The following is a 56,592-nucleotide window of genomic DNA, read 5'->3' on the forward strand; positions in this document are numbered from 1 at the left end:
CCATTCGATTTGCCATTCAGCGGGCGTGCCGAGCAGGGTGTCGAAGGCTTCCACGTCAGCCTGCAGCGGGTGCGCGAGAAAGAACGGATACGGGTGTCCGGTATCGAGCGCGTGGCCATCGACGCTGGCATCGGCCAGCAGCGCGCGATAGCGCTCGGCGGTGGGCGCCTGTCCGATGTCGGTATAGCCCATCAGCCGTTGCGCCACGTGCTTGGGGTCGGTGCCGCCCATCTCCGCCAGCGCGCGCGTGACCAGCAGTTTTGACACCCCCACGCGAAACGCCCCCGTGATCAGCTTCATCAACACCAGCCGCGCATGCAGCGGGAGCCCACGGCACAGCTCCGCCAGGCGCGGCAGCACCGCTTCGGGCGGCTGCCCGCGCAACGGCAGCAAGCGGGCTTCCATCCATTCGGCCAGGCTGGCGTCGTCTGCGTGATCTGCATCGGGCAGGACGAGCGCGATGGTCTCGGCCAGGTCGCCCACGGCCTGGTAGCACTCGTCAAACAGCCATTCGGGCAAGCCGGAGGTGGTCTGCGCAAAGCTGGCGAGCACGCGCACTGGCACCAGCTGGCGCGGCTTGCCCCCTGCCAGGAAGTAGACCGCCCACGCGGCGTCGGCATCGGGCGCCGTACGCAGATAGGCCACCAGCGCGGCCAGCTTGCCGTTGCTCGATGTGGTGGCGTCGAGCTGCGCGTACAGATCGGCGAAGGCTTTCATGGCGCAGGTGTGTCCTCTGGCGCGCTTGCTGTGGGCGTATCAGCTGTTTCAGCGGCATTGCCTTCTTCGGCCTCGTCGCCATACTCGGTGGCGAAGGCGCGCGCATCCAGGCCGCGTTCGCACAGCCAGCGCACCATTGGCGCGACCTGCCCGTGCGTGACATAGACACGCGTGGCGCCCGTGGCGTCGATGGCCTGCAGCAGGCCGGGCCAGTCGGCATGATCGGACAGCACGATGCCGCGATCGACGCCGCGCCGCCGACGTGCACCGCGAAGCTGCATCCAGCCGCTGGCAAACGCATCGGCGTAGTCGCCAAAACGCCGCATCCAGGCCGTGCGTTGTGCGGAGGGCGGTGCCAGCACGAGCGCGCGTCGCAAGTCCGCGCGCGGCACGTCGGTGGCGAGCTGCGTGGGCGGCAGCGCCACGCCCGCGTGCCGATACGCGGCATCCAATTGCAGCATGGCGCCGTGCGAAACGATGGGTCCAATGCTGGTATCGAGCCCGGAGAGAATGCGCTGCGCCTTGCCGAAGGCGTAGCAGAAGACGACGCTTGCGCGGCCCGCGTCGGCGTTGTCGCGCCACCATGCGTTGAGCTGCGCAAAGATCTCGGTCTGCGGCCGCCAGTGGTAAATCGGCAGCCCGAAAGTGGATTCGGTGATGAAGGTATTGCATTGCACCGGCTCGAACGGCGTGCAGGTGCTGTCAGCCTCCACCTTGTAATCGCCGGACACGACCCACACGTCGCCGCCGTATTCCAGCCGCACCTGCGCAGAGCCCAGCACGTGCCCCGCCGGGTGGAAGCTCAGCCGGACGCCGTGGTGGACGATGGATTCGCCGTACGGCAGCGTCTGCAGGGGGAGGTCGTCACCCAGCCGCGCGCGCAGCACGCCCGCCCCCGGAGCGGCAGCCAGGTAATGCCGGTGCCCGACACGGGCATGGTCACTGTGGGCGTGCGTGATGACGGCGCGGTCAACCGGCCGCCATGGGTCAACGTAGAAATCGCCTGCCGGGCAATACAGGCCGCTGGGCGTGGTTACGATCAGGTCCGCTGCGCTGGTCATCGATTGCTCTCATTGGATGCCCCTCATCCGACGCCCGGGACAGCCGCCCGCGACAGCATTAACGCAATGGCTGCTTGCGCACAGGCTCCGCACGCATGTCGGCCGGGCTCCCGGGGCCTGCGGCAGCGGCACTGGGGCCGGCCGAATCGCCACCACCGGGCTGGCGCGTTCCCGCGGAAGCGTCCGCGGACTGCGCGGCGGCCGCCTTTGGCGGCGAGGCGGGCATGGTGTCCGGATACCGTGACAAGGAGTGCTTTGCCGTCTTGGGTTGAGCCGTCGGAGCGCCGTCTGCAGACGTCGGCTGCGGCTCAGTGGGTTGCGCGAGCGAAAGCCCGCTGCCGGTTGTCGATACCAGAAAGAATAGCCAACCTGCGGCTGCTTGTTTTGTCACTCGTAATGCCTGATGCATGCGTGGCCTCCGTTGCGCTCTCGTGGCGGGAAGCAGTCGGCATGCCAGGGGTGTGGGGGCGTGGTTGCCGTGTGGCCGGTGTGGAGGCTGCGTGGCGGCCGGGCGTTTTTTCAATGATGAGGAAAAAGCGGCGCTCGGCTGCCGGCAATGTCGACTGCCCGAGGCAATCTGCCGCACTCGACATCAGCATGGAACCGGCAAGCACGGGCCTAAAAACATCGACGACGGAGGTTCGTGGCCCGGACGTGAGTCTCCAACAGTCGTGGTCGACCCTTCGCATTCTGGTCGCTGTTCAGACCAAAATCGCACTCAGTTCCGATTCAGTGCAGACGGGCAGTCGCCGAGGACGCGTATTTACTTTGCGTTCTTCTGTGGGTTGTCGAACATGGGAGTACGCAGGCAGTTAACTACCCCCGCATTTGCGTCTCCTCTGCGCCTGCGTCTTCCGACGTCCATTTCGAAGGCAGGCGTCAGCGCCCGGTGTGCAGGGCGCATTTTTTTTGATGGAGGGTGCAAGTAGCCGTTCCTCAATCAATCATCAGATGGTGGGGCGTACAGGATTTGAACCTGCCTGCCTGCGCCGGTAAACCGCCGCCGCTCGACCTATGAGCTACCGCCCCGCATTCACTATATCGACGCTTCCTGAGGAAATCCGAGTCGGGACATCCCCCTAGCCGGATCGGTCGGTGCGCCTTGCGGGCGGAGGCATCCGGATGCTCTACGCCGGAATGATCCTGCGCCGGCGCAAGTCGTCGAAGATGCGCATGAACATCGCTTCCGTCTCCACGTATTCGTGAAAGCCGAAGCGGCGTGCCTTGGAGCCGTCGCCGAACATGTCGTAATCCCACGAGAAGACGAAGTCGGCAAAGCGCCACGAAGACACATCGCGGTAGGGCGTGTTTGCCAGACCATGCTTGGCGATCATGCTCTGCCAGAGCGGCGCCTTGTCGGCCATGACGGTGTCGAGCGACAAGGGCAGCGGCGGGGCGACTTCCAGGTCAAAGTACCGCGCGATCCGGGGCCACATTTCGCTCCAGCGGAACAGGTCGCCGTTGTTGATGTTGAAGGCCTGGTTGGCGCAGCGCGGGTCGGTGGCGGCCCACACGGTGGCGCGGGCAAGCAAGCAGGCGTCGGTCATTTCCAGCAGGTGGTCGTACGCACCGGGTTTGCCGGGAAAGCGCAGCGGCAGGCCCAGCTCTTTCGAGATCGACGCATACACGGCAATGGCCACGGCAAGGTTCATCGGGTTGCCCAGCGCGAAGCCGCCTACCACCGACGGGCGGATGGCCGACCACGTCCACGCCCTGCCCTGCTGGCGCGCTTCCAGAAAGGTCTGCTGATCGAACATGAATTCGGGCGGCATGAAGTGCGCATCGGTTTCGCGCGCCGGCGTTTTGAATGGCCCAAGGTGACCGCCGTAGACCTTGTAGCCCTGCATCAGGCTGATGTGCGCAAGGTGGGGCGACGCGGCCTCGATGGCGTCGACCACGTTGGTCAGCATGGCGAGGTTGGGCGGCACCAGCTCGGCCCAGGTCGGACGGTCTTGATACGCGGCGTAGAAGACGTGGGTGACGTTGCCCAGTGCGCCGAGCTTGATGCGCGTGTCAGTCGCGTTGAGCAGATCGACGGCGATGTGCCGGATGCGCTCTGTCGATTCACCGCCGCGACGCGACAGGCCCACGATGCGCCAGTCGTCCAATGTGGCGAGGTGCTCGATCAGGTTGCGGCCGATCACGCCCTGCGCGCCCACGACGAGCGCGACTTTGTCCTGTGCAGTCATGTTGGTGTTGGGTGGAACCGAATCAGCAATGACCACCAGTATGAGAACGCCAGCATCTGTGCGATAGACTGCCTGTCAGAACAATATCTATGAATTGAAATCACAATGGCGCGGCTCGATGTCAATCGCTTTGGCGAGATGGAAGTCTTCGTCCGGGTGGTGGAAGAAGGCGGTTTCTCCGCGGCGGCGCGCGCGTGCCGGATGACGCCGTCGGCGGTGAGCAAGCTCGTGGCCCGGCTGGAGGTCCGCCTTGGCGCGCGGCTGGTGAACCGCTCCACGCGGCGCTTCCAACTGACGCCTGAGGGGGCGGCGTTCTACGCGCGCAGCGTGTCGGTGCTGGCCGATCTGGACGAGGCGGAGCGCGAGGCTTCCGCCGGAGCGCAGCCTTCCGGGCGCTTGCGCATCAATGCGAATGTGCCGGTCGGCACGCATGTGCTGCTGCCGATCGTGCCGGCGTTTCTGGCGTGTCATCCGGAGGTGTCGCTCGACATCGCGCTCACGGATCGTGTGGTCGATCTGCTGGAGGACCGCACCGATGTTGCGCTGCGCAGCGGGCCGCTGAAGAGTTCGCGGCTCGTGGCGCGCAAGCTCGGGCAGACACGCTTGATGGTGGTGGCCTCACCCGCCTATCTGGCACGCGCCGGCACGCCCCGCACGCCGGCTGAGTTGGCAAGCCACAACTGCCTGACGTTCAGCTACGCCCGCGCCGCAAACGCGTGGCCCTTTATCAAGCGCGGACGCCGCACCGAATTCACACCCCAGGGCAACACGCAGATCAGCGATGGCGAGGCGCTGCGGGCGGTGACGGTGGCCGGCCTGGGGTTGGCGCGTCTGGCCGAGTTCCAGGTACGTGCCGATCTGGAAGCAGGCCGCCTCGTCCCCGTCCTGGAGGATTACAACCCCGGCGAGACCGAAGACATCCATGCCGTCTATGTCGGCCAGGGGGCGCATCTGCCCGCGCGGGTGCGGGCGTTTCTCGATTTTCTGGTCGCGCACGCGAAGATTGCCTAGGCGTGTTTTCCCCCACCCAGGAAGGGCGTGAGCTTCACATTTGCAAAACGTCTTCAAGTTGCCAAATGCCGTGCCGTTTACCGCCACATAACGTGTGCATGAACGGGGGAAGACGCGATGTCACAGCATTCGCAGCACGAAGTCGATGAACGGACCAATCTGACGAACAACAACCGCTTTGAGCTGTTGTTGTTCCGCCTGGGCGAATCTGCGCGCTCCAATCAGCGCGAGATGTTCGGCATTAATGTGTTCAAGGTGCGCGAGATCATGGTCATGCCGCCTGTGACGCATGTGGCGGACGCCGGTGCCCATATCCTGGGGGCGGTCAATGTGCGCGGCCAGATCATTCCCGTGATCGACCTTGCCAGCGTGATCGGCACCCGGAACGGCAATGCGAACATCCTGTTGATTACCGAATACGCGCGCTCCACCCAAGGGTTTGCGGTGGAAGAAGTGGACGAGATCGTGCGCCTGGAATGGAGCCAGATCTTCCCGGCCGAGGCGAGCGTGGGCAGCAGCAATATCACCAGCCTGGCACGCCTGGATGGCAACGCCGACAACTCGCGCCTGGCGCAGGTGATCGACGTTGAGCAGATCCTGGTGGACGTCTTCCCGACGCGCCACACCGATCTGGCGCCCGACAATGACGAGCGTCCGATCAAGCTGCCGCCGGGCGCCAAGCTGCTGGTGGCGGATGACTCCGGTCTCGCACGTTCGCTGATCGCCAACGGCCTCGAAGCCATGGGCGCGCCGTACGTCATGACCAAGAGCGGCCAGGAAGCGTGGGATACGCTGCAGAACATCGCACGTGACGCCGCCCGCGAAGGCAAGACCGTGCGCGACAAGATCGCGCTGGTGCTGACCGATCTGGAAATGCCCGAGATGGACGGCTTCACGCTCACGCGCAAGATCAAGACCGAGCCGGCGTTCCAGTCGATTCCGGTGGTGATCCACTCGTCGCTGTCGGGCTCGGCCAATGAAGACCACGTGCGCCGCGTCGGCGCCAACGGCTACGTCGCCAAGTTCGAAGCCAACGAACTCGCGCAGGCCATCGCTTCTGCACTGGGCTAAGGCTAAGGTCAGGCGCTGAGCCAGCATCAGGGCCCGGGCGGCGTGCATTGCGCCACCGGGCCCTGTGTTATTTCCGGCTGTGGTGCCCGCCGCCCAGTGGGTCGACGACGATCATGGTGCGATCGAGCAGGCCGTTGTCGTCAAACAGGGCGTTGAAGTGCGCCTGCTGAGTCCCGGCGACATACATCCGATAGGACCACGCCTCCCGCTTCATGAGCGGGTAGTACTGCGTCGGCTCTTTCGGTGTGCCGAAGCGTTCGAGCACATCGCGTTTGGTCCACACACCAGGGCGCGCCTCGTAAATTTCCTTTTCCGTCAGCATCTGCCGATAGTTGGTCAGCTTGCCGTTGGCGTCAAAATCGGCGGCATACACCTCGTGGCCGAGTGGCTGCTTGGAATAAATCCAGCGGTGCGTGCCATCCGCAAGCTGATAGGTCTCGGTGGGTGCGCCAAAGGTATCTCGCACGGCACTTTCCGGCTGGCCGATCATCTTCTGCGCGGTCTGCACAGGGTTGAGCGAGGCACACGCGCAAAGGGCGAGTGCCGTCAGGCTGATCCATCTGCTGAGGTGTCTTGACATGGCGTTCTCCGGGGATGCTGGGATTGACCTTCCGGATGGTAAACGCGGCAGCTGCACGAAATATTCCCCCCGATCCAAACTGGCGCCTGCGCCGCACAACATTGGTGCGGTCAACCGGGTTTCTGGGCCGAGGCAGCGATGACGCGGTGCACGAACCGCAGCTTGTCGATCACGGGGGAAGCCAGCGTAAACGGGTAGCCGTCGGGCTGGCCCAGGCTCCGATTCAGGCCGTTGAGCACGTAGGTGAGTGGAAACCAGCGGCTCATCAGGTTGTTGAAGCTGGCCTCTTCCACCGGGGTCTGGTCGGTCAGTTCGGGCTCTTGCGGATGGTCGGGCAACAGTGCCAGGCCATATGACACGGCGGTGTCCAGCGCGTCGACCATGTGCAGGTAGTGCGCCCAGGTTTCAGCCCAGTCTTCCCAGGGGTGCATGGTGGCGTAGGCGCTGATGTAGTGCTGTGCCCAGTCAGCCGGCGGCCCATTGTCGTAGTACGTCTTGAGGGCGTCGGCATAACCGGCGCGTTCATCGCCAAAGCGCTCGCGGAAGGCGGCTTCCCACATCGGCTTGCCGGCAATCAGACGATCAAAGAAGTAATGCCCGGATTCGTGACGGAAGTGGCCAAGCAGCGTGCGATAGGGCTCGCGCAGCTCGGTGCGCGCCTTTTCGCGCGCGGCATCGTTGGCTTCTGCAATGTTGAGCGTGATGCGGCCGTGGTTGTGCCCGGTCATCACGGGCTCGCTGTTTTCCTTGCTTTCCAGAAACGCGAACTCCAGCCCTGTCTCGGGGTTCTCCAGCCGCGACTCCAGTGGCAGGCCCAGCGTCATGAGCGTATAGAGCAGCCGACGCTTGGCCACCTCCATCTTGTACCAATAGAACCGGTTTTCCGACACGGTCAGGTCGGGGATCGTTTCGGTGAACTGGCAGGCGCGACACAGCGTGTCGGGTGAATCGGCCGGGATCATCCAGTTGCAGACGTTTTCGACCGCGTAGTTGTGGCATTGGCGGTAGAGCTGGCCTTGTGCCTGGGGGTGCAGGCTGTGCCAGCGCTTGTGCGCGGCCGTTGCTGTCTCGGGCGTCTGCCCGGTCTGCGCTGTCTCTGTGGGCTCGTCGGCAGGTTCGAACGCGCTGATCTCGCCCACGTCAGGCAGGTAGCCGAGCAGGGCGTTGCAGCGCTCGCACAAGACGTTTTCAAAGAAGACGAGTTGCTGGCAACGATTGCAGTGGAACGTTTTCATGGCGGTCCAGGGGCAGGGCAAGGGCTGGCTTTCGGGGGGCTTCCCCACCAAGATGGTGGTGTGGCAGCGGCCAGCTGTCCAGCAAGCGTTGTACCGCATCGGCGTGTCATACGCACGGCCGTGCACGCGTGGCACGATGGGCCGACGCCCCGAGCCGAGTATGCCGCACAAAACGGCATGAACCTTGCTTGAACCGCCCGCCGGCACCGCGCCGGCCCGCCATTACGAGCCACCGAGGAGTCCGTGTGTCGATCCGAGTCGCGCTGAACCACGTTACCCATTATCGCTATGACCGGCTCGTCGAGCTGTCGCCGCAGGTGGTGCGCCTGCGGCCGGCGCCGCACTGCCGCACGCCCATCCATTCGTATTCGATGCGGGTGGAGCCTGCAGAGCATTTCATCAACTGGCAGCAGGACGCGTTTGCCAATTACCAGGCACGCCTGGTGTTTCCGCACAAGACGCGCGAGTTCAAGGTGACCATCGACCTGGTCGCCGAGATGGCGGTCTACAACCCGTTCGATTTCTTCCTGGCGCCCGAGGCGGAGTCGTTCCCTTTCAGCTACGCCGACGACCTGGCCGCGGAGCTGGCGCCGTACCTCGTCAAGCGCGAGATGACGCCGAACTTTGCCGCGTTTGTCGCCAGCATCGACCGCACGCCGCGCCGCACGATCGATTTTCTGGTGGAGCTGAACCAGCGGCTGCAGCAGGACATCCGCTACCTGATCCGCATGGAGCCCGGGGTGCAGACGCCGGAAGAGACGCTGTCGCTCGGCTCCGGTTCGTGCCGCGACACCGGCTGGCTGATGGTGCAGACGCTGCGGCAATTGGGGCTGGCGGCGCGCTTTGTGTCCGGCTACCTGCTGCAGCTCACGCCCGACGTGAAAGCCGTCGATGGCCCCAGCGGCACCGAGGTCGACTTTACCGACCTGCACGCCTGGTGCGAGGTCTACCTGCCGGGCGCCGGCTGGATCGGCTTTGACCCCACCTCCGGCCTCCTGGCGGGCGAGGGGCACATTCCCGTGGCCTGCACGCCGGAGCCCGGCAGCGCGGCACCCATCTCGGGCGCGGTGGACGAATGCGAGGTCGAATTCGAACACACGATGTCGATCACGCGCGTGCTGGAAGCCCCGCGCGTGACCAAGCCCTACACCGAGGCGCACTGGGCCGATGTCGTTCGCATGGGTGCGCAGGTGGACGCCGAACTCGACGCCATGGACGTGCGCCTGACCATGGGCGGCGAGCCCACCTTCGTGGCCGTGCGCGACCGCGATGCCGCCGAGTGGAATACGGATGCCCTCGGCCCCACCAAACGCAGCTATGCCGTGGCACTCATGGACAAGCTGCGCCAGCGCTACGGCGCCAACGGCTTCCTGCATATCGGCCAGGGCAAGTGGTACCCGGGCGAGCAACTGCCGCGCTGGGCGCTGTCGCTCTATTGGCGCACCGACGGCCAGCCCTGCTGGAACGATCCAACCCTGTTTGCCGACGAGCGCGAGCCGGGCCGCTATACCTCTGCCGATGCGCAGCGCTTTCTGCATCATCTGGCGCGCAAGCTGTCGGTGGACGAACAATGCATCCAGGCCGGCTACGAAGACACGTGGTACTACCTCTGGCGCGAGCGGCGCCTGCCCGTGAATGTCGACCCGTTTGATTCGCAGCTCGACGATGAAATGGAGCGCGTGCGCCTGCGTCGCGTGTTCGATGCGGGCCTGTCAGCCGTCACCGGCTACGTTCTGCCGCTGGCGCGCGAATCCGATGCCGCGCTGGGTGGCGCGCGCTGGGCGACCGGCCCGTGGTTCTTCCGCGATGAACGCATGTATCTGATTCCCGGCGATTCGCCGATGGGCTACCGCCTGCCGCTCGACTCGCTGCCGTGGGTGAGCAAGAGCGACTATCCGTATCAGCATGCGCACGACCCATTCGGCCCGAGCGCACCGCTGCGTACAGCGGCTGAGCTGCGCATGCAATACCAGGGTGAGACTGCCGGCGCGACGCTCGTGGCCGCAACGAAAGCCACATCGGCCGCACGCGGTACCGGCTCGGCAACGGATGCCCGTATCCCGGCGCGCAGCGAATCCGCCTCATGGGTCCATCGCACCGCGGTGTGCGTGGAAGCGCGCGACCCCGCCCGCGCCGCCGGTCCCAAGGTCGAGAACGACACCTTCGGCTCCGGGCACAGCCAGCTGCACGTATTCATGCCGCCGCTGACGGTGTTGGACGACTATCTCGACCTGCTGGCCGCCGTGGAGGCGACCGCCGACGAGCTGCAGGTGCAGGTCGTCGTCGAAGGGTATCCGCCGCCGCGCGACCCACGCCTGAAGCTGCTGCAGGTAACCCCCGACCCCGGCGTGATCGAGGTCAACATCCACCCCGCCAGCAACTGGGAGCAGTTGGTCGACCATACGGAATACCTGTACGAATCGGCCCACCAGTCGTATCTGAGTACGGAGAAGTTCATGCTTGACGGCCGCCACACGGGCACCGGCGGCGGCAACCACTTCGTGCTGGGCGGGGCCACCCCGGCCGACAGCCCGTTCCTGCGCCGGCCCGATCTGCTGGCCAGCCTGATTGCGTACTGGCATAACCATCCGTCGCTGTCCTATCTGTTCTCGGGCCTGTTCATCGGCCCGACCAGCCAGGCGCCGCGCGTGGACGAGGCGCGCAACGATCAGGTGTACGAACTGGAGATCGCCTTTGCGGAGCTGCAGCACCAGCTGGACCGCCTGGGCGCCGCGAACATTCCGCCCTGGCTGATCGACCGCATCCTGCGCAACATCCTCATCGACGTGACCGGCAACACGCACCGCGCCGAGTTCTGCATCGACAAGCTCTATTCGCCTGACGGCCCGACGGGGCGCCTGGGCCTGCTGGAGTTGCGCGGCTTCGAAATGCCGCCGCACGCGCGCATGAGCCTGGTGCAGCAACTGCTGCTGCGCGCGCTGGTTGCCCGCTTCTGGAAGACGCCGTACACCACGCGGCTGACGCGTTGGGGCACCGAGCTGCACGATCGCTTCCTGCTCGGCACCTTCGTGCAGATGGACTTCGACGACGTGCTGGCTGATCTGCGTGAAGCGGGTTACGCCTTTGAACGCGAGTGGTTTGCACCGCATTTCTCGTTCCGCTTCCCGCTGGTGGGCGAGCTGCATACGGGCGGGATCTCGCTCACGCTCAGCGGGGCGCTGGAACCCTGGCACGTCATGGGCGAGGAGGGTGCCCAGGGCGGCACGGTGCGCTATGTCGATTCGTCGGTCGAGCGGCTGGAGGTGCGCGTGCTCGGCCTGAACGAAAACCGGCACGTCGTGACGGTCAACGGGATTCCCTTGCCATTGCAACCAACCGGCCGCGTGAGCGAGCAGGTGGCGGGGGTGCGGTTCCGGGCGTGGTCGCAGCCGTCAGCATTGCATCCGACCATTGGCGTGCATGCGCCGCTGACGTTCGACTTGGCCGACACCTGGACCGGCCGTTCGCTGGGTGGTTGCCAGTATCATGTGGCGCATCCGGGTGGACGCAATTACCAGACGTTTCCAGTCAACGCTTACGAGGCGGAAAGCCGCCGCCGCGCGCGCTTCTTCACCATCGGGCACACGCCCGGGCCCATGGAAGTGCGGGCACCCGAGCGCAGTCTGGAGTTTCCGTTTACGCTGGATTTGCGCCGCTACTAATTTCATCCAGCCAAGCCGATCTTGTCTTATCAGTCGACCCTGCCGCTCGAACCCACTGCCGCCCACGCGGATGTGCTGGCCCTCCTTCGCATGTTGCCCGGGCGGGAGGGCCACTGGGACGAGCTGCGTGACGCCACCGGCGCGTTGCGCGAACCGTGGCGGCAGTTTTTCGAGCATGTGCGCGACGGGGGGATCGGCGGCCTGGTCGGGCTGGAGCAGGCCCGCGCCTCTGTCGCACAGCAGGTGCGCGACAACGACATCAGTTACAACGTCTACGCCGACAAGGGCGAGCCGCGCCCGTGGGCGCTCGATCTGCTGCCTTTCCTGATCGACCACGACAGCTGGGCCGTGATCGAGCAGGGGGTGATGCAGCGCGCGCGGCTGCTCAATGCCATCGTGGCGGATACCTACGGGCCGCAATCGTTGCTCGCGCAGGGGCTGGTGCCGCCCGCGCTGGTGTTCGGCCATCCTGGGTACCTGCGTGCGGTGCGCGGCTTTACGCCGCCGGGCGGCCAGTACCTCCACATCGTGGCAGTGGACTTGGGGCGGACGCCCAGCGGCGACTGGATGGTGGTCGGCCACCGCACCGAAGCCCCTTCGGGCCTTGGCTATGCGCTCGAAAATCGGCTGATCGTCTCCAGCCTGTTTGCCGATGCCTTTCGTGAGTTGCGTGCTACGCGCCTGGCGCCGACGTACTCACAGCTGATCAGCACGCTGGCCGCCGCCGCGCGCACCACCATGTCCGACGACGAGCCCGGCGATTCGCCGCACATTGCGCTGCTCACGCCCGGCCCTTTCAGCGAAACCTATTTCGAGCACGCCTTCCTGGCGCGATACCTGGGCGTGACCCTGGTGGAGGGCAAGGACCTGACGGTGCGTGGCGACAAGCTTTACCTGAAGACCTTCAACGGGCTGGAACGCGTGCACGCCGTGCTGCGCCGCCTGGACGACGTGTTCTGCGATCCGGTGGAGCTGCGCGCCGATTCCACCATCGGCGTACCGGGCTTGCTGCAGGTGATGCGCGCAGGCAACGTGATGGTGTCGAATGTGCCCGGCGCGGGGTTTGTCGAATCGCCGGCCATGCTGGGTTTCTTGCCGGGGATTGCGCAGGCGCTGCTCGGCGAGCCGCTCGCCTTGCCCAGCGTGCCGACGTGGTGGTGCGGCGAGGCATTGGCGCGCGATGAGGCGCAGGCCCGCCTGTCTGCCGGGCTGCTGTTGCCGACCTGGCCCGGACACTACCCCGACGGCCCACCTGGTATGGCAAGCGGCCCGCAATCGCTGGCCGACTGGCGTGCACGCATTGACAGCGCGCCGGACACCTTCACCGTGCAGGTCCCGTTGCCGTATTCCTGCACGCCCCGCTACGAGGCGGGCATGCTCGCGGGCCGGCCTTCCGTGTTGCGCGTGTTTGCCATTGCGGATATGGCCGGCGGCTGGCACGTCATGCCCGGCGGTTTTACGCGTCTGGCGGCCGAGCGGCAGGCTTCGGCGTCGATGCAGATGGGCGGCAGCAGCGTCGATACCTGGGTGTTGTCGAATCAGCCGCAGCCGGCTGCGCCGTTTTCCTTGCTGCCATCGCCGATGCGGCCGGCCGATCTTGCTCGCAAGCACCGTACGGTGTCGAGCCGCGCGGCAGAAAACCTGTTCTGGTCCGGCCGCTATGGCGAGCGCGCTGAAAACGGCGTGCGCCTATGCCGCCTGATTCTCGGCTCGCTGGAGGCCAACGACGCCGACACGATGTTCGGCACGCTGACGGAGCTGGCGGCGGAATGCGGCCTGATCTTCACCGCCGATGTGTTCGCGCGCAGCAGCCCGAGCGCGTTTGAGCGCGCACTGGTGGCGGGCCTGAGCGAGCAGTCGGGCACGGCCGGGATCGGGCAATGCCTGGCCGCGCAGGCGCGCTCGTCGGGTGAGGTGCGCGGGCGTCTGTCGAACGACCATTGGAGAACCATCCTCGCGGCGCGCAACGATTTTCGTGATGGGCTGGCCAACCTCACGGCCGAAGGCCCGCACGACCGTGTGGCGCTGGTCGATCTGCTCGAATATCTGGCGACGCAACTCTCCGCCATCAGCGGTGCGCAGGGTGACCGGATGACGCGTGACGAGGCGTGGCGCCTGCTGTTTGCCGGCCGCCATATCGAGCGCGTGTGGGCCATGGCGACGTTCCTGCGCGTGATTGCCGAGCAGGGCAAGCTCGCCACCGCCGAGGGTTTTGACCTGCTGCTGCAACTGTTCGACAGCACGCTCACCTACCGGTCGCTGTATCCGGGGCGGCTGGAGGTGCCGGCGCTGCTCGACCTGCTGGTGGTGGAGTCGACCAACCCGCGCGGGCTGTATGGCGTGTACGACCGGCTGCGGACCAAGCTGGCGCAGATCGAACGCGCCGCTGCCCCGATGTCCGCCCAGCGCCGCCCACCGTTTGCCGACCTGATGCCCGCGGTCGATGTGCTCCCCTCGCTGGAGGCGCTGTGCGAAGCCGATGCCGACGGCCGCTACGCCAACCTCATCGCCCTGTGCGACAAGCTGTGCGACTACGTGGCCGCCGCCTCCAACGAGATCAGCGCGCGCTACTTCAGCCACGCCAGCACGCCAACCGCGCAGGTGGCCTGATGGATGCACGCGCGGCGCTGCTGACGGTATCGCACAGCACGGTCTATCACTACGCAACGGCTGTCGAGACGGCGCAGCATCTGGCAACCATTCGCCCGCGTGCGTGCCAGTGGCAGGAGGTGGTCGAGCACGCCGAGCAGATCGAGCCTGCGCCTTCGTATCTGACCAGCCGCGTCGATGGCTTTGGCAACGACGTGCTGTATTTCTCGCTCGATACGCCGCACGACAGCCTGCGCATGACCAGCAAGACGACAGTGCGCCTGCAGCCGCGCTGGACCAATCTGGACCCGGCCGCCACGCCGGCCTGGGAGTCTGTCGCGCAGCGCCTGCGGTATCAGGCAGGTTCGGTGTTCTATCCCGAGGCCGAGTTCTGCTTTGCCTCGCCCAACATTGCGCTGAGCCCCGAGCTGGAGCGCTACGCACGTGCAAGCTTTGCGGCTGGCACGCCGGTCGTGGCCGGCGCCATCGACCTGATGCATCGGCTGCATGCCGACTTTGAATACGCGCCCACCGCGACCGCTTTCGATACACCGGCCACGCAGGCGTTTGACCTGCGCCGGGGCGTCTGCCAGGACTTTGCGCAAGTGATGATCGGCTGCCTTCGCGCGCTGGGGCTGCCCGCACGCTATGTGAGCGGCTATCTGCGGACCGAGCCACCGGCCGGGCAGCCGCGCCTGATTGGCGCCGATGCCTCGCACGCGTGGGTGTCGGTGTTCTGCCCGCAAAGCGGCTGGGTCGATCTTGACCCGACCAACGACGTGCTCGCCGACCTGGACCACGTCACCCTCGCCATCGGACGCGATTACAGCGACGTGTCACTGCTGCGCGGCATGATCCTTGGCGGCGGCGAGCACCAGGTTGACGTGGCGGTCAGCGTGCGGGAAGTGACGACTGATGAGTGATGAGTAACGAGTGATGGCCGCCTGAAAGTGGGATCGGAAGGCGGATTGGCAGCGCAGTGGGGGCATCATGAAAAAGGACATCTCTTGGCAAGATCTGCCCGACCCGGCAGACGTGTCGGGCGTCTTCGCCTTTGCCATGTCGTTCAACGGCTATGAAGAGCTGGGCTCGTTTGAAGCCTGCACCAGTGCCGCGCGCGAACGACGGCGCGCATCGCTGGTGGATTTGCGCAACGAACTGTTCTGCGCCGCACGCGCGTCGCGCCATACCGGTTCCATCGGCTATCTGGCGACATACGAAGCGTTGCTTCCGCTCTTTCAGCAGATGTTGGGCGCGCCCACGACCAATGCTTAGTCAGGGGTGGGCCGCCAACTCCTGTGCGGGGTGCCGGCGCCGTTGCGCGCCGGGGTGGGCTTCGGGCAAGCGATCGGTACCAAACAGCTTGCGGCGCAAGGTGCCCGGCGCATACGCGGTCTTGTAGACACCGCGATTCTGCAGCTCCGGCACGACCAGGTCGATGAAGTCCGCATAGCTTTCCGGCGTGACCGTACGCGCCAGGTTGAAGCCGTCGATGTCGGTCACCTCCATCCACTGCTGCAAAGCGTCCGCGACCTGCTGTGGGTCGCCGACGATGGTGGCGTAGCGGCCCCCCAGGGCGAGTTGATCGAGCAGGCGCCGCACGGTGAACTGCGTGTCGCCGCCGGTGGCGCGGCGGATGGATGACTCGATCGCATTCGTCTTCACCGCACGCAGCGGGTCGTCCAACGCATAGGTCGAATAGTCGACGCCGGAGCCCGCGGAGAAATGCGCAAGACCGGCTTCCGCGCTGGCATAGCGTTGGTATTCGGCGAGTTTTTCGCGTGCAAGCTTTTCAGTCTTGTCGACGACGACGGTGATGCCCATGAACACTTTGACGTCATCCGCCCGGCGCCCGGCCTGCACGGCAGCCTGACGCAACTGCGCCACCTGATCGCGCGTGGCCGATTGGCTCTGGCCCGACAGGAACACGCACTCCGCATGCTGCCCGGCAAAGGTCTGCCCACGCGCGGACGAGCCCGCCTGGAACAGCACCGGCGTGCGTTGCGGCGACGGCTCGCTCAAGTGGTAGCCCTCCACGTCGTAATAGCGGCCGTGATGCCGGATGCGGTGCACTTTGTCGGGCTGCGCAAACACGCGTGCGGCGCGATCACGCAGCACCGCATCGTCTTCCCAACTGCCTTCCCACAGTTGGTAGACCACATCGAGAAACTCATCGGCGCGGTCGTAACGCTCGTCGTGTGCGATCTGCTCGCGCAGGCCCATGGCGCGTGCGGCGCTGTCCAGATAACCCGTGACGATGTTCCAGCCGACGCGGCCTTCGGTCAGGTGGTCGAGCGTGGAGAAACGCCGCGCAAACAGGTACGGCGCCTCATAGGTCAGGTTGACGGTCAGGCCAAAGCCGAGATGCTCCGTCACGCCCGCCATGGCCGACACCAGCATCAGCGGATCATTCACCGGCAGTTGGATCGACTCGCGCAGCGTCAGGTCGGCAGACTGCTGATACACGTCGTACACGCCAACGATATCGGCGATGAACAGACCGTCGAACAAGCCGCGTTCAAGCAGCCTGGCGAGGTCCGTCCAATAGCTGAGCTTGCGGTAGTCGGCCGATGTATCGCGCGGATGGGTCCACAGCCCGTGGTTGATGTGGCCCACGCAGTTCATGTTGAACGCGTTGAGCAGGATCGGTTTCTTGGACATCGCGGTCAGATGGCGAGGCTGGTGAGGGCGGGCAGGGTGTCGGCAGGGCGTTGCAGCAATACGCCCAGAATCTCGCGCCGCCATGCGTCGTACAGCGGTACGTAGTTGCGCGTGTCGATGCCGGCGGCGCGTTCGTTCAGCGCCCACGATTCGCGCAGGTAATCGCCGAGCAGCACTTGCAGCCTGTCGTCGGCTTCCAGCACTTCGCTTACAAGCTGTTCGCGCTCGCCATCCGACGCGGCGTCGAGCCGGTCGTGCCACCACTCGGTGATGAGGATGCGGTGCACCTCCTCGTCCGGCATGATGCGGTTCTCGGCAAAGTCGCGGTTGGCAACATCGAGCACGCGCGACGTGCGCCGGTTGACCTGCAGCCGCGCGAGGATGTGATGCTCGTAGTGGAATTCCCACGCGAGAAACGCGGCCTGGCTTGTCAGCGGGTAGTCGCCAAGGACATCCCAGTGGTGCCGCACATCCCGCGTGATGCGTTCGATCTGGTCATGTCCGGACAGCACGCGAATACGCTCGCGCGAGGCCACTGCGTGAAAGCCGTCATCGCCGATCTGGCGCGACAGCGCGAGCTGAAAGTCGGGCGTGTCGCGAAACAGCCGGTCCAATCCCGCGCTCGCCAGTTGCACGATGAACAGGTCGTGCGCGGCGTTCCACACCGCGTAGTCGATCACGCCTTCGAGTTCTTCCGCCGTCTGTGCGTCGCGCGGCGGTTCCGTGCGCGCGGGCGGCAGGTGCGGCGCATGCACGGCGGCAACGCGGTCGAACAGGTCTTTTTCCAGCGCGGCGCCGTAGCGCGTGTGGGCGGTGGCTATTGTTTCGAGATGGGCTTGGGTCATGCTGACATCCTCGTCGCGGAGGGTCACTCCGGTTGATGGGCATGCACCCGCTGGGTGAGCGGGTGCAGCGAGGCTGTCATCGTTGCATTGAAGCTTGCGCTGGCAAACGAAGCGTTGCGCATGTCGTCAGACGCTGCACGCACATGGCGCGCTTTAGAGGCCGTTCTCCACCATTTCAACCACGCGCAAGGCGATGGCGCCGGTTTGCTCCGGCGGGCGGCTGCGCAGGGGCCCGTCGATGATGAGCAACGCGAGCCCATGCACGGCAGACCAGGCAAGATATTCGGCGCCGGGCCGGCGCTCGGCAGGCAACACACCTGCAGCCGTCATGCGATCCAGCGCGAGGCTCAGCAGCTGGAACGGGTTGAGCCCGCTGTCGCCTGCCTTGGCGGGGTCGGCGTCGTTCTCCACCTCGTCGGGTACGGCGAAGGCGGTGCGGAACAAGCCGGTCTCCATTTGCGCAAAACGCAGATAACCCACGCCGATGGCCCGCAGTGAAGCGCGCGCCTGTGCGTCGGCCGGCCACGTGGGGTCGATGGCATCCAGTTCGGCCTCCATGGCGCGTGCGAGCGCCGCGAGTGACGCTGCGCGTACCCCCTGCAGTAAATCGAGCCGCCCGGCGAAGTGGCGGTAAGCGGCATTTGGCGCGACACCGGCACGGCGCGTGGCCTCGCGCAACACGATGGCGTCCGGCCCGCCGGCACGTGCCAGCTCAATGCCTGCGTCAAGCAGCGCGCGCCGCAAGTCGCCATGGCGATACGTTGCGCGCACGGGCGGGCGGGGTGGTTCCTGGGTCATGCGATGAAACTCCGCAAAAGCGATGTGGACACTGTCCATTATGTCTGCTATCGTTTGTGGACAGTGTTCACAAATCAACAGTAGGTGCTGTCACGCAGGATGCCAAGCACTTTCAGGAGGTCGATATGACAAACGCGAGCGAGGCCGCGGGCGATGCATCGCAGCTGCGTAGCCTGATTGAAGCGTGGGCAGAAGCTGTGCGCGCCAAGGACATCGATGCCGTGATGCGTCACTACGCGCCGGACGTCGTGGTCTTTGATGTCATGCCGCCGTTGTTTGTGAAAGGCGCAGAGGCGTATCGCCGTCACTGGCAGGGTTGGTTCGATGCGCTGGAGGGTCAGGCGGATTTCCAGTTTGTCGAACTGCACCTCGAGGTGAGCGGCGACCTGGCCTATTGCTTCAGCGTGAATCGCCTGCGTGCGCGGTATCGAGACGGTGCAAAGCACGATGCGCAAACGCGCGCCACCGTGTGTTTTCGCAAGATCGATGGGCGCTGGCTGGTGGTTCACGAACATGCCTCGGTTCCCATGCCCGTACCCGAGACCGCTTGCAGTTGAGTTCAACGAAAGCGTCGAACGTAAGAGTCCAACGAAAGGCGAGCAAACGCTTTCCCAACCGCGCGTTCAAGTTGCCCGGTGCGCGGCTTTGCAGTCCCCCCAAGTCCACCCCAAGGAGTTGTGATGCAAGTTCAACCGTATCTGTTCTTCGAAGGTCGTTGTGAAGAGGCGCTGGAGTTTTACAAGAAGACGCTCAGCGCCAAGGTCGACGTGGTGATGCACTACAAGGACGCGCCCAAGGACGCGCAGCCTACGGCGGAGCAATGTGGCGGCATGGCACCCCCGCTCGACAAGGTCATGCATGCCGCCTTCCGCGTGGGTGAAACCCAGATCCTCGCCTCTGATGGCATGGCCGGCGGCAAGACGGATTTCAAGGGTTTCGGGTTGTCCGTGAGTGTGGCCGACAACGCCGCGGCCGAGCGCACATTCAAGGCGCTCGGCGATGGCGGCCATGTCACGATGCCGATGTCCGAGACGTTTTTCGCCCACGCGTTCGGCATGGTGACCGATCGTTTTGGCATCACGTGGATGGTGATCGCACCCAAGCCGATGTAATGGCCGTGCGTATGAAAACGGCCGCCGCACGGTGGCCGTTCTACGCAAACTCGTAGTCAGCTTGCCTTGGCGCTGGGCCGTGGCCCGGTGCTAGACTGCGCGGTCACCGGGGCCTGATCAATATCAACGAAACCCCCCCGGGGTTGACGATCGGCTGTTCCCGCCGCGACCCTTTGCATGGCCTGCGCAAAGGCGTCTATTCACCTGCTGCCCCATCTGTTGGAGCGTTCTTCATGCTGAAGATCATTGCGATCGTCATCGTCGTTGCGATCGTCGCTGTGCTGGGTTTTGCGGCCACGCGTCCGGACACCTTCCGCGTGCAACGCGAGATCGACATCAAGGCGCCGCCTGAAAAGGTGTTTGCCTTGATCGACGATTTCCACCGCTGGACAGCGTGGTCTCCGTGGGAGAAGCGTGATCCGGCGATGAAGCGCACCTATGGCGGGCCCGTCAGTGGCAAAGGCGCGAACTATGCGTGGGATGGCTCGCGGGAAGTTGGCGCAGGGCGCATGGAGATCGTCGATGCAGCATCGCCCAGCCGCATCCAGATTCAGCTGGATTTCCTGAAGCCGTTCGAAGCGCACAACACGGCGGAATTCACGCTGAAGCCTGCCGGCGACGGCACCCGCGTGACCTGGGCCATGTACGGCCCGAGCCCGTTCATCTCCAAGGTGATGGGCCTGTTTTTCAGTATGGACGCGATGATCGGCAAGGACTTTGAAGCCGGTCTCGCCAACCTCAAATCGGCGGCGCAGTCCTGAGCGACATTCAGGCGCAGCAGCCAAGCATAGGAGTGATTCCATGACGCATGGCATCGACGAACGCAAGCGTTGGCTTGCCCTCATCGTGCTCTGCCTGGGCGTGCTGATGATCGTGCTGGACACGACCATCGTGAACGTTGCGCTGCCGTCCATCCAGGCAGACCTGGGCTTTACCGAAACCTCGCTCGTATGGGTGGTCAACGCCTACATGCTCACGTTTGGCGGCTGTCTGTTGCTCGGCGGGCGATTGGGTGATCTGTTCGGGCATCGCAAGCTGTTCCTGCTGGGGCTGACGCTGTTCACGCTGGCATCGGCCGCATGCGGGCTGGCGAATTCGCAAGGGCTGCTGATTACGGCGCGCGCCGTGCAGGGGCTGGGCGGCGCGGTGGTGTCGGCGGTGTCGCTGTCGCTGATCATGAATCTGTTCACTTCGCCAGCGGACCGGGCCAAGGCAATGGGCATCTACGGCTTTGTCTGTGCGGGCGGCGGCAGCATCGGGGTGTTGCTCGGTGGCCTGCTGACGAGCACGTTGAGCTGGCACTGGATCTTCCTGGTCAATCTCCCGATTGGCGTGGCGGTGTACGCCGCCTGCGTGGCGTTGCTGCCGGTGGGCAAGCCGTTGGCCGATCGCACAAAGCTCGACGTGGCAGGCGCGATTGCCGTGACCGCATCGCTGATGCTCGCGGTGTACGCCGTCGTGCACGGCAACGAAGCCGGTTGGACATCGACGCAGACGCTCACGCAGCTGGGCATTGCCATTGCGTTGATGATCGCGTTCCTGGTGATCGAATCGCGCGTGTCGCATCCGCTGATGCCGCTGCATATGTTCGCGCTGCGCAACGTGGCCACGGCCAACGTGGTGGGCGTGCTGTGGGCGGCGGCGATGTTCGCGTGGTTCTTCATCTCGGCGCTGTACATGCAGCGCGTGCTCGACTACAGCGCGATGCAGGTGGGGCTGGCCTTCCTGCCGGCCAACATCATCATGGCGGTGTTCTCGCTGGGGTTGTCGGCCAAGCTGGTGATGCGCTTCGGCATCCGCGCGCCGCTGTCGGTGGGTTTGCTGGTGGCAGGCATTGGGCTGGTGCTGTTTGCACGCGCGCCCGCGGGCGGCAGCTTTGTGCTCGACGTGCTGCCCGGCATGCTGTTGCTGGGCCTGGGCGCCGGTGTGGCGTTCAACCCGGTGCTGCTGGCCGCCATGAGCGATGTGGCGCCCGATGAATCGGGCCTGGCGTCCGGCGTGGTCAACACGTCGTTCATGATGGGCGGCGCGTTGGGCCTGGCTATCCTGGCAAGTCTGGCTGCCGCCCGCACCGAAGGTCTGGCTGCGGCAGGGGCCGATGCCACGACGGCACTCAATGGCGGGTATCACCTCGCGTTCCTGCTGGGGGCAGTTGCCGCCGTGCTGGGTTCGGTGCTGGCGGGCGTGTTTGTGCGCACGCGCACGCAAGGCGCCGGGCAGGGCGAAGCCTCGTCGGCAGCGCCAATCTGAGTCACAGAAAAGGAACCTGAGGAGCAGGGCGCACCGCATGCCTCACACGAGGCATGCGGTGAAAACCGTTATTGACCGACCGGTCGGACGGTTTATAATCGATCCATCCAAAACACGGTGCGCATGACGTGCCGTGCACATGCCGCGCCAGCGGCCGGAGGATCGCATGTACACCCAAAGCCTCGACCTGCCCGGCGGTCTGCCTACGGAGCAGGAACTGGCCGCCGCCTCTCAAGGCGAAGCCGATTTGCAGGCGCGCTTCGATGCACGCATCGGGGCCGACCACAAGATCGAGCCGCAGGACTGGATGCCGGCGCCGTACCGCAAGACGCTGCTGCGGCAGATTTCGCAGCACGCGCACTCCGAGGTGGTCGGCATGCTGCCCGAGGGCAATTGGATCAGCCGCGCGCCGTCGCTCAAGCGCAAGGCCATCCTCCTCGCCAAGGTGCAGGACGAAGCGGGCCACGGCCTCTATCTCTATTCCGCCGCTGAAACGCTCGGCAGCTCGCGCGACGAGATGATCGACGCGCTGCACGAAGGCCGCGCGAAATATTCGTCGATCTTCAATTACCCGACGCTCTCCTGGGCAGACGTGGGTGTGATCGGCTGGCTGGTCGATGGCGCGGCGATCATGAACCAGGTGCCGCTGTGCCGTTGCTCTTACGGCCCGTATGCGCGCGCCATGATCCGCATCTGCAAGGAAGAGTCGTTTCACCAGCGCCAGGGCTATGAATCGTTGCTGACGATGATGGGCGGCACGCAGGCGCAGCGCGACATGGTGCAGGAAGCCGTCAACCGCTGGTGGTTTCCGGTGCTGATGATGTTCGGGCCGCCTGACACCGCATCGCCCAACAGCGCGCAGACCATGGCCTGGGGCATCAAGCGCATCTCGAACGACGATCTGCGGCAGCGTTTTGTCGATGCCACCGTCGAGCAGGCGCGCGTGCTCGGCGTGACGCTGCCCGACCCCGGCCTCACGTGGAACGAAGCGCGCGGCCATTACGATTTCTCGCCGCTCGATTGGTCCGAATTTAAGCGCGTGCTCGATGGTCACGGCCCGTGCAACCGCGAGCGCCTTGCCACCCGCAAGCGTGCACACGAAGAAGGCGAGTGGGTGCGCGAAGCCGCGCTGGCCTACGCGCGCAAGCAGGCCGAACGCGCTGCCGCCAATCAACAAGCTGCCTGAACCGGAAGGAACCCACCATGCATCAACACGAATGGCCGCTGTGGGAAGTGTTCATCCGCAGCAAGCAGGGCCTGGAGCACAAGCATTGCGGCAGCCTGCACGCCGTGGACGCCAAGCAGGCGCTGCAGATGGCGCGCGATGTCTACACGCGCCGGCAGGAAGGCGTCTCCATCTGGGTGGTGCCGTCGGCCGCTATCACCGCCAGCGAGCCCGACGACAAGCCCATGCTGTTTGACCCGATGGCCGACAAGATCTATCGCCACCCGACGTTCTATCGGCTGCCCGATGAAGTCAACCACATGTGAGCCGCGGTGATGACTTCCCACGCGCATCTGCAATACATCCTTCGCCTGGCCGACAACGCGCTCATCCTCGGCCAGCGCAACGCGGAATGGACCGGCCACGGCCCCGTGCTGGAAGAAGACATCGCGCTGTCCAACCTCAGTCTTGATCTGATCGGCCAGGCGCGGTTGCTCTACACGCGGGCAGGGCAGATCGAAGGCGAGATCACAGGCACACCGCGCACGGAAGACGACTATGCCTATTGGCGCGCTGAGCCCGCTTTCCGCAATTACACGCTGCTCGAGCTGCCCCATGCCGGGCCGCTGGTCGCGACATCGGCGACGACGCGCGACTACGCCGTCACCATCGTCCGCCACTTCCTGTACGCCGCGTTGATGGTGCCGCTATGGGAAGCGTTGACGCGTTCGACCGACGCCGAGCTGGCCGCCATTGCCGCCAAATCCGTGAAGGAGATGCGTTACCACCTCGCCCATACGCGCGACTGGCTCGTGCGCTTCGGTGATGGCACCGACGAATCGCATGCACGTGCGCAGGCCGCGCTCGATTGGCTGATGCCGTACACGAACGAATTTTTTGCCGCGGACGACGTTGAAACGGCAGCGGCCGAAGCCGGCATCGGCGTGCGTCCGGCAGACCTGCGCGACGCATGGGAGGCGACGGTGCGTGACGCGCTGGATGAGGCCACGCTGCGCTGGCCCGAGCCCGGCCCCTATGTCAGCACCGGCAAGCACGGCGTGCATTCCGAGCATATGGGCTATCTGCTGGCCGAGATGCAGGGATTGGCGCGCCAGTTCCCGGGGGCATCGTGGTAAGCGAGCGATTGCAGCGCGCGCGCATCGCGCTGGAGGCCGTCACCGACCCGGAGATTCCCGTGGTGACGATTGCCGAACTGGGCATCCTGCGCGATCTCCAGCTCGACGATGCCGGCACACTGGTCGCGACGATTACGCCCACGTATTCCGGCTGCCCTGCCATGGAGCAGATTTCCGATGACGTGAGCCGGGCGTTGCAGGCAGCGGACGTGGGTGCGTATCGCGTGCGTTCGGTGCTGTCGCCGGCATGGACCACGGATTGGATTACCGCTGAAGGGCGCCGCAAGCTGCGCGACTTTGGCATTGCCCCGCCGGCGCACGTGGCGGACGACGGCGGGGCTCGCCCGATTCGTCTCACGCGTCCCGCGCAGGCCGAGCAGATCGCCTGCCCGCAATGCGGGTCGCACGATACAGCGCTCATTTCCGCCTTCGGCTCAACGGCCTGCAAAGCGCTGTACCGCTGCCGCGCGTGCCGCGAGCCGTTCGACTACTTCAAGCCTTACTGAGCCCACCGGGCACGACCGCCATGACCCCGCAATTCCACCCCTTGCGTGTTGCCGAAGTGCGCGGCGAGACGGCCGATACGATTTCCGTGCGCTTTGACGTGCCGAATGACCTGCGCGATGCGTACCGCTTTACGCAGGGGCAGTTCCTGACGCTGCGCGTGCCGCCGGGCCAATTGCCCGGACATGAAGAACTGCGGCGTTCGTATTCGATCTGCTGCGCCGTGCAGGACTACGACGCGCACGGCGAGTTGCGTGTCGCGGTCAAGCGTGTCGATGCGGGGGTCTTCTCCAACCACTTGCACGATCGCATCCGCGTGGGCCAGACGCTCGATGTGCTGCCGCCGGATGGCCGCTTCTACGTGCCGCTCGCGGCCGAAAGCGCGCGCCACTACGTCGCCTTTGCGGCCGGCAGCGGCATCACGCCGATCCTGTCGCTCATCAAGACGACGCTGGCTGCGGAGCCGCAGAGCCGCTTCACGCTGGTCTACGGCAATCGCAGCATCGACAGCATCATCTTTGGCGAGGCACTCGAAGACCTGAAGGACCGCTATCTCGATCGCTTCGCGCTGTATCACGTGCTGTCGCGCCAGGCGCAGGAGATTGCGCTGTTCAACGGCCGGCTCGACGGTGCGAAGGTGCATGCGTTTCTGGACACGCTGATTCCGCCCGACGATATCGATGCCGCTTTCATCTGCGGCCCGTCGACGATGATCGATGCCGTGGAAGCCGCGCTGCTCGAGCGCGGTGTGCCGCGCGAGCGCGTGCATGCCGAACGCTTTGGCGTACCGGTGGGCGATGCGACGACAGCGGCCAAACCACGCAAGCATGCCGCCGTCGCGGGCGATGTGGCGCTGACCGTTGTGCTCGACGGCAAATCGCACGAGGTGCCGATGGCGGGCGACGCCAAGGTGCTGGACAGTGCGCTGAGTGCGGGGCTGGATCTGCCCTATGCGTGCAAGGGCGGCGTGTGCTGCACGTGCCGCGCCAAGGTGCTGGAAGGCCGTGTGGAGATGGAGAAGAACTTCACGCTGGAAGACTGGGAGATCCAGCAGGGGTTTGTGCTGACCTGCCAGGCGCGGCCGCTCACGCAGCGCGTGGTGGTCAGCTACGACGAGCGTTGAACGTCAGCCCTTCTTGCTGTCCGGGCCGCCGAGCCCGCCGAGCCCGCCGAGCCCGTTCTCCAGCATGTCGATCACCATTTCCGCATAGCCTTCATACGAAAGCGGCCCGTCGGGTTTGAGCCAGGTGAAGGTCCAGTTCATCATGCCGAACAGCATCATCGTGATGGGCGTGCGGTTGGCCTCGTCCACCTTGCCCGGGTAAGCCGCCCCGAGCTGTCGGCCCACCGCGGCCACCACGTCGCGTTCACGCGCGAGCACGATGTCACGCTGCTCCGGCGCCAGGTATTTCACATCATTGAGCAAGGCCACATGCCGCGTGCGCGATGTGGCGTATTCGGCCAGGAACGTACGGATCAGCAGATGCAGCGTGGCGCGTGCCGAGAGCTTGGCGTGGCGCGCGTCGCTCTCGGCGCGTTCGACCAGATCGGCCAGCCGGCGCGTGTAGCGGTCGAGCAGGTCGAACAGGATGGCTTCCTTGCCTTCGTAGTAGTGATACAGGCGCGATTTGGAACCGCCGCACGCAGCGGCCAGCTGGTTCATCGACACGCTCGGGTAGCTGTCGGCCGCAAAGGCTTCGGCGGCGGTGTCGAGCACGCTTTCGCGGCGCAACTCGAATTCGTCTTCGTTCTTGACGCGGGACATGGCGGGCGGCACATCGGTTGGATGGCCGCCATGTTAACCGGCTGCGTCGCGGTGTGTCGATGCTGCATTGATGCTGCAACAAGGCGTCAGACGGTTTCGTGCACGCCCAGGAAATCCAGCACGGCTTCAACAAACGCGTCCGGCTGCTCCACGTTGGCGAGATGCACGGTGTCGAGCAGGCGCAGTTGCGCGCCCGGAATGGCGGCGGCAATTTCCTCGCCGTGGCGGGCAGACGTCACGGTGTCGTGCTGGCCGGCAATGACGAGCGTCGGATGCGTGATCAGCGTGATCGTGCGGCGCAGGTCGGCATCGCGCACGGCTGCCCAGCCGCCGATGATGCCCTCGCGCGGCGTTGCCAGCAGCGTGCGTCGGAACGGCGCAACGGCCGGGTCATTGGCCTCGAGCATGCGCGCCGGAAACCAGTTGCGTAGAAACGTTTCCGTTGTTGCCTGCATGTCGGGCGCTTGCTGAAGCTCGGCGATGGCCTGATCGAAATACTGCGTCGGGCCGATGTGCGCGGCCGTATTGGAGAGGATCAACCGGTCGATGCGTTCCGGCACATGGATCGCCAGCCACTGCGCCACGATGCCGCCGAGCGACAGCCCCAGCATATGCACGCGCTGGATGCCCAGCGCATCGAGCAGCTCGACCACGTCACGACCGAGCCGATCGATCGAATAGGCGCCGGCTGGCGCATCCGAAGCGCCGTGGCCGCGCGCGTCGTAGCGCAGCACGTGGAAGTGTTCGGCCAGGCGCGGCACGGTCACGTCCCACATGTGCAGGTCGGTGCCGATGGAGTTGGACAGCAGCAGGACGGGCTTGCCGGCGGTGCCATCAAAGCGATAGGCGAGGCGTGTGCCGTCACCGGCGGTGAAGAAGGAGAGGTCGTTGCGGGTGGTCATGTCGGGCTCCTGAGAAAGACGGTGGAAACGATTGGGATGCCGTCATCCTAGAAGCCGACGCGGTTGGCGGATACTATGAAGTTTTGACGAACTTTGTAGGTTTTGCCGACAATGCAGAACTTCACGCTTCATGAGCTGCAGTGCTTCGACGCGGTGGTCACCGGTGGCAGTTTCCAGGCGGCAGCCGAGCGGTTGCATCGCTCGCACCCGTCTGTGTTTGCGGCGGTCGCCAAGCTGGAAGAACAGTTGGGTCTAAACCTGCTGGATCGCAGCGGTTATCGCGTGCGCTTGACGGAAGCGGGGCGATCGTTCCACCGCAAGGTGCAATCGTTGCTGCGTGAGAGCGAGGAGCTGCGGACCCACGCAAAACAGCTCGCGATGGGCGAGGAGGCCGAGCTGCGCGTGGTGCTGGGTGACCTGTGTCCGCTGCAGCCCGTTCTGGCACTGCTGAGTCAATTCTTCGGCCAGTGCCGGCAAACGCGGCTGCAATTGCAGTTCGAAGCGGTCACCGGGCCATGGGAGCGCTTGCTGGAAGACGATGCGGACCTGATCGTGCACCGCGTGCCGAAAGGCGACGTGCGCATGGAGTGGATCGACTTGGGCAAGATCGCCATGGTGCCGGTGGTGGCGCCGGGGTTTTTGCCGTTCGCCATCACGTCGGCCATCACGCCTCAGCAGATGCAGCGCTTCATGCAGTGCGTCATCAACGATTCCGCACGGAACCCGCCTGAGCAATCCCATTACGTCATCGACGGTGCGCCGCAGTGCGCCGTGCCGGACCAATTGATGAAGAAAGAGTTGATCCTCCACGGCATGGCGTGGGGGCATCTGCCGCGTTTCCTGATCGAGACGGAGCTGCGCGAGGGGACGTTGCTGTCGATTGCGGGGCGCCATTTTCCCGGCATGGTGCAGGAACTGGTGGTCGCGCGCCGGCGCGATCAGCCGCATGGGCCGGTCGCCAACCGGCTGTGGGACTTCCTTGGCGACCACGCGCCGGTGCTCAAGCCGGCGTTGGGCCGTATGCCACGTCAGGGGGCCGCGGCCGGCCGAAAGCGCGTGTAGTTTGCAGACACGTCCATGCCTGGGCAGGCTCGCCATCTAGTCGGCTTGGCGGAGTGCCCGCCGCGCGGTTCCGGACTATAACCATTCATGCCCGACCCTTTCACGGGCAAAGGTGGTGAATGATGAGCACACATGGCACCGATCAGGTTTTCTCGGGTTCCATTCCCGAGCTGTACGACACGCTGCTGGTGCCGCTGATCTTCGCGCCGTATGCGCAGGACATGGCCGCGCGGGCGGCGGCATGTCAGCCGCTGCGCGTGCTGGAGGTGGCCGCCGGTACCGGCGCGGTGACGCGTGCCTTGGCGCAAGCACTGCCGGCCACCACCGAGATTGTGGCGACCGATCTGAACCCCCCAATGCTAGAGCGTGCGGCGGCCGTGGGCACATGCCGGCCCGTCACGTGGCAGCCGGCGGATGCGCAGCAACTTCCGTTTGCCGACGGCAGTTTCGATTTGGTGATCTGCCAGTTTGGCGTGATGTTCTTTCCGGACCGGCCCAAGGCCTTTGCCGAAGCACGACGTGTGCTGACGGCGGGCGGCAAGCTGCTCTTCAGCGTGTGGGACCGGATCGAAGATAACGACTTTGCGAATGCGGTGACGAAGGCGCTGGCGAAACGCTTTCCCGAAAACCCGCCGATGTTTCTCGCGCGCACGCCCCATGGCCATTACGATCCGGCGCCGATTCAGGCCGACGCCCGCGCGGGCGGCTTCACCGCCGAGGTCACGTACGACGTTGTCACCGCATGCAGCCGGGCAGACACCGCGCGCACCGTCGCCACCGCCTATTGCCAAGGCACGCCGGTGCGCGCCGAGCTGGAGGCGATCGGTGGCAATGCACTGGCCGACGCCACTGACGTGTGTACCGATGCGTTGGCCGCCCGGTTCGGCGCAGGGCCGGTCGAAGGCAAGATCCAGGCGCTGATGTTCAGCGTGACAGCCTGAAGCGGGCGATCAAGCGGCTTGCTTGGTCGCGCTCATGTAGTTGCGGTTGTAGTTGAGCACCCGGCCCGTGGGCAGGTCATAGCCGACGCGCCCCGTCAGGGTTTCCAGCGCTCGGCCATACAGGTGGAAATGGCGGGTGGGTGTGTTGCCCAGCACGTGGATGCTGTGGATGTCGTCGTCGAGGAACGTGATGGGCGTGCCGGGCTGTACCACGACTTCGCGCGACAGGGCCAGTGTGGCGCGCTCGGGGTCGCGGCCGTCGTCGGTGCGTGTGTAGACGCGGTTCAACTCTTCGCCTTCGAGCGCCACGATGACGGCCCACGTGGTGTGGTTGTGCGGCGGCGTGGTCTTGCCCGGGTTGATGGAGTTCAGGTACAGCGCGAAGGTCTGATCGGGCTCCACGTGCAGCAGGTAACGGCTGGAGGCATCGGCATCGCCCGCAGCGGGCGGCGGGAAAGCGTCGAGCGGGAACAGCGCTTCCTGTGCGGCAAGTTCATGCAGGCGATCGGCAATGCGCGCAAGCGATGCCTGCGTAATGCCATCTTGCGCGGCAATGGCGCGGATGGCGACGAGGGTCTGGCGGACGGCGTGGTCGCGTTGCTGGGCGAGGCTCATGGCAGCTCAAAGCGGATCGGTGAAGCACTCAGTGTAGGGCGCCGGCAGCGCACGACCAACGCAGCATCCTGCATATGGTTAGACGCATCGGTTCGTTCTCGGGCGCGGGGTGGCGTGCCTAACATGGGCCCCTTCAGAAATACGCGAGGCCTGCATGACACGCTCTTCCATCGACGCCCATTCCAACGCGCCGGATGCCTCGGGTTCTCTTGCAACACGGCTCATCCACGTAGGCAGCCCGCCGTTCGTGGAGGGCACTGCGCCGGTCAACGTGCCGGTGGAGCGCACCAGCACCGTCCGCCATGCCAGCACCGCCGCGCAGCATGACGTCCACGCGCGCCGCAAGGCCGGCGAGAACATCGCTAGCTATGGCCGCCACGGTTCACAAACGCATCGCGCGCTGGAAGATGCGCTGCTGGCCCTTGAAGGCGGCGTGCGCGCGTTCCTTGTGCCATCGGGCTTGTCGGCGATTTCGCTGACGTTCCTGGCGCTGTTGTCACCCGGTGACCACGTGGTCGTGACAGACAGCGTGTATGCGCCCGTGCGCCGGCTCGACACTGGTCTGCTGCAACGCCTGGGCATTGAACTGACCTATGTGGACCCGCGCGACGGGCAACTCGAAGCGGCCATCCGGCCGCACACGCGGCTCATCTATACGGAATCGCCGGGGTCGCTGCTCTATGAAATCTATGACTTGCGTGCCATCGCCCGAATAGCGCAACGGCACGGCATCGCGCTGGCCACAGACAACACCTGGGCGTCTGGCATTCTCTTCCGGCCGCTCGATGCAGGTGCGGACATTTCAATCCTGGCCGCCACCAAGTACGTGGCCGGACATTCCGATGTGATGCTGGGTGCCGTCATTGCCCGCACCGATGCCGTGGCCGCGCGTATTGCCGCCGCACATGATGTGCTCGGCCTCACGATCGGCGCCGATGATGCTTATCTGGCGCTGCGTGGCGTGCGCACGTTGCCGGTGCGCATGGCCCAGCACCAGCGCAATGCCACGCGCGTGGCGCAGTGGCTGCAGGCGCAGCCGGGTGTGGGGCGCGTGTTTTATCCGGCATTGCCGGGTGACCCGGGTTACGCGCTGTGGCAGCGGGATTTCTCGGGCGCCAACGGGCTCGTTTCATTCGTGCTGGAAGGCGCGGATCAGTACGCCGCAGAACGGGTCGCCGATGCGTTGCGGTTGTTTGCGATTGGAGCGTCGTGGGGCGGGTACGAAAGCCTCGTCACCGTGGTTGCGCCCGAAAGGCTGACGGACCACGCGCAATGGGATCAAGCCGGTGCCGTGCTGCGTCTGCATGTCGGTCTGGAAGATGCCGATGACCTGATTGCCGATCTGGAGCAGGCGCTGCAGCATGCGCCCGTGGCCGCGCTGCATGCGATTGGCGGCTGAAGGTCACAGGTCAAAGGTCAGACGGCAAACGTCGCGCTGGTGAAGGCAGCGTGCCATGGTGCATGCACGGTCGGTCGCGCACCTGCATGACCCGATAGCGCGCGCGATAGGAATGCACGCGTGCGGTCGCTCGTCGGGGAGGAGAAAACCTGTTCTGCCGAGCCGCGTTCCACCACGACACCGTGTTCCGTGAACACCACCTCGTCGCTGATCGCCCGCGCGAAAGCCATTTCGTGCGTGACCAGCACGCAGGTCAAGCCATCGTCGACCAATTCGCCGATGACGTTGAGCACTTCGCCCACCGTTTCCGGATCGAGCGCGGACGTCACTTCATCGAACAGGATCAGTTCCGGCTTCATGGCCAGCGCACGCGCAATGGCCACGCGCTGTTGCTGCCCGCCGGACAGCTGCCCCGGGTATGCACGCGCCTTGTCTGCCAGGCCCACTTTCTTGAGCAGCGCATGCGCGGTGGCTTCAGCCTCCGACCGCGCTTTGCCGAGCACGCGCACAGGCGCGGCGATCAGGTTGTCGAGCACGCTCAGGTGCGGAAACAGGTTGTATTGCTGGAACACAAAGCCGATGCGCTTGCGCAGGGCAATGGTGTCTTCTTCGGTGTTGAGCTGGTCGACGCGGATGCCGTCCACGGTGATGCTGCCGCGCTGCGGCCGAAGCAAGCCGCTGATGCAGCGCAGGAGCGTCGACTTGCCCGAGCCCGACGGCCCGATGATCGACACGGCCTGGCCACGCTGCACGTCGAGGTCGATGCCCGACAGCACCGGCGTGATGCCGAAACTCAGATGCACGTCGCGGAGTGAGACAAGCGGTGGGGCAACCGGCGTAGATGCATCGAGAGGAAGAAGATCAGGCAGCGACATGCGCGCGCTCCATGCGCCGGGTCAGGCGCGAAATCGGGTAGCAGTAAACGAAGAACAGGGCGAGCACGGTGAAGTAGGTCAGCACCGTAAACGGCGTGCGATTGACCGTGTTGCTGGCGATCTGGGCGGTGTCGAGCAGATCGTGCACGCCCACCAGCGACGCCAGTGCCGTGCCCATGGTGATGACGGCGTACAGGTTCATCCACGAAGGCAGCATGCGCCGCACGCACTGCGGCAACACGATGCGCCAGAGGATGTCGCGCCGTGTAAACGCCAGCGACGCTGCGGCTTCCCACTGCGTATGCGGGATCGACTGCACCGCGCCACGGAAGATTTCCGCCACGTGCGCACTTGCTGGCAATGCCAGCGCGAACGTCACCTTGAGCCAATCCGGAAACGGGATCACATGGCCGCGCACGACAATTTCGAACGGCACCGCGTACGCAATGCCGTAAACCAGTACAAGCCAGGGAGCATTGCGAAACGCAACGACATAGCCGCCGGCGAGCTGCCTTAGCCCGCGCACCGACGACAAATGCAGTGCGCCGATCGCCAGCCCGACCAAGGTGCCGAGCCCGACGGCCAGCAAGCTGATGCCGACGTTGATGCCCAGCCCCCGCAGCAAAGCTGGCGACCAATGCAGAAGCGTGGCGAGAAGGGTGTCAGGCATGCGCGGCGCTCCCCAATGCGGCGTGGCCAGCGGCGCCGTAACCAGGCATCTGCAACCGGCGTTCGATCCATGCGCCCAGCGCATGCACGGCATAGGTCACCACGCCGTAGAACAGCAGCAACAGCACCATGCATTCGAGCACGTTGTCGCGCTGTGTCCAGATCATCAGCGCGCTATACGTGAGGTCGCCCACCGCAATGGCCGATGCCAGCGACGATGCCTTTACCAGTTCCACGGTGTTGTTCATCAGCGAGGGCCATGCCGCGCGAAGTGCGAGCGGCAGTTGCACGCGCCACAGGCGCTCGCGTGCGCTGAAGCCGAGCGAAGTTGCGGCTTCCAGCATGGCAGGCGGCACGGCTTCAATGCCGGCACGCAGGGCTTCCGCATGAAACGCCGCCTTGTGTAGCGAGAGCAACGTCACCGCCCAGAAGAACGGCGTGAGCGGATTGGTCAACTGCCACTGCGCCAGCGTTTGCGTGATCAGCGTGTTGACGACGAGAAACGCGCAGCACAACTGCACGAGCGTGGGCGTGTTGCGCGTCAGTTCGATAAAGCCCTGCGCCAGCCATCTCACGCGCTTATGCGGCGATACCAGCAGCCGCGCGAGCCCAACACCAAAGATGAGGCTCAGCACCACGGTGCTCAGCATCACCAGCAGCGAAACCTTCGCGCCTTGCAGCAGCGCATTGCGCTCGTACGCCTCGGTCAGAAAGCTGTAGTCGAGGCCGGTGTGGCGGACCAGCGCAATCGCCCGCGCGAGCAGATCGTCAGTCAACTGCAGCCTCTCGATCAGCCGCGCGTGGCCTTCAGCTTGTCATGCCATTCGACCAGCGCGGGCGAAGGCGGCAGGATGCCGTTCTTCTTCTCCGTTTCGATCAGCCAGCCGGTGCGGTGCCAGCCCTGGACGATGCGGTCGAGGGCGGCCACGGTGTCGTTCTCGCCCTTGCGCGCCCAGATGACCGTGGGCGAAGGGATGAGGTCCGGGCCGACGATGCGGTAGTCCTTCCATTCGGGGTTGCTGCGGGGCAGCGGCTGCAGCAGCGTGGCATCGTGCACGGCAGCAGCGCAGTTGTTGCCGCGCAGGGCCAGCAAGGACTCGGCCGGGCTCTTGAACCCCTTGGGCGTGGCGCCAATGTCGGCTGCCAGCGGCTTGGCATAGCTGCTGCCTTGCGACAGGCAGACGTCCTTGCCTTTCAGGTCACTCCACTGGTGCACCGCGCTGTCTTTCGGGACCAACGCCACGCCGCCCACGCGGTAGTACGGCGTCGGCACGTGGGCGAGCAGCTCTGCGCGCTCGGAGTTCAGCTCCATCGCCGCAACCAGGACGTCAACACGCCCCTGCTGCAGAAATTGCACGCGGTTCGAAGGTTGCACCTGCACCGTCTCCACTTCCACGCCAAGCCCGCGCCCGAGTGCCTGTGCGAGGTCGATGTTGAAGCCCGTACCGCGCTGCGTGACGGGATCGATGGAGCCGAATGGCCCGCCCGACAGCACCACGCCCACGACAAGCTTCTTGCGCTGCTGGATCTTGTCGAGCGTGGCATCAGCATGTGCCGCTGTTGCACTGAACGCGGCGGCCGCTGCCAATGCGACGGAAGCGAAGACGGATCGGCGGAACGAGGAAGAAGGGGCGGACATGGCACGCGACAGATTGTTTCTGAAGCAGCCATTGTCCGAGACGCCCGTCGTGCAACGAACGAATAAAAACCGGAAACGTTATGCGCCGCTCAGGGCTTTTGCGGCCCGAGGCGCATGCGCAAGGCCCGCCGGCGGTTGCGCATCCAGTCGACGGCGCGGCGGCCGAGGGCGATGGATGGCAGTTCGACATAGCGATGCAGCAGCACGGCCAGCGCCAGCGTGAGCGCGAGGTTGACGGCAAACAGCATCAACTGCGTGCCGAGCCACTCCGGCGCGAGCCGGCCCACCACGCGATGCGTGGCTTCAATCACGCTCGGGTGCACGAGGTACAGCGCATACGACAACTCGCCCAGCCAGACGGCGACGCGCGGCACACGAAGCTCGCCGCAGTGCTCCATGGCCACCATGCCGATCAACAACGCGCCGGTGGGCAGGCCCCGCGCGAGCAGATCGAATTTCGGGACCGGGCCGACGACCGACATCACGAACGTTGCCGCGCCAATCGCCATCAGGACACGCGCAACGGCCGGTGTCAGGCGATGCCGATGTGCCGCATACAGCCATGCCAGCCCGGCGCCCAACAGGAACTCCAGCACCAGCGGGTTGGCTGCCATGGCCTGCAATGGCGTGGCCCAGTCGTACAACGCTTCCGGGTTGCGCTGCACGACGCCGTTGTGCCAGAACGGCACGATGATCGTTGTCGTGAACAGCGCCAACGCCACCAGCCCAAGCGCGCGCCGTCCGAACAGCGCCAGCCCCATCGCGCACAACGCGTAGAAAAACACTTCGTAGTTGAGCGACCAGCCGACATACAGCGCCGGATAGCCGAAGTACGGTGCATCCACATTGGCCTGCGGCAAAAACGCCAGCGAAGTGAGCAATACGCCCGACGAGACGGGATTGAGCCACGTCGAATGCAGGACCGACATCAGCCAGTAGGGCGGCGCCAGGCGGAACGCCCGCTTGACGACAAATTCGTCGGCCGGCTCCGGCCCCTTGGGGCCGAGAATGGCCACCCACGCAATGATGAAGCCGCTGATGACGAAGAACACGTCCACACCGACATGCCCGCGCTTGATCACCTGCGACGTCAGCCACGCAAGCGCAGGGACGTCGACATGGGCCAGGGCAAGTCCGGAATGGAACACCACGACATACAGCGCAGCGAAGCCCCGCAGCGCCTGGATGCTGAGTAGAGAAGACGAAGAACGGTTCACGCGGGATGGCTATCGATAACGCAGAGAGCAACCCACGCTGGCAAGCAAGCTACGTGCCCATCACGTCTTCGTGTGCCGGTGTTGCGGGCGTTGAGGCAAAAGGTGATGTGCGCGGCGCGCCCACCTCGCCCAGGCGAATCAGCCGGGCCCGCACCACGTTGCGGCTGACCCCGAGCACGCGCGCGGCGTCGCTTTGGCTGTAGTGGCAGTACCGGAATACCTCCCGGAACAGCGCGTCTTCCACCACCTGATAGACATTCCCGACACTGTCGTTGCAGAGGTGCTGGATCGCCTGGCATAGCAGGGCAGCTTCGTCTGTACTGGACGGGTCGGGCGGTTGCGCGGTCGGCGGGGCGGTGGAGGCGATTGGCGGCTCGGTCTCGGGCCGGGCCTGCGCCACCGCCTGCGCCGGGGAACTGGCAGGGCGGCTGGACAGCCGCAGGTCGGACGCGTCGATGGTGTTTCCATCGCAGAGGAGGAGCGTCCGATGAATGACGTTTTCAAGCTCGCGCACGTTGCCGTGCCAGGGGCTCTGCGTCAGCAGGCGTTCGGCCTCCGGTGTGAGGGTCGCGCGCGCGTGGCCCAGTCGCTTGCTGTAGGTGTTGATGAAGTAGCGTGCCAGCGGAACGATGTCGCCCGGACGCTCCTTCAGCGTGAGGACGTTGAGATTGACGACATTCAGCCGGTAGTAGAGATCCTTGCGAAAGCGCTTCTCCTGGACCAGCGTTTCCAGGTCGACGGTCGTGGCCGCGACGATCCGGAGATCGACCGGAATGGGCGTGCGCCCGCCCAGGCGCACGATTTCTCGCTCCTGCAGCACGCGCAGCAGCTTGTTCTGCACAGGCAAGGGCAGGTCGTTGACCTCGTCGAGGAAGATCGTCCCGCCGTTCGCTTGCTCGAACCACCCCACCTGCGTGCCGAATGCGCCGGCGAACGCGCCGTTTTCGTGGCCGAAGAGTTCTGCATCGACGAGCGTGTCGGAGAACGCACCGCAGCTCACCACCACGAAAGGACCACCCTGCCGCGCGCTGCGGTTGTGCAGGTAGCGGGCAATCAGCTCTTTGCCCGTGCCGGTTTCGCCAGAGATCAGCACCGCCGCGTCGCTGGGCGCGACCTGTTCGACTTCATCGAGCAGGGCGCGGGAGCGCGGGTCTTCGAAGATCCATTCTGGCGTGCTGGCCGCCGGCTCCTGGCCAGGCGGCGGGGGCCATACAGGGAACGTCGCCATGATTTTCCATTCAGCGCGTGGGGTCAGGAATAGAAAGAAGGTTCGGGCAGCGTGCCGTTCAGCGCCCAGTCGCCCAACTCGTGCAGCTTGTAGTCGACAGGGTCGTGCAGCGTCTGCGTGCGCAGGTTGCGCCAGAAGCGGTCCAGCGCGAGCGCGCCGTGGGTGGCGCGTGCGCCGGTCGTCTCGAACATTCGGCTGGTCAGATCGAGACCGACCCGCGTGGCTGCAACCTTGGCGGTGGCGATGGCAACACCAACGTGGCCGCGCGCGCGTGCCGTCAACGTGGGGCCTTGCACCCACGCTTCGTCAAACCGTGTGGCCGCTTGCCGCGCCAGCAGGCGCACGCTCTCCAGGCCGACAAAGAACTCACCGTAGTGGGCCAGCGTGTACGGGTCTTCGCTCGCCCGTTTTGCTGCAGACCGATGCCACGGTCGCGCCTCGTGCAGCGTGTAGTGCCGCGCCTGCTCGAACGCACCTTCTGCCAGACCCAGGAACAGGTGCACGAACACCAGCTGCGCCAGCAACGGGCGCAACGACGAAAAAGGCGTGGTGAGCGGCCCCGGATCGCGGAGCAGTTCGTTTTCTTCCACACGGACCTTCTCGAATAGCGCGCTGCCGCTGTCGGTCTGGCGCTGCCCGAAGGCGTTCCAGTCGTGGTTGAGCGTGATGCCGGCGCGTGCAGTCGGCACCGCTGCAACCAGCAGCTTGCGACTGTGTTCATCGATGCCCGAGGCAATCAGCATTTGCGAATCCAAGGCGCCCGAGCAGAAGCTCTTCTTGCCTGAGAACTCGTACCAGCCGTCGAACCTGCGCACGATGGTGCGATCGTCCAGCGGGTTCAGCGCGTTGCCCCAGAACCAGTGCTTGCGCGCGGTCTGCTCGTACCACGGCTCCCACTGGTCTGGCCGCGCAAACAGGCGCACGGTCGCCAAAAGCAGATGGTGGAAGCCGTAAACGTGGGCGATGGAGCTATCCACCTGTGCCAACTCGCGCACGGTGTCCAACGTCTCGGCCCAACTGGCACCGTGCCCGCCATAGCGCTTGGGAATCGCCAGGGAAAGCAGGCCGCTGCGCCGCAACGCGTCGCGTTCGGCCAAGGGCGTGCCGCCCGCGGCATCGCGTTCCACCGCCGTCCGGGCGAACTCGGCAGCCAGTGCCTTGGCGGATGGCGGCGCCGGCACTGCAAGGGTTTCGGTGTCAGGAAAGATTGCCGTTTCTGTTGTCATGAACAATCGGGAAAGACGAATGGACGCCGCTCACGCCAAGGCTGGTGCTTGGCCCGCAACATCGCGGCCGAAATAGAAATGCTGGATGTCCTCACGCTCGCGCAACGCCTCAGCCGTGTCATTGAGCACGGTGACGCCTGCCTCCAGCACCGTGGCGCGATCGGCGTATTGCAGGGCCACCGTGGAGTTCTGTTCGGCCACCAGGATCGACAGCCCGTCTTCACGATTGAGCTGCCGCAGCCTCGCAAAGATGTCCTGCACGACCAGGGGCGCGAGGCCCATCGACAGCTCGTCCAGCACCAGCAGGCGCGGGCGTGACATCAGCGCGCGCCCAATGGCGGCCATCTGCTGCTCACCGCCCGACGTGAGGCCGGCGGCAACCCGGCGCCGTGCTTTCAGGCGCGGGAAGATCGCGTACACGCGTTCCAGATCGGCGGCCGTCTCCGCGCGCGAAGCGCTGCGCCCGAGCGCACCGGTAACCAGGTTCGCTTCGATGGACAGGTTCGGAAAGCAGCGCCGGCCCTCCAGCACCTGAACGAGCCCCAGGCGCACCAGCTGCGCAGGCGTGGTGCGAGCGACGTCATGCCCGTCGAAACGGATGGTGCCCGCAGTGACCTGTCCGCGTTCGGGCACCAGCAGGTTCGAGATCGCCTTGAGCGTGCTCGACTTGCCCGCACCGTTTGCGCCCAGCAGTGCGTGCACCTCACCGCGTTGCACGGTGAGGTTCACGTTGTGCAGGGCGACGATGGCATTCTGGTACGTCGCTTCGACACCGTTGACGTGCAGCAGCACAGCAGGATCGCGCATCGTCATCACGCTCAGGCCGCTTTGGCGATGGGCGGCGTCGCCGTGGTACCGGGCCCCGCACCGATCTGCCAGACATACGGCGGTTCGGTGCCGTTGATGTGCCAGTCGCCGATGATGCGCGCCTTGTAGATCAGCGGATTGTGCGAGGCCACCGTGCGCGCGTTGCGCCAGTGGCGGTCCAGCGCCTTGCCCGAGGCCGTAGCGGATGCGCTGAGCGCATTGAAGAACTGCGTGGACGCACGCAACACGAGATCGGAAATCGCCACCTGCCCTTGCGCGGATTCGAGTTCGGCGTCGATGTTGGCCTGGCGCTCCTGCGCAGCGTCGCCGGCCCAGCGGGCGTCATAGGCGCGTTGCGCGGCGAAGGTGGCGCGAATGGCCGTGGCCTCTGCCGCGTAGGCCAGTGCCGACACCTCGCCAACCACCTGCTGCACCTGCACGTCTTGCGCCACCGCCGAGGCGTTGCCGGTGCTGAAGATGCGTTTGCGCTCGCGCACTTGCTGCGCAACCTCGCGCGTGATGGCGCGCGCAATGCCAGCCAGCGTGGCCAGGTGGAACAGCTGGTAGAACGCCGTCTGATACTTGAAGCGGCTGCTGAACGGGAAGATGTTTTCGTCTTCCACGGCGGCGTTCTCATACACCGAGGTGCCGCTGCCGGTGGTGCGCTGGCCGAAGCCGTTCCAGTCGTCGTGGTGCGTCACGCCGGGCTGGTGCGAGCTGACGGCGGCGATCACGTCGGTGCCGTCTTCCAGGCGCGCGTACAGGTCGACCCAATCGGCAAAGATGCTTCCGGTGCTGTAGTACTTGCGCCCGTTGGCAACCCAGCGGCCGTCCCGTTTGGAGATGCGCGTGATGACATCGCCAATGGCCACGTCGCCGACTTCCGTCCACGCGTTGCCGACCAGGTCGCCGGCCACGAAGCGCCGCAGCCAGACTTCGTTGCCGGCATCGCGCGGTGCGTTCAGGCGATCTTCCACGAAGGCGAAATGCCCGCGCAGCGCCTGCACGATGTTGGAGTCGGCGTCGGCCAGCTCAATCAGCAGCTGGAACAGTTGGGGCAGCGTGGCGCCGTCGCCGCCATATTCCACCGGCACGCGCACCGCGCCGAAGCCCGCCTGCTTGAGCCACTGGATGGCGTCGACGCCGAGCTGGCGGTTGTGCTCGCGCTGCAAGGCGGTATCGCGGATGCGCTGGAAGACGGGGCGGTACTTCTGCGCAAGGGTTTCGTAGGGAGCGCCGAACAGGGTCTCGGCGTGCGGCTGCGTCATGGCGAACCTCCGGGTGGGTCGGGCAGGGTGGAGAGACAGCGGAATTCAATCGTTGATGCTCGTGCGCACCTTGATGTTTTTCTCTTTGGCGTACGCCAGCGACGATTTCTCGATGATGGGCCGCAGCAGTTTCCAGTCCGGTGCGATCCAGTCGGAGATCACGTTCCATTTCGTGCCATCCCACTGCTGGAAGGCGACGCGGCCGTCTCCTTCATGGTTGTCCCACGTGACGTTGATGGAGTGGAACAGGCCCTTGGCGCCCAGCGCAGCGGCGCGGGCTTCGTCAATCTTCAGGTTCTCCAGGCCCCAGCGGACTTCGTCGCCCGTCAGCGTGCGCTTGCCGAACTTGGCCTGCGCGATGCGGATGGCTTCCACGTTCAGGATGCCGTTGAGCACGCCCAGGTTGTGGTACACGCTGCCGATGCGCTTCTTGTCTTGCAGGTTGCCCTTGCCGTGGTCGTACAGCGTCTTGGTGATCTGCTGAACCACCGGGTATTGCGCACCCGCGGCCACCGTCGTGATGGCGACGTAGCCCTTGGCGGCATCGCCGGCCGGGATCACGTCTTCTTCGGAGTTGGACCACACGTTGCCGATGATGTGGTCGGCCGGAAAGCCTGTCTTCTGTGCCGTCTTGAGCGCCACCGGGTTCATCACGCCCCAGCCGCGCAGCACGACGTAATCGGGTTTGGCGCGGCGGATGGCCAACCACTGCGATTGCTGCTCATTGCCCGGGTGCGGCACTTCGATCTGCTGCACCGTGAAGCCGTATTTCTTCGCCAGCAGTTCATAGATGGGGATCGTCTCTTTGCCGTACGGCGAGCCGTGATACAGCACGACGATCTTCTTGCCCTTGAGCTTGTCGACGCCGCCTTCCTTGGTGCCGATGTAGTTGACGATGCCGGAGGTCTCGCTGTACGGATTGAGCAGCAGCGGGAAGATGTACTTGAACACCCGTCCGTCCGTCGTGTCGGTGCGGCCGTGGTTGATGGTGAGCAGCGGCACCTTGTCGGCCGTCACCCGGTCGAGCAGCGCATACGCAATGCCGACGGACAGCGGATTCCATGTGGCGATGCCGGGGTGCGTCTTCAGGCGTTCGTACACCTCCACGCCGCGTTCCACTTCGTACTGCGTTTCGCCTTCTTCCCAGGTCAGCTTGACGCCGCCCACGCCGCCGTCTCGCGTGTTGACGAGGTTCAGGTAATCGATGAAGCCGCCAAAGAACCCCGTGCCGCCGGCTGCATATGGGCCGACGCGGTAGCTTTGCAGCGGAAAGAACTGCTCATCCGCATGGGCGGCTTGTACGCCCAGACCGGTCAGGCCAGAAAGGGCCAGCGCGCCGGTCAGCAACGCCATCTTGATGGTGCGGGGGAAGGACATGGTGCAGATGCTCCTGGTATCGATGCGACGTAGGTCGAGTGGAGACAGAGGATGGAATCAGCGCCGGGAAGCGGGGCGCACGACGTTGCCTATCCGGCGCAGCACCCGCTGCCACAGGGCGGCAAGGCCCTGCGGCTCGGCAATCAGAAAGGCCACGATGAGCGCACCGATCACGATGCGTTGGCTGAGGTCCCGCACGCCGGAGTCGAACCGGCTGCCGAACACGAAAGCCCCAAAGCGGGACAGCAGCAGCGGAAACACCACCACCAGCGCCGCGCCAAGGAACGCGCCCCGGATGGTCGCCAGGCCGCCGATGATGACGATGAACAGGATCTGGAACGATCGATCGAGATTGAAGCCCGCGGGCTCCACCGTGCGCAGATAGATGAAGCCCCACAGCACACCCGCCACGCCAATGACGAACGATGAGATGGCAAAGGCGAGCAGCTTGGTCCGCAGTACCGGCACGCCGGTGACGCGTGCCGCCATTTCGTTGTCACGCACGGCAATGAAATGGTGGCCAGTGGGCGTTTGCACGAGTCGCCAGACCAGCGCCGTGAGGATCGCCACGACCGTGAGCGCGAACACGTAGCGCAGCGCTGGCGTGTCGAACGCGAAGCCCGCCACCACGATGGGCGGCGCGTCGATCACGCCCGATGCGTTGTTGTTGCTGAACCAGCCGTACTTGGTCAGTGCCCACTGCACGAAGAATTGCGCGGCGAGGGTCGATACGGCCAGGTAGAAGCCGCGCAGGCGCAGGCTCGGCAACCCGAAGGCGACGCCGATGGCGGTGGCGGCTAGCCCGGCCAGCACAATGCTGACAGGCAGCGGCAGACCGTCAACGCGCAGGTTGAAGTTGTACGCGGCGAATGCGCCCACTGCCATGAAGGCGGCCGAGCCCGCCGACAATTGCCCCGCGTAGCCGGTCAACAGGTTCAGGCCCACCGCCGCAAGCGACAGCGCAAGGAACGGAATGAGGATGGCATCCAGCCAATAGTCCGATGCCACCAGCGGCACGACGAAGTAGGCCAGCAGCAGCGTCACCGCGGGCGTTGCCCATGCGGGCCAGGACAGGTGCGTCCGCGCAGTGGAAGGGCGCGTGGTGTGCCCGGATGGGGCGTCCAATGCAGTCGACATGGCTCAGGCTCTCTCGACAGGGCGCAGGCCGAACAGCCCGCCCGGTTTGACCAGCAGGAAGGCCAGCGCGGCCACATAGGCGATCCAGCTCTCGATGCCGCCGCCGACAAATGGCCCCAGGTACACCTCGGCGAGCTTCTCCAGCGCGCCGATGATCAAGCCACCGACCACCGCGCCCAGGATCGAATCGAAGCCGCCCAGCACCAGCACCGGCAGCGCCTTGAGCACCACCAGCGACAGCGAGAACTGCACCCCCAGTCGCGCGCCCCACAGCAGCCCCGCCACGAGGGCGATGACGCCGGCTGTGGCCCAGACCGTTGCCCAGATGCGCGGTAGCCGCAAGCCCACGGCAATGGCGGCGAATGTGTCGTCCGCCACGGCACGAAACGCCAGCCCCACGCGTGTGTAGCGGAAGAAGACCGACAGCGCCGTCACCATGACGGCTGCAGTGGCGGCCGCAAACAAGTCAAAGCTGGAGACGAGGATGCCGCCGATCTGCAGCGGCGCATCGGAAATGCCGAGGTTCAACTCGTGTACCTGCGTGCCCCACACCAGCTGCGCCACGCCCTCGATCACGTACGACAAGCCGAGCGTCGCCATGAACAGCGTGATGGGCGGCTGGTTGACCAGCGGCCGAAGCACCGCGCGCTCGATCCCGAGCCCCAGCAGCACCATCAACGTGAAGGTGAGCAGCAACGCGAGCGGGAACGGCACGCCGCGCTCGAGCAGGCTGACGAATGTGAGCGCGGCAAACAGCAGTTGTGCGCCCTGCGCGAAATTCAGCACGCCCGAGGTCTTGTAGATCAGCACAAAGCCAATCGCCACCAGCGAATACATCACGCCGGACAGCAGGCCGCCCACCAGCACCTCGGCAAAGAACGCCAGGTCGAAGTCGCCCATCATTGGGCCTCGGCCGCACTTGGCGCGTCGTGTGCGACGCCGAGGTAAGCATCGATGACAACCGGGTCGTCGCGCACGGCTTGCGGCGTGCCGTCGGCGATCTTGCGGCCGTAGTCGAGCACCGCCACGCGATCGGACAGGCCCAGCACGATGCCGATGTCGTGTTCGATCAGCACGATGGTGGTGCCCCACTGGTCGCGCGCCGCGCGGATCAGGTCGGCCATCTGGACCTTCTCCGTCACCGTCATGCCGGCGAGCGGCTCATCGAGCAGCAATAGGCGTGGCCGCGCGACCAGCGCACGCGCCAGTTCAACGCGCTTTTGCAGCCCATAGGAAAGTGTGCCCGCGAGTTGGTCCTGCACGTCGCCCAGGCCGACAAAGTGGATTACCTGTTCCGCACGCTCGCGCGCATCGGCCAGCTCGCGGCGCGCGCGACCCAGCCCGATCAACTGCTCGACGAAGACGGAGCGGGTGTGCTGTACGCGGCCGAGCGCAATGTTGTCGCGCACGCTCAGGCCCTTGAACAACGCCAGGTTCTGGAACGTGCGCGCAATGCCAAGACCGGCCAATCGTGCCGGCGACACCTTGCGCATGGCGCGGCCATTGAGCCAGATGCCGCCGCGGTCCGGTTGGTACAGGCCGCTGATGATGTTGACCAACGAGCTTTTGCCCGCACCGTTGGGGCCGATGATGGCGCGGATCTCGCCCGGCGCCACTGTGAGGTCAATGCCCTTGAGCGCCTGAATGCCGCCGAACGACAGGTCGATGTCGGCCAGCCGCAACGCGGGTGCCGCGGCCGGTACGGCATGGGTGTCAACGCTGCGTGCAGGCGATGGCGCATCGGCGTTACGCGTGTCGGCGTAGCGTGCGAGCGGCGGTGGCGGGGCAGCAAGTTCGGCGGACGTGTGAGACATGGCGGTCTCCGCAAAGCGACAGGCAACAGAACTCCCCCGCGCCCACTCAACTGAGCGGGCGCGTGCGGGAAACGCGGGTATCAGGTCAGGCGGTCAGGCAGTCAGGCGGCTGACGTGGCGGCCTCGGCCTCGCGCGTGTCGGCGCTTGTGTCGGCGCCTGACGCAGCGCTTGTGGCAGCAGCGCGTTGGGCTTCCAGCTCGCGCACCAGCGGCAGCACCTTACGACCGAAGTACTCGACTTCTTCGATGAAGTGCAGGAAGCCCGCCAGGATCAGGTCAACGCCGATCGACTTCAGGTGCACGATGCGCTCCGCAATCTGCTGCGGCGTGCCGATCAGGTTGGTGCGGAAACCGTCGTTGTATTGAACGAGATCTTCAAACGTGGATTTCGCCCAGTTGCCTTCGCCTTCGGGCGATGCCTTGCCAGCTTGCTTCACCGCATCGCCAAAGGCATGCACGGCTTCCACGTGCGCATGCTTGATGATGTCGTCCAGCACCGCCTTGGCTTCTTCTTCGGTATCGCGCGCGATGATGAAAGCGTTCACCCCGATGCGGACCTTGTGGCCGTTCTCGCGGGCCTTTGCCTGGATATCGTCGATCTGCGCCTTGATGCCTTCGGGCGTATTGCCGTTGGTGAAGTACCAGTCCGATACGCTCGCCGCGTTGTCGCGTGCGGCACGCGAGCTGCCGCCCTGGAAGATTTCCGGGTGCGGCTTCTGCAGCGGCTTGGGGCTCAGCGTGTAGTCGTTGATGCGGTAGAAGTCGCCCTTGAAAGTGAACTTGTCCTGCGTCCAGATGCCCTTGAGCACGCGGATGAATTCGTTGGAGCGGCGATAGCGCTCATCGTGTTCGAGCCAAGGCTCCCCGAGTGCCTGGAATTCGCCCTTGAACCAGCCGCTGACGACATTGATGGCGATGCGGCCGTTGGAGATGTGGTCGATCGTGGCCAACTGCTTGGCCACCACCGCCGGATGCCAGGGGCCCGGCAGGATGGCGGCCAGCACCTTCAGCTTGGTGGTGGCGTGCAGGATGGCCTGGCTGAACGACACCGATTCGTGCTGATGCTCGGCGCCGTAGCCGGCGGTAAAGCGGATCTGGCTGAGCGCGTAGTCAAAGCCGGCTTTCTCAGCCGTCTGCGCCAGCTTCTGGTTGTATTCGAGGCTCCAGTCGGTGCGCTGCGGGATGGTGCTGACGACCAGGCCGCCGCTGACGTTCGGCACCCAGTAGGCAAACTTGATAGTGGCGCTGGAAGAAGATTGGCTCATCGCGATGGTCCTTTGCTCTGTGCGGGATGGGAACGAACGAAGCGGCGCTTCAGGCGGCTTGTGCCACCGGGGCGGTGCGAAGGTCTGCGGCCGGCGCCGTGCTCAGCAGCGGCAACGCACGCGTGACGGCCAGGGCGATCCGGTCACGCAGTGCCTGGCTGGTGATGTCGTAGCCGCTGAAATCCTGCTCCGATGCATACACGCCCAGTGGCAATGTGCGCGCCTGGAAGAAGCTGAAAAGCGGCCGCAGCTGATGATCAATCACCAGCGCGTGACGGTCGCTGCCGCCCGTGGCTGCCAGCAGGACAGGCACGTCGATGAGCGCTTCGTGGTGGACCAGATCAAAAAGATGCTTGAACAGACCCGTGTATGAGCCGCGATACACGGGGCTCGCGACCACGAGCACATCGGCCGATTCAATGGCGGCAAGTTCCGCCTGCACCCGGCCCGGCAGCTGGTCTCGATACGACGTGCCACCAATGGCTGGAGCCAGTTCTTCGAGCGTGATCAGGTGGACATCGATGGGAAGAACCTCAGCGAGGGCGGCCAGCAGTTGCTCGACCAATACGAGTGTCCGCGAGGGGCGCTGCACGCTGCCCGAGACGGCCACGACCTTGAACTTGCGACTCATTGTGAGTACCTCTGCGCTTGCGCGATCGACGGAACGATGTGAATGCATGAGCGCGGCCGGCCTTGAACCATGTCCTGCGCTTGCAAATCATTCTGCGTCGCACCATGCGCGGCGGCATACGTAGAAATCGGAGCATCTATATTTCAATGCTCGCGTTTCACGCTAAGTCTCTGAGCTGTAAAGAGAATTGAATTCAGTCTTCGGCGTTGGCGCGGTGTTGCCAATCCGCAATCGCGCGATGTCATATCGAAAGACGAATTCCGGATGCGTGCACGCGCGCAATCTGCTGGAGACTTGCTTCCAAAGCATCACGATCAACATGCACGTCGGTGTGATGAGCGACAGCGTCAGCCGCGGGCATTGCACCCGGCTGCGCGCTCGAGGAGCAGCGCACGCTCCTGCCGATTGTGCGTGAGTGCAGCAGCACGCTCGTACTCCGCGCGCGCCTCCTCCATGCGGTGGAGGCGTGCAAGAAAATCGGCGCGGACGCTGGGCAGCAGGTGATAGCTGCGCAACGCCGGTTCGGCGAGCAGCGTATCGACGATTTCAAGGCCCGCTTGCGGCCCATACGCCATCGCCACCGCAACGGCGCGGTTGAGTTCGACGACGGGCGAGGGCGTGAGTTGCGCGAGCGCGTCGTACAGCGCGGCAATGCGCGTCCAGTCGGTTTGCTCGGCGGTGCGAGCGCTTGCATGACATGCCGCAATGGCGGCCTGCAGCCCATACGGGCCGAGCCCTCGCCCGCGGGCTTCAGCCTGTGCCAGCGCGGCAAAGCCACGCTGGATGAGCAGGTAGTCCCAACGGCTGCGGTCTTGCTCCATCAGCAGGATGGGCCGGCCGTCGGGGCCCACGCGTGCACGCAGGCGCGAGGCCTGCAGTTCCATCAGCGCGAGCAGGCCATGCACTTCGGGCTCGCCGGGCATGAGGCCGGCAAGGATGCGGCCCAGGCGCTGCGCTTCTTCGCAGAGCGTGGGGCGCGTCCAGTCGTCGCCGGCGGTGGCGGCATAGCCTTCGTTGAAGACGAGATAGATCACCTGCAGCACGGCCGACAGCCGCTCGGGCAAGGCATCGGGCTCGGGCAATTCGAAGGGCACGCGCGCGGCGGCAAGCGTCTTTTTCGCACGCACGATGCGCTGCGCCACCGTCGGTTCGGGCACCAGAAACGCGCGGGCGATTTCGTCCGTGGTCAGTCCGCCAAGCAATCGCAGCGTCAGCGCCACGCGGCCTTCGTGCGGCAGCGCCGGATGGCAGGAAATGAAGACCAGCCGCAGCAGATCGTCGCCGATGGCCTCGTCGCGTGCGGCTTCGGCATCGGCCTGGGCCAGCTCGTGTTCGATCTCCAGCTCGATGGCGAGCCGCGCATGCTTCTGCTCCGCCAGCGTGTGATGCCGCAGCCGGTCAATGGCGCGGTGTTTGGCGGTGGCCGTGAGCCACGCGGCCGGGTTGTCGGGGATGCCGGATGCGGGCCATTGCTCCAGCGCCGCGACCAGCGCATCCTGGGCCAGCTCTTCTGCCAGGCCCACGTCGCGCAGCAGGCGCGCAAGCCCGGCAATGATCCTGGCCGATTCGATGCGCCACACCGCGTCGATGGTGCGGTGGATGGCGAGGGCCTCCTGCGTCGAATCGGCCATGACGCGCCGCCTATTGCTGCTTGGCCGCCAGTTCGGCGCGCAGGCGTTCTTCACGCTCGCGGGCTTCGGGCGTGAACTCCGCACCAAAATCTTCCGCTTCAAACACGCGCCGGATTTCGAGGCGCACATTGCCGCCGCCATCCAATGCCGGCCAGCGCTTGACCCATTCGAGCGCTTCTTCTTCCGACTTGACCTGCAGCATGGTGTAGCCGGCGATCAGCTCCTTGGCTTCGGCAAATGGGCCATCGATCACCGTCGGCTTGCCGCCCTTGAATTCCACGCGTGCGCCGCGCGAGCTGGGGTGCAGGCCTTCGCCGCCCAACAGCACGCCCGCCTTGGCCAGCTCTTCCATGTATTTGCCCATGGCGGTCAGCAGTTCTTCGCTGGGCATCACCGAGGCTTCGGTGTCTTGGTCGGCCAGTCGCAGGATCATGAATCGCATGGTGTTTCTCCTTGGTTCGGTTGGGTGAGAGGCTGCGCAAGATGTTTGCGCCTCTACTTGCACGTCGAATGAGGGGTGGGCGAAATCGACACGCTACGACTCAGAAGATGTAACTGCATGTAACTGCGACGCGGCGTGAGGAGAGCGGCGCCTTAGGCCGCCTTTTTTTGGCAGCCCTCGTGTGACTTCAAGTCGCCATGGCCTCGCCCCGCGCGCATTCCGGCACTTCGGCCGGCTCGCGGGACATCTCGCTCGTGCGATACGACTCGCCCCATTCGCGCAGGCTGATCAGCACCGGCGCGAGCGACTCGCCCAGCGGGGTCAGCACATATTCGACTTTGGGGGGCACCTGCGGATACACGTGCCGCGCGATGACGCCGTCCGCTTCGAGTTCGCGCAATTGCAGCGTCAGCATGCGCTGCGTGGCATTCGGAATCAGGCGGGTCAGCTCCATGAAGCGCTTCTTCCCAGGCAGGAGGTGGAACAGGATCACGGGCTTCCAGACCCCGCCGATCACGGAAAGCGTGACTTCGACGGCGCAGCCGCTTTTGCCGTCCAGACGTTTCAGACGCATGGTTTTATACCTACAAAATTGATAGTACCTGTGAAAATTGTACGTTCTTGCGACGCAGGAGGTACGCCGTGACAATGCCTGCAATGCGGTATCGCTGCAAGTTTTTGCGGCGCTGCCGTTTCGCAACCTTTCCCCTTTCCATTAAGGACGTCGTGCTCATGAAAGCCATTACCCTGCGCCAGCCCGCTGGCCTCGACAAACTTCACCTCGTTGATCTGCCCGACCCCGGCCAGCCGGGCGCCGGAGAAATCCGCGTGCGTGTGCATGCCAGCTCGCTGAACTTCCACGATCTGGGCGTGGTGACCGGCCGCATGCCCAGCGCCGACGGCCGCATCCCGATGTCCGACGGCGCCGGCGTGGTGGAGGCGATCGGCGAAGGCGTGGACGAGTTTGCCGTGGGCGATTCGGTTGTCTCGACGTTCTTCCCGACCTGGCTGGATGGCGGCCCGACCCTCGCCGATTTTGCGACCGTGCCCGGCGACGGTGTTGACGGCTACGCACGCGAATACGTCGTTCGCCCAGCGCATTGGTTTACGCACGCACCGCGCGGCTACAGCCACGCCGAAGCCGCAACGCTGACGACGGCGGGGCTCACCGCATGGCGCGCGCTAGTGGTCGATGCGGGCTTGAAGGCAGGCGATACCGTGCTGGTGCTCGGGACGGGCGGCGTGTCGATCTTTGCGCTGCAATTTGCCAAGAGCATGGGCGCCACTGTGATCGCAACCTCGTCTTCCGACGAGAAACTCGCGCGTGCGCAGGCGCTCGGTGCCGATTTCACGATCAACTACCGGCGCGATACCGACTGGGCGGCCAAGGTGCTCGAGTACACGAACGGCCGGGGCGTCGACAACGTGATCGAAGTGGGTGGGCCCGACACGCTGAGTCAGTCCATCCAGGCATGCCGCACCGGCGGCCATATCGCCCTGATCGGCGTGCTGACCGGTATTGCCGGCCCGGTGCCGACGGTCGAGCTGATGCGGCGCCACCAGACCCTGCAGGGTTTGATTGTCGGCAGCCGGAGCCACCAGCGCGACATGGTGCGCGCCATCGACGCAACCGGCATCAAGCCGGTGATCGATCAGACGTTTGCGCTGGAAGACATTGCCGATGCGTTTGCGCATCAGGCGGCGGGCAAGCACTTCGGCAAGCTCTGCCTGTCGATTTGAGTTGCCTGGGCGGCGCGAAACACCATCGGTTGCGGTGTTGCCGCCCTGTATCTGCCGGCCGATGCACCGGCGTGGGCGCCGCGCTTAAACCGTGAAGTATTCGGGCCGCAGTCGGCGCGTGATTTCCAGCACCGGCAGCACGTGGTCCAGATGCTCGCGCATGGCGCGCACAGCCCGCGTCGGGTCGTTGGACGCGAGAGCGTCGATCACCGCGCGATGCTCTGCCAGGACCTCGGTCATGCGACCCTCCAAGGGGAGGGTCAGCAGCCGATAACGGTCGATCTGCGTTTTGACTTCCAGGATGATCTGCCAGACACCGGGATAGCCCGACAACTCGGCCAGCGTGGCGTGAAACGCTTCGTCGGTGCGGAAGAAGCCGCGCCGGTTGCCCTCGCGCACGCATTGCGCCTGCCGCTCCAGCACGACGTTGAGCTTGTGGATGCCTTCGGGCGTCATGCGCTCGGCAGCCTTCTCGATGATGGCGACTTCCAGCGCGCTGCGCACCAGCATGGCTTCTTCCAGCGTATTGAGCGGAATGCGCGACACGAATGTCCCGACGCGCGCCTGGACGTCGATCAGCCCTTCCTCGGCCAAGCGCTGGACCGCCTCGTGCACGGGCGTGCGGCTGGTGCCGAATTCTTCTGCGAGGTCCTTCTCGACGATGCGCGTTCCGGGTAGCAACTCCATCTCGACAATCCGCTCGCGCAGACTGAGATACACGCGTCGAGAGGCGGTCATGGTGGCCTCGTCCTCAGGTGACGAGGGGAAAGGACGCGAAGTCATACAGCTCGCAACGAGTTCGGGTGGGAGTGGATGGGATTGCAACGGCGGTGCCTGGGATTGTCGATGCGGTCACAGGCCAAGGGCAGCGCGGGCATCATGATAGCGGCAAAGTCCGCGCGCTTGAACTGAGGCGAACCCGGCACAGCGTCGAAGCCGACACCGTGCCGGGCGCGTCAATCGGTCAGAACCGGTGAATCATGCCGACAGCCACCGCCAGCTGCGACCCCGTTGCCGAAGGTGCGCCGTTCTGGCCGTCGCCGATCGACGCCGTGGCATCGATGATGCTGCCCGTGGGCGAGATCGTCTTGCCCTTGGCTTTCTGATACGCCTCCAGAACGTACAGGCCCGTGCGCTTCGAGAGGCTGTAGTACTGCGACAGGTTGAACTGGTGATACGTCGCTGCATCGGCAATGCCGTTGGCCTTGGTGGCGCGCGTATACGAATATCCCGCAGCCAGGTCCAGCGTCGGCGTTGCCTTGTAGTGCAGCACTGCGCCGCCGGTATTGAAGATCGCCTGGCTGGCGAACTTGGAGTTCACGCCCGGGATGTACTGCACGTTGGTGTACGACACCGACACGTCCCATGCGGGCGAGAAGGTGTAAGAACCCAACACGGCAAAGCGCTGTTGCGCGGCCGCCAACTGGTAGCCCGCATTGATGGCGGACACGGCAGGTTCGCTGCCGCCGTTGGATAGCGATGAGTTCGCGCCCCATGCACCACCGCCCACCGTCGAGTTGTTCACGCGCATAAAACCCGCGCCCACGCCGACCGGGCCGTTGGCGTAGCGCGCGGCAAAGCTCCAGGTTGAGCCGTTGCCTGCGCTGCCCGGCGTTTCGCCCAAGCCGTATGAGCCGCTGAAAGTCACGCCGCCCAGCGTGGGTGACGTGTAAACCACGGAGTTGTTGACGCGGTAGTTGGTGTCGAGGGAGTCGATATCGCCTGGGTGCGCGCCGTAGAAGCCGGTCAGCCAGGTGATCGGGCTATATGGGGCGAGGATCGAAAAATACGCCGTGTACTGACGACCCAGCGTGACGGTGCCGAGGTCGCGGTTGGTCAGCCCCACGAAGGCCTGCCGGTTGAACATCAGCCCCGAGACCGATTGCGAGCCCGTGTCGCCGTTAAAGCCTTCTTCGAGCACGAACTGCGCGCTGTTGCCGCCGCCCAGGTCTTCGTTGCCCTTGAAGCCGAAGCGGCTGCCCGACCAGATGCCGCTGTTCTGCTTGACGACCGAATGGCCGTTCGAGGTGGAGCCGACCGAGGTCTGGTTGCTCTGATACCCGATCGACACGTCGATGTTGCCGTACAGCGTGACGCTGCTCTGTGCGTACGCCGATCCGGCGATGCCTCCTGTGAGTGCAATCGCTGCCGCGATGGCTACCTGGCTCTTCATGATGACTCCTTCCTTGATGTCGCAGCCATGGCTGCATGTTGGTTATTCGTTGAGGTGCCCTCAGTACACCGGGTGCCCGTTGATCACGCTCGGCAGCCAGGTCGAGAAGAACGGCATGTAGGTCACCACGTTGATGGCGGTGAAGATGGCGAGGTAGTACGGCCACGCGATCTTGGTGGTCTCGCCGATAGAGACCTCACCGATGGCGCAGCCGACAAACTGCACCGAGCCGATGGGCGGATGCACCAGGCCCAGCGAGCAGTTGAGCAGCAGCATGATCCCGAACTGCACCGGGCCGACGCCGCAGTGCATGGCCATCGGCAGGAACAGCGGCGTGGTGATCAGGATGTGCGCTGCCATGTCGACGAACGTGCCCAGGAACACCTGCAGGATGTTGATGTAGAGCAGCATCAGCCACGGTGCGGCGCTGGTCTGCGTGAGCATCTGCTCGATAGCGTCCGGGATCTCCAGGTAGGCCATCTGAAAGCGCAGCATGTTCGACACGGCAATCAGCAGCAGCACCACGCCGGTGGTTTTGGCGGCGTGGGCCAGAGCGCGGCGGAACTTGCTCCACGTCATGGAGCGATAGACCAGCACCGTGAGGCACAGCGAATAGGCGACCGCGATGGCGGCGGCTTCGGTGGCGGTGGCAATGCCCATGGCCACGCACACCAGGATCAGCGCAATCACCATCAGGCCCGGTACCGCACCCACAAAGGCGCGTGCGACGGCAAGCCAGCCGGGGAAGGGCGGCAGCTCGGTCGAGCCATCGGCGCGGCGCGGGAAGCCGTAGCGCTTGGCTTGCCAGTAGGCGGCGATCAGCACGAAGCCCATGACCCACAGCACCGGCAGCAGCCCGGAGAACAGCAGATCGCCAATCGACACGCCGCTCACCTGCTGGCCGTTGAGCGAACCCACGATGCCCTGCGCCGCAAAGGCGTAGATGATCATGTTGGTGGAGGTCGGCATGAGCGCGCCGGCCAGCGAGGCATGCGTGGTCACGTTGACGGCGTAGGCCGCGCTGTAACCTTCGCGCTTCATCAGCGGAATCACCACGCCGCCCATGGCTGACGTGTCTGCGGTGGGCGAGCCCGACACGCCGCCGAACAGCGTGCAGGCCACCACGTTGGCCATGCCCAGGCCGCCGCGGAAGTGCCCCACCAGCGATTGCGCGAAGCGCAGGATGCGGTCTGCAATGCCGCCGTGCAGCATCAGCTCGCCCGACAGAATGAAGAACGGCACGGCCAGGAACGAGAACGCGTTCATGCCGGAGATCATCGACTGCATGGCGGTGGCCGCCGGCAGACCTTCGTGCAGATACGTCAGCACGCATGACAGGCCGAGCGCGAACGAAACCGGTACGCCCAGCAGAAGAAACGCCAGAAAACTGACGGAGAGAATAGCGAGATCCATGGTGACTTAACTTGCGTCTTGCGCGAACAGCCCGATCAGGCGTTCGAGAGCGAATAGGGCGATGGCGACACTGGCCGCGATCGGAATCCAGTAGCGGACGGCTTCAGGCAGACCGAGGATGGGGATGCGGTCACCGAATGTGGTTTCGGCCATGTCGAAGCAGCCGATGAAGATCACAATCGCAAAGGCGATCAGACACAGCTTCTGCAGCACGTGCGCGGCGCGCTTGCCACCCGCGGGCAGGCGTTCAACAAAGGAATCGAGGCCGATATGGCCGCCTTCGCGCACCTTGAGCGCCGCCCCGAACATGGCGATGGCCACCACCATGAGCAGGGCGATGGGTTCAACAAAATCCGGCGCGTTGTTGAAGACGTAGCGCATGACCACGCCGTAGAAGACGAGCACGGTCAGCGTGGCCAGGCATGACGCCGCCACAAGCGTGAGCACAAGCGCAAACGCATCGTTGATGCGTTTGAGTAAAGACATCGATTGCATGCTGAACCTGGAGGGGAGCGCGGTATCGGAGGTGGGCAGGCGGGGGCCGGTGTAGGAACGTCGTCCATCGGCAGCCTGCCCGGCGCGGGGCCCGCGGGAAAGACGCAAGCCCTGCGCTTGAGCGGTGAGGCAGGCTTACTTGGTGGCGACGATCGCGTTGACGATGTCCTTCATCTGCGGCGTGGTTTCGTACTTCGTCCAGAGCGGCTGCATGGCCTTGACGAAGGCGGCGCGGTCGACCTGCGACGCCGGCACGATGGTGGCGTTGCCCTTGGTCACGGTGGCCGTGGCGGCCTGCTCGCGTGCGGTCCAGAGCTTCACGTAGTACGGCACCGAGTCTGCAGCGGCCTTGCGGATGGCGGCTTGCTCCTGCGGGGTGAGCGTGTCCCAGATCTTCTTGGAGAACACCAGCACTTCGGGCGTCATCGCATGCTGCGTTTCGGAGTAGATCTGCGCGACTTCAAAGTGCTTGGTTTCCTCATACGATGGGATGTTGTTTTCCGCGGCGTCCACCAGGCCCGTCTTCAGGCCGGTATAGACCTCGCTGAAGGGCATTGGTGTGGGCGTGCCTCCCATGGCCTTGATCTCGTCGACCATCAGATCCGACGGCTGCACGCGGATCTTCACGCCCTTCATGTCGGCCGGCGTGTGGATGGCCTTCTTGGCATAGATCGATCGCGCGCCGCTCTCATAGAACGTCAGCGCGACGAAACCCTTGGCGGAAAACGCATCCAGAATCTTCTGGCCGACCGGGCCGTACATCACCTTGCGGAAGTGCTCGATATCGCGGAACAGGAAGGGCAGCGAGGGGATGACCGACTCCGGGACGATCTCGTTGAAGGCTGCGCCGTTGGCACGCACCATGTCGATCGCGCCGATGCGCACCTGGTCGATGGTGTCTTTCTCCGATCCCAGCGCGCTGTTGCCGAAGACCTTGACAGAGTCCTTGCCGTCGGTGGCCTTCTTGATTTCGTCGCCCATGAACTTGACGGCCATGTTGGTCGGGTAGGTGTCGCCGTGCACGTCGGCCACACGGAAGGTGCGCGCCTGCGCTGCGCCGCTTGCAAAGGCGGCCAGCAGTGCGGCGAACAGCAGGGACGTACTTGCGATTGCGGGAGAACGTTTCATGATGGATGGGTGGGCAGCAGGATCGGAATAAAAAGGGCGCCGGCCGGTGGATCCAGCCGCGCGCGAAGGAGGCGGGTTGCTCAGCGGGCGTCGGTCACGGTGGTGTTGAAGGTCTGTCCACCGATCACGACGTTCTGCAGCGTGATGTCGTGCACGTTGTAGGCGTAGATCGGCCCCGGCGTGCTGGCGCTTGCCGGGCCCGCCGCCGTGGGCGTGCCGAAGTTGCAGTTCGAGATCGTCACGCCGGTGATTGGCGGGATGGCGGGCACAGGCAGCGGGCCGTTGTAGTCGAACGCCACGGGGCCCTGCGCAACGATGGCCTGGAAACACGAGCCCGTGAGGCCGCCCGTGGTGACGTTGCCGGCGGTCACGTTGGAGATGTTCACGTTCTGCACCAGGGCCGGCCGCGTGCGGATGGCGTCGGCAGCGGGCTGATAGTCGCAGTCGAAGGTGATGATCCCGCCTTGCGATGCCGACGGGTTTGCCGCGTTGGTCGTCACCACACCCAAGGGCACCGTGCCGTTGATCGGGCTGCCTGCGAGCATCTTGCTGCCGTAGCCGGCGCCCGTGAGATTGACGCCGTTGGGCAGGCTGACGTTGGTCACATAGAAGTTCTTCACGAACCCGCCACGGTTCATGTTCGTCTTGATGCGGATGGCGATGTTCAGGGAGTTCGTTGCCCAGAACTGATTGAGCATCGCCAGATTGCGCGCATAGATGTTCTGCACCCCGCCGCCCATCTCGCTACCCAGCGTGATGCCGCCGTGGCCGCTGTTCATCGTGCAGTTCTGGATGACGTGGTCTTGCGCCGGGCCGTAGCCGGTGTCGAGGTTCTTGCCCGACTTGATGGCGATGCAGTCGTCGCCCGTGTTGAACGTGACGTTTTCACACAGCACGTTGCTGCAGGCATCGGGGTCGAAGCCGTCGTTGTTGGGGCCGATGCTGTCGACCGTCACGCCACGGATGACCACGTTGGTGCAGTGCACCGGATGGTGCTGCCAGAACGGCGTGTTGATCGTGCGGTAGTTCTCCATCAGCACGTTGGTGCAGCCGATGAACTCCACCATGCAAGGGCGCAGGTAGTGCCCGAGCCCGAAGATGCGCTTCTCCACCGGAACGCCCGCTTCGGACAGCGCGGGCAGATAGT

Annotated in this window: 54 protein-coding genes and 1 tRNA gene (2 of these 55 cut by a window edge); 19 read left to right on the forward strand and 36 right to left on the reverse strand. The window is 65.0% G+C overall.

Annotated features, from left to right (window positions below; genetic code table 11):
- The 4 genes from N511_RS0114815 to N511_RS0114830 all read right to left on the reverse strand — a co-directional run.
- Positions 1–717, reverse strand: partial view of an ATP-dependent DNA ligase gene (locus N511_RS0114815; protein ID WP_027680027.1) — the 5' end (the start) only. The gene continues 930 nt to the left of window position 1, outside the view; only the first 717 of its 1,647 coding nucleotides appear in the window; the start codon lies at positions 715–717; its stop codon lies off the left edge, out of view.
- Positions 714–1,778, reverse strand: a complete 1,065-nt coding sequence (locus N511_RS0114820) for a ligase-associated DNA damage response exonuclease (protein ID WP_027680028.1) — start codon at positions 1,776–1,778, stop codon at positions 714–716. Before N511_RS0114820 ends, N511_RS0114815 begins: the two co-directional genes overlap by 4 nt.
- 952 nt (positions 1,779–2,730) lie before the next feature.
- Positions 2,731–2,807, reverse strand: a tRNA-OTHER gene (locus N511_RS0114825).
- A gap of 98 nt (positions 2,808–2,905) precedes the next feature.
- Positions 2,906–3,967 carry an SDR family oxidoreductase gene (locus N511_RS0114830; RefSeq protein WP_027680029.1) on the reverse strand — a complete coding sequence of 354 codons (1,062 nt, stop codon included), beginning with the start codon at positions 3,965–3,967 and terminating at the stop codon, positions 2,906–2,908.
- A 105-nt stretch (positions 3,968–4,072) separates the two neighbouring features.
- Here N511_RS0114830 and N511_RS0114835 point away from each other — a divergent pair, with 105 nt between their 5' ends.
- Positions 4,073–4,978: a LysR family transcriptional regulator gene (locus N511_RS0114835; protein WP_027680030.1), complete on the forward strand. Its 906-nt coding sequence runs from the start codon at positions 4,073–4,075 to the stop codon at positions 4,976–4,978.
- Between the two features lie 117 nt (positions 4,979–5,095).
- Positions 5,096–6,049 carry a chemotaxis protein gene (locus N511_RS0114840; RefSeq protein WP_027680031.1) on the forward strand — a complete coding sequence of 318 codons (954 nt, stop codon included), beginning with the start codon at positions 5,096–5,098 and terminating at the stop codon, positions 6,047–6,049.
- Positions 6,050–6,116: 67 nt separating this feature from the next.
- Here the strand turns inward: N511_RS0114840 and N511_RS0114845 are convergent, their stop codons facing one another.
- A complete protein-coding gene (locus N511_RS0114845; protein ID WP_027680032.1) occupies positions 6,117–6,629 on the reverse strand; it encodes a hypothetical protein in 513 nt (170 codons plus the stop codon).
- A gap of 110 nt (positions 6,630–6,739) precedes the next feature.
- Positions 6,740–7,864 (reverse strand): zinc-binding metallopeptidase family protein, encoded by a 1,125-nt coding sequence (locus N511_RS0114850; RefSeq protein WP_027680033.1) that lies wholly within the window; start codon positions 7,862–7,864, stop codon positions 6,740–6,742.
- A 245-nt stretch (positions 7,865–8,109) separates the two neighbouring features.
- Between N511_RS0114850 and N511_RS0114860 the strand changes: the two genes are divergently transcribed.
- The 4 genes from N511_RS0114860 (at position 8,110) to N511_RS0114875 (ending at position 15,390) form a co-directional block, all read left to right on the forward strand.
- Positions 8,110–11,526: a transglutaminase family protein gene (locus N511_RS0114860; protein WP_027680035.1), complete on the forward strand. Its 3,417-nt coding sequence runs from the start codon at positions 8,110–8,112 to the stop codon at positions 11,524–11,526.
- Between the two features lie 21 nt (positions 11,527–11,547).
- A complete protein-coding gene (locus N511_RS0114865) occupies positions 11,548–14,136 on the forward strand; it encodes a circularly permuted type 2 ATP-grasp protein (RefSeq protein ID WP_027680036.1) in 2,589 nt (862 codons plus the stop codon).
- Positions 14,136–15,038, forward strand: a complete 903-nt coding sequence (locus N511_RS0114870; protein WP_027680037.1) for a transglutaminase family protein — start codon at positions 14,136–14,138, stop codon at positions 15,036–15,038. The genes N511_RS0114865 and N511_RS0114870 overlap by 1 nt, the downstream gene beginning before the upstream one ends.
- Before the next feature lie 67 nt (positions 15,039–15,105).
- On the forward strand, positions 15,106–15,390 hold the full coding sequence (locus N511_RS0114875; RefSeq protein WP_027680038.1) for a hypothetical protein: 285 nt from the start codon (positions 15,106–15,108) through the stop codon (positions 15,388–15,390).
- On the opposite strand, the gene N511_RS0114880 is transcribed toward N511_RS0114875, so the two are convergent.
- The 3 genes from N511_RS0114880 to N511_RS0114895 form a co-directional block, all read right to left on the reverse strand.
- Positions 15,391–16,776 carry an LLM class flavin-dependent oxidoreductase gene (locus N511_RS0114880; protein ID WP_027680039.1) on the reverse strand — a complete coding sequence of 462 codons (1,386 nt, stop codon included), beginning with the start codon at positions 16,774–16,776 and terminating at the stop codon, positions 15,391–15,393. It abuts the gene before it with no gap.
- Between the two features lie 5 nt (positions 16,777–16,781).
- Positions 16,782–17,621: a hypothetical protein gene (locus tag N511_RS0114885; protein ID WP_027680040.1), complete on the reverse strand. Its 840-nt coding sequence runs from the start codon at positions 17,619–17,621 to the stop codon at positions 16,782–16,784.
- A gap of 153 nt (positions 17,622–17,774) precedes the next feature.
- Entirely contained in the window at positions 17,775–18,419 is a 645-nt protein-coding gene (locus N511_RS0114895; protein WP_027680041.1) for a TetR/AcrR family transcriptional regulator, read from the reverse strand.
- Between the two features lie 125 nt (positions 18,420–18,544).
- On the opposite strand from N511_RS0114895, the gene N511_RS0114900 reads away from it, so the two are divergent.
- The 9 genes from N511_RS0114900 to paaE all read left to right on the forward strand — a co-directional run bounded on the left by N511_RS0114900 (position 18,545) and on the right by paaE (position 25,709).
- Complete coding sequence (locus N511_RS0114900; RefSeq protein WP_027680042.1) at positions 18,545–18,976, forward strand: YybH family protein; 432 nt, start codon at positions 18,545–18,547, stop codon at positions 18,974–18,976.
- Between the two features lie 123 nt (positions 18,977–19,099).
- A complete protein-coding gene (locus N511_RS0114905; RefSeq protein ID WP_009239862.1) occupies positions 19,100–19,531 on the forward strand; it encodes a VOC family protein in 432 nt (143 codons plus the stop codon).
- A 233-nt stretch (positions 19,532–19,764) separates the two neighbouring features.
- The gene (locus N511_RS0114910) at positions 19,765–20,292 is read left to right on the forward strand and encodes an SRPBCC family protein (RefSeq protein WP_027680043.1); all 528 of its coding nucleotides are present in this window, start codon (positions 19,765–19,767) and stop codon (positions 20,290–20,292) included.
- Between the two features lie 40 nt (positions 20,293–20,332).
- Complete coding sequence (locus N511_RS0114915; RefSeq protein WP_004635038.1) at positions 20,333–21,781, forward strand: DHA2 family efflux MFS transporter permease subunit; 1,449 nt, start codon at positions 20,333–20,335, stop codon at positions 21,779–21,781.
- Positions 21,782–21,947: 166 nt separating this feature from the next.
- Entirely contained in the window at positions 21,948–22,967 is a 1,020-nt protein-coding gene (gene paaA / locus N511_RS0114920) for a 1,2-phenylacetyl-CoA epoxidase subunit PaaA (RefSeq protein ID WP_027680044.1), read from the forward strand.
- 17 nt (positions 22,968–22,984) lie between these two features.
- On the forward strand, positions 22,985–23,272 hold the full coding sequence (gene paaB / locus N511_RS0114925; RefSeq protein ID WP_004635034.1) for a 1,2-phenylacetyl-CoA epoxidase subunit PaaB: 288 nt from the start codon (positions 22,985–22,987) through the stop codon (positions 23,270–23,272).
- Between the two features lie 9 nt (positions 23,273–23,281).
- Positions 23,282–24,082, forward strand: a complete 801-nt coding sequence (gene paaC, locus N511_RS0114930) for a 1,2-phenylacetyl-CoA epoxidase subunit PaaC (RefSeq protein WP_027680045.1) — start codon at positions 23,282–23,284, stop codon at positions 24,080–24,082.
- A gap of 23 nt (positions 24,083–24,105) precedes the next feature.
- Positions 24,106–24,588, forward strand: coding sequence for a 1,2-phenylacetyl-CoA epoxidase subunit PaaD (gene paaD, locus N511_RS0114935; protein WP_037026940.1), 483 nt, complete (start codon positions 24,106–24,108; stop codon positions 24,586–24,588).
- Between the two features lie 20 nt (positions 24,589–24,608).
- On the forward strand, positions 24,609–25,709 hold the full coding sequence (paaE, locus tag N511_RS0114940) for a 1,2-phenylacetyl-CoA epoxidase subunit PaaE (RefSeq protein WP_027680047.1): 1,101 nt from the start codon (positions 24,609–24,611) through the stop codon (positions 25,707–25,709).
- 3 nt (positions 25,710–25,712) lie between these two features.
- Here paaE and N511_RS0114945 read toward each other — a convergent pair whose 3' ends face one another.
- Positions 25,713–26,351, reverse strand: coding sequence for a TetR/AcrR family transcriptional regulator (locus N511_RS0114945; protein WP_027680048.1), 639 nt, complete (start codon positions 26,349–26,351; stop codon positions 25,713–25,715).
- An 86-nt stretch (positions 26,352–26,437) separates the two neighbouring features.
- A complete protein-coding gene (gene pcaD / locus N511_RS0114950) occupies positions 26,438–27,253 on the reverse strand; it encodes a 3-oxoadipate enol-lactonase (protein ID WP_027680049.1) in 816 nt (271 codons plus the stop codon).
- A 111-nt stretch (positions 27,254–27,364) separates the two neighbouring features.
- Between pcaD and N511_RS0114955 the strand changes: the two genes are divergently transcribed.
- Positions 27,365–28,315, forward strand: a complete 951-nt coding sequence (locus N511_RS0114955; protein WP_027680050.1) for a LysR family transcriptional regulator — start codon at positions 27,365–27,367, stop codon at positions 28,313–28,315.
- 122 nt (positions 28,316–28,437) lie between these two features.
- The gene (locus N511_RS0114960) at positions 28,438–29,256 is read left to right on the forward strand and encodes a class I SAM-dependent methyltransferase (RefSeq protein WP_027680051.1); all 819 of its coding nucleotides are present in this window, start codon (positions 28,438–28,440) and stop codon (positions 29,254–29,256) included.
- A 9-nt stretch (positions 29,257–29,265) separates the two neighbouring features.
- On the opposite strand, the gene N511_RS0114965 is transcribed toward N511_RS0114960, so the two are convergent.
- Positions 29,266–29,871: a cysteine dioxygenase family protein gene (locus N511_RS0114965; RefSeq protein ID WP_027680052.1), complete on the reverse strand. Its 606-nt coding sequence runs from the start codon at positions 29,869–29,871 to the stop codon at positions 29,266–29,268.
- A 154-nt stretch (positions 29,872–30,025) separates the two neighbouring features.
- On the opposite strand from N511_RS0114965, the gene metC reads away from it, so the two are divergent.
- Complete coding sequence (metC, locus tag N511_RS0114970) at positions 30,026–31,270, forward strand: cystathionine beta-lyase (RefSeq protein ID WP_027680053.1); 1,245 nt, start codon at positions 30,026–30,028, stop codon at positions 31,268–31,270.
- A gap of 17 nt (positions 31,271–31,287) precedes the next feature.
- Here the strand turns inward: metC and N511_RS0114975 are convergent, their stop codons facing one another.
- The 18 genes from N511_RS0114975 to N511_RS0115060 all read right to left on the reverse strand — a co-directional run bounded on the left by N511_RS0114975 (position 31,288) and on the right by N511_RS0115060 (position 49,070).
- Entirely contained in the window at positions 31,288–32,145 is an 858-nt protein-coding gene (locus tag N511_RS0114975) for an amino acid ABC transporter ATP-binding protein (RefSeq protein WP_027680054.1), read from the reverse strand.
- Entirely contained in the window at positions 32,132–32,815 is a 684-nt protein-coding gene (locus N511_RS0114980; RefSeq protein ID WP_027680055.1) for an amino acid ABC transporter permease, read from the reverse strand. Before N511_RS0114980 ends, N511_RS0114975 begins: the two co-directional genes overlap by 14 nt.
- The gene (locus N511_RS0114985) at positions 32,808–33,590 is read right to left on the reverse strand and encodes an amino acid ABC transporter permease (protein ID WP_027680056.1); all 783 of its coding nucleotides are present in this window, start codon (positions 33,588–33,590) and stop codon (positions 32,808–32,810) included. Before N511_RS0114985 ends, N511_RS0114980 begins: the two co-directional genes overlap by 8 nt.
- Before the next feature lie 14 nt (positions 33,591–33,604).
- Positions 33,605–34,453, reverse strand: a complete 849-nt coding sequence (locus tag N511_RS0114990; protein ID WP_027680057.1) for a transporter substrate-binding domain-containing protein — start codon at positions 34,451–34,453, stop codon at positions 33,605–33,607.
- A gap of 89 nt (positions 34,454–34,542) precedes the next feature.
- Positions 34,543–35,670 carry an acyltransferase family protein gene (locus N511_RS0114995; protein WP_027680058.1) on the reverse strand — a complete coding sequence of 376 codons (1,128 nt, stop codon included), beginning with the start codon at positions 35,668–35,670 and terminating at the stop codon, positions 34,543–34,545.
- Positions 35,671–35,719: 49 nt separating this feature from the next.
- Positions 35,720–36,898 carry a sigma-54 interaction domain-containing protein gene (locus N511_RS24295; protein ID WP_051530937.1) on the reverse strand — a complete coding sequence of 393 codons (1,179 nt, stop codon included), beginning with the start codon at positions 36,896–36,898 and terminating at the stop codon, positions 35,720–35,722.
- A 23-nt stretch (positions 36,899–36,921) separates the two neighbouring features.
- Positions 36,922–38,124: an acyl-CoA dehydrogenase family protein gene (locus N511_RS0115005; protein WP_051530938.1), complete on the reverse strand. Its 1,203-nt coding sequence runs from the start codon at positions 38,122–38,124 to the stop codon at positions 36,922–36,924.
- 30 nt (positions 38,125–38,154) lie between these two features.
- Complete coding sequence (locus tag N511_RS0115010) at positions 38,155–38,931, reverse strand: ABC transporter ATP-binding protein (protein WP_027680060.1); 777 nt, start codon at positions 38,929–38,931, stop codon at positions 38,155–38,157.
- An 11-nt stretch (positions 38,932–38,942) separates the two neighbouring features.
- Positions 38,943–40,238 (reverse strand): monooxygenase, encoded by a 1,296-nt coding sequence (locus N511_RS0115015; RefSeq protein ID WP_410003866.1) that lies wholly within the window; start codon positions 40,236–40,238, stop codon positions 38,943–38,945.
- 6 nt (positions 40,239–40,244) lie between these two features.
- A complete protein-coding gene (locus tag N511_RS0115020) occupies positions 40,245–41,576 on the reverse strand; it encodes an ABC transporter substrate-binding protein (RefSeq protein WP_027680062.1) in 1,332 nt (443 codons plus the stop codon).
- Between the two features lie 57 nt (positions 41,577–41,633).
- Complete coding sequence (locus N511_RS0115025; RefSeq protein WP_051530939.1) at positions 41,634–42,713, reverse strand: branched-chain amino acid ABC transporter permease; 1,080 nt, start codon at positions 42,711–42,713, stop codon at positions 41,634–41,636.
- 3 nt (positions 42,714–42,716) lie between these two features.
- Positions 42,717–43,598 carry a branched-chain amino acid ABC transporter permease gene (locus N511_RS0115030; RefSeq protein WP_197032062.1) on the reverse strand — a complete coding sequence of 294 codons (882 nt, stop codon included), beginning with the start codon at positions 43,596–43,598 and terminating at the stop codon, positions 42,717–42,719.
- 14 nt (positions 43,599–43,612) lie between these two features.
- On the reverse strand, positions 43,613–44,527 hold the full coding sequence (locus tag N511_RS0115035) for an ABC transporter ATP-binding protein (RefSeq protein ID WP_027680065.1): 915 nt from the start codon (positions 44,525–44,527) through the stop codon (positions 43,613–43,615).
- 101 nt (positions 44,528–44,628) lie between these two features.
- Positions 44,629–45,792: a dimethylsulfone monooxygenase SfnG gene (gene sfnG / locus N511_RS0115040; RefSeq protein ID WP_027680066.1), complete on the reverse strand. Its 1,164-nt coding sequence runs from the start codon at positions 45,790–45,792 to the stop codon at positions 44,629–44,631.
- A 49-nt stretch (positions 45,793–45,841) separates the two neighbouring features.
- Positions 45,842–46,423: an FMN reductase gene (msuE, locus tag N511_RS0115045; RefSeq protein ID WP_027680067.1), complete on the reverse strand. Its 582-nt coding sequence runs from the start codon at positions 46,421–46,423 to the stop codon at positions 45,842–45,844.
- A 347-nt stretch (positions 46,424–46,770) separates the two neighbouring features.
- Complete coding sequence (locus N511_RS0115050) at positions 46,771–48,054, reverse strand: RNA polymerase sigma factor (RefSeq protein WP_027680068.1); 1,284 nt, start codon at positions 48,052–48,054, stop codon at positions 46,771–46,773.
- A 10-nt stretch (positions 48,055–48,064) separates the two neighbouring features.
- A complete protein-coding gene (locus N511_RS0115055) occupies positions 48,065–48,496 on the reverse strand; it encodes a YciI family protein (RefSeq protein ID WP_027680069.1) in 432 nt (143 codons plus the stop codon).
- A gap of 187 nt (positions 48,497–48,683) precedes the next feature.
- Positions 48,684–49,070: a winged helix-turn-helix transcriptional regulator gene (locus tag N511_RS0115060; protein ID WP_027680070.1), complete on the reverse strand. Its 387-nt coding sequence runs from the start codon at positions 49,068–49,070 to the stop codon at positions 48,684–48,686.
- Between the two features lie 158 nt (positions 49,071–49,228).
- Between N511_RS0115060 and N511_RS0115065 the strand changes: the two genes are divergently transcribed.
- Positions 49,229–50,236 carry a zinc-dependent alcohol dehydrogenase family protein gene (locus N511_RS0115065; RefSeq protein ID WP_027680071.1) on the forward strand — a complete coding sequence of 336 codons (1,008 nt, stop codon included), beginning with the start codon at positions 49,229–49,231 and terminating at the stop codon, positions 50,234–50,236.
- Positions 50,237–50,320: 84 nt separating this feature from the next.
- Here N511_RS0115065 and N511_RS0115070 read toward each other — a convergent pair whose 3' ends face one another.
- From N511_RS0115070 to N511_RS0115095, 6 genes are all read right to left on the reverse strand, one after another.
- Positions 50,321–50,974, reverse strand: coding sequence for a GntR family transcriptional regulator (locus N511_RS0115070; RefSeq protein WP_027680072.1), 654 nt, complete (start codon positions 50,972–50,974; stop codon positions 50,321–50,323).
- 226 nt (positions 50,975–51,200) lie between these two features.
- A complete protein-coding gene (locus N511_RS0115075) occupies positions 51,201–52,409 on the reverse strand; it encodes a porin (protein ID WP_027680073.1) in 1,209 nt (402 codons plus the stop codon).
- A gap of 60 nt (positions 52,410–52,469) precedes the next feature.
- Positions 52,470–53,822: a TRAP transporter large permease gene (locus N511_RS0115080; RefSeq protein WP_027680074.1), complete on the reverse strand. Its 1,353-nt coding sequence runs from the start codon at positions 53,820–53,822 to the stop codon at positions 52,470–52,472.
- Positions 53,823–53,828: 6 nt separating this feature from the next.
- Positions 53,829–54,317 (reverse strand): TRAP transporter small permease, encoded by a 489-nt coding sequence (locus tag N511_RS0115085; RefSeq protein ID WP_037026703.1) that lies wholly within the window; start codon positions 54,315–54,317, stop codon positions 53,829–53,831.
- A gap of 135 nt (positions 54,318–54,452) precedes the next feature.
- Positions 54,453–55,445 carry a TRAP transporter substrate-binding protein gene (locus N511_RS0115090; protein WP_027680076.1) on the reverse strand — a complete coding sequence of 331 codons (993 nt, stop codon included), beginning with the start codon at positions 55,443–55,445 and terminating at the stop codon, positions 54,453–54,455.
- Between the two features lie 80 nt (positions 55,446–55,525).
- Positions 55,526–56,592 carry the 3' portion of a glycoside hydrolase family 28 protein gene (locus tag N511_RS0115095; protein ID WP_027680077.1) on the reverse strand. The gene runs 949 nt beyond the window's last position, so only the last 1,067 of its 2,016 coding nucleotides appear in the window; the start codon falls outside the window, past its right edge; it ends in the stop codon at positions 55,526–55,528.

The sequence above is a fragment of the Ralstonia sp. UNC404CL21Col genome (assembly GCF_000620465.1).
Taxonomy (GTDB): domain Bacteria; phylum Pseudomonadota; class Gammaproteobacteria; order Burkholderiales; family Burkholderiaceae; genus Ralstonia; species Ralstonia flatus.

Coding starts and splice junctions, on each gene's coding strand:
- N511_RS0115075 (WP_027680073.1), bottom strand. CDS start 52,409: ATGAAGAGCCAGGTAGCCATCGCGGCAGCGATTGCACTCACAGGAGGC.
- N511_RS0114885 (WP_027680040.1), bottom strand. CDS start 17,621: ATGACCCAAGCCCATCTCGAAACAATAGCCACCGCCCACACGCGCTAC.
- N511_RS24295 (WP_051530937.1), bottom strand. CDS start 36,898: ATGGCGACGTTCCCTGTATGGCCCCCGCCGCCTGGCCAGGAGCCGGCG.
- N511_RS0114905 (WP_009239862.1), top strand. CDS start 19,100: ATGCAAGTTCAACCGTATCTGTTCTTCGAAGGTCGTTGTGAAGAGGCG.
- N511_RS0114900 (WP_027680042.1), top strand. CDS start 18,545: ATGACAAACGCGAGCGAGGCCGCGGGCGATGCATCGCAGCTGCGTAGC.
- N511_RS0114830 (WP_027680029.1), bottom strand. CDS start 3,967: ATGACTGCACAGGACAAAGTCGCGCTCGTCGTGGGCGCGCAGGGCGTG.
- N511_RS0114915 (WP_004635038.1), top strand. CDS start 20,333: ATGACGCATGGCATCGACGAACGCAAGCGTTGGCTTGCCCTCATCGTG.
- N511_RS0115070 (WP_027680072.1), bottom strand. CDS start 50,974: ATGACCGCCTCTCGACGCGTGTATCTCAGTCTGCGCGAGCGGATTGTC.
- N511_RS0115065 (WP_027680071.1), top strand. CDS start 49,229: ATGAAAGCCATTACCCTGCGCCAGCCCGCTGGCCTCGACAAACTTCAC.
- N511_RS0115035 (WP_027680065.1), bottom strand. CDS start 44,527: ATGTCTCACACGTCCGCCGAACTTGCTGCCCCGCCACCGCCGCTCGCA.
- N511_RS0114820 (WP_027680028.1), bottom strand. CDS start 1,778: ATGACCAGCGCAGCGGACCTGATCGTAACCACGCCCAGCGGCCTGTAT.
- N511_RS0115020 (WP_027680062.1), bottom strand. CDS start 41,576: ATGTCCTTCCCCCGCACCATCAAGATGGCGTTGCTGACCGGCGCGCTG.
- N511_RS0114870 (WP_027680037.1), top strand. CDS start 14,136: ATGGATGCACGCGCGGCGCTGCTGACGGTATCGCACAGCACGGTCTAT.
- N511_RS0114990 (WP_027680057.1), bottom strand. CDS start 34,453: ATGTCCGCCCCTTCTTCCTCGTTCCGCCGATCCGTCTTCGCTTCCGTC.
- metC (WP_027680053.1), top strand. CDS start 30,026: ATGACACGCTCTTCCATCGACGCCCATTCCAACGCGCCGGATGCCTCG.
- N511_RS0115085 (WP_037026703.1), bottom strand. CDS start 54,317: ATGCAATCGATGTCTTTACTCAAACGCATCAACGATGCGTTTGCGCTT.
- paaE (WP_027680047.1), top strand. CDS start 24,609: ATGACCCCGCAATTCCACCCCTTGCGTGTTGCCGAAGTGCGCGGCGAG.
- N511_RS0115090 (WP_027680076.1), bottom strand. CDS start 55,445: ATGAAACGTTCTCCCGCAATCGCAAGTACGTCCCTGCTGTTCGCCGCA.
- N511_RS0114850 (WP_027680033.1), bottom strand. CDS start 7,864: ATGAAAACGTTCCACTGCAATCGTTGCCAGCAACTCGTCTTCTTTGAA.
- paaC (WP_027680045.1), top strand. CDS start 23,282: ATGACTTCCCACGCGCATCTGCAATACATCCTTCGCCTGGCCGACAAC.
- N511_RS0115010 (WP_027680060.1), bottom strand. CDS start 38,931: ATGCGCGATCCTGCTGTGCTGCTGCACGTCAACGGTGTCGAAGCGACG.
- N511_RS0114910 (WP_027680043.1), top strand. CDS start 19,765: ATGCTGAAGATCATTGCGATCGTCATCGTCGTTGCGATCGTCGCTGTG.
- N511_RS0115055 (WP_027680069.1), bottom strand. CDS start 48,496: ATGCGATTCATGATCCTGCGACTGGCCGACCAAGACACCGAAGCCTCG.
- paaB (WP_004635034.1), top strand. CDS start 22,985: ATGCATCAACACGAATGGCCGCTGTGGGAAGTGTTCATCCGCAGCAAG.
- N511_RS0115060 (WP_027680070.1), bottom strand. CDS start 49,070: ATGCGTCTGAAACGTCTGGACGGCAAAAGCGGCTGCGCCGTCGAAGTC.
- N511_RS0115050 (WP_027680068.1), bottom strand. CDS start 48,054: ATGGCCGATTCGACGCAGGAGGCCCTCGCCATCCACCGCACCATCGAC.
- N511_RS0115025 (WP_051530939.1), bottom strand. CDS start 42,713: ATGTCGACTGCATTGGACGCCCCATCCGGGCACACCACGCGCCCTTCC.
- N511_RS0114895 (WP_027680041.1), bottom strand. CDS start 18,419: ATGACCCAGGAACCACCCCGCCCGCCCGTGCGCGCAACGTATCGCCAT.
- sfnG (WP_027680066.1), bottom strand. CDS start 45,792: ATGAGCCAATCTTCTTCCAGCGCCACTATCAAGTTTGCCTACTGGGTG.
- N511_RS0114955 (WP_027680050.1), top strand. CDS start 27,365: ATGCAGAACTTCACGCTTCATGAGCTGCAGTGCTTCGACGCGGTGGTC.
- N511_RS0115080 (WP_027680074.1), bottom strand. CDS start 53,822: ATGGATCTCGCTATTCTCTCCGTCAGTTTTCTGGCGTTTCTTCTGCTG.
- N511_RS0114960 (WP_027680051.1), top strand. CDS start 28,438: ATGAGCACACATGGCACCGATCAGGTTTTCTCGGGTTCCATTCCCGAG.
- N511_RS0114880 (WP_027680039.1), bottom strand. CDS start 16,776: ATGTCCAAGAAACCGATCCTGCTCAACGCGTTCAACATGAACTGCGTG.
- N511_RS0114875 (WP_027680038.1), top strand. CDS start 15,106: ATGAAAAAGGACATCTCTTGGCAAGATCTGCCCGACCCGGCAGACGTG.
- msuE (WP_027680067.1), bottom strand. CDS start 46,423: ATGAGTCGCAAGTTCAAGGTCGTGGCCGTCTCGGGCAGCGTGCAGCGC.
- paaA (WP_027680044.1), top strand. CDS start 21,948: ATGTACACCCAAAGCCTCGACCTGCCCGGCGGTCTGCCTACGGAGCAG.
- N511_RS0114975 (WP_027680054.1), bottom strand. CDS start 32,145: ATGTCGCTGCCTGATCTTCTTCCTCTCGATGCATCTACGCCGGTTGCC.
- N511_RS0114945 (WP_027680048.1), bottom strand. CDS start 26,351: ATGTCCCGCGTCAAGAACGAAGACGAATTCGAGTTGCGCCGCGAAAGC.
- N511_RS0114840 (WP_027680031.1), top strand. CDS start 5,096: ATGTCACAGCATTCGCAGCACGAAGTCGATGAACGGACCAATCTGACG.
- pcaD (WP_027680049.1), bottom strand. CDS start 27,253: ATGACCACCCGCAACGACCTCTCCTTCTTCACCGCCGGTGACGGCACA.
- N511_RS0114965 (WP_027680052.1), bottom strand. CDS start 29,871: ATGAGCCTCGCCCAGCAACGCGACCACGCCGTCCGCCAGACCCTCGTC.
- N511_RS0115005 (WP_051530938.1), bottom strand. CDS start 38,124: ATGACAACAGAAACGGCAATCTTTCCTGACACCGAAACCCTTGCAGTG.
- N511_RS0114980 (WP_027680055.1), bottom strand. CDS start 32,815: ATGCCTGACACCCTTCTCGCCACGCTTCTGCATTGGTCGCCAGCTTTG.
- N511_RS0114835 (WP_027680030.1), top strand. CDS start 4,073: ATGGCGCGGCTCGATGTCAATCGCTTTGGCGAGATGGAAGTCTTCGTC.
- N511_RS0114845 (WP_027680032.1), bottom strand. CDS start 6,629: ATGTCAAGACACCTCAGCAGATGGATCAGCCTGACGGCACTCGCCCTT.